Annotated in this window: 55 protein-coding genes (2 of these 55 only partly in view); 32 read left to right on the top strand and 23 right to left on the bottom strand. The window is 32.3% G+C overall.

What is annotated here, in order from left to right; translation table 11 throughout:
* The 9 genes from ftsH to ACR9ES_RS13320 all read left to right on the top strand — a co-directional run.
* A protein-coding gene (gene ftsH, locus ACR9ES_RS13360; RefSeq protein ID WP_435254542.1) for an ATP-dependent zinc metalloprotease FtsH crosses the window boundary here: on the top strand, window positions 1-1,137 show its 3' portion. The gene continues 792 nt to the left of window position 1, outside the view; only the last 1,137 of its 1,929 coding nucleotides appear in the window; the start codon falls outside the window, past its left edge; it ends in the stop codon at window positions 1,135-1,137.
* 12 nt (window positions 1,138-1,149) lie between these two features.
* A complete protein-coding gene (locus ACR9ES_RS13355) occupies window positions 1,150-1,740 on the top strand; it encodes a hypothetical protein (RefSeq protein WP_435254541.1) in 591 nt (196 codons plus the stop codon).
* A 3-nt stretch (window positions 1,741-1,743) separates the two neighbouring features.
* Window positions 1,744-2,535 carry a phosphatidate cytidylyltransferase gene (locus ACR9ES_RS13350; RefSeq protein WP_435254540.1) on the top strand — a complete coding sequence of 264 codons (792 nt, stop codon included), beginning with the start codon at window positions 1,744-1,746 and terminating at the stop codon, window positions 2,533-2,535.
* A gap of 30 nt (window positions 2,536-2,565) precedes the next feature.
* The gene (locus ACR9ES_RS13345; protein WP_299002688.1) at window positions 2,566-2,823 is read left to right on the top strand and encodes an acyl-CoA-binding protein; all 258 of its coding nucleotides are present in this window, start codon (window positions 2,566-2,568) and stop codon (window positions 2,821-2,823) included.
* A gap of 5 nt (window positions 2,824-2,828) precedes the next feature.
* Entirely contained in the window at window positions 2,829-3,458 is a 630-nt protein-coding gene (locus tag ACR9ES_RS13340) for a YceI family protein (protein ID WP_299002686.1), read from the top strand.
* A gap of 242 nt (window positions 3,459-3,700) precedes the next feature.
* Complete coding sequence (locus ACR9ES_RS13335; RefSeq protein WP_435254539.1) at window positions 3,701-4,387, top strand: TetR/AcrR family transcriptional regulator; 687 nt, start codon at window positions 3,701-3,703, stop codon at window positions 4,385-4,387.
* Complete coding sequence (locus ACR9ES_RS13330; RefSeq protein ID WP_435254538.1) at window positions 4,371-6,041, top strand: peptidase domain-containing ABC transporter; 1,671 nt, start codon at window positions 4,371-4,373, stop codon at window positions 6,039-6,041. The genes ACR9ES_RS13335 and ACR9ES_RS13330 overlap by 17 nt, the downstream gene beginning before the upstream one ends.
* 6 nt (window positions 6,042-6,047) lie before the next feature.
* Window positions 6,048-7,409, top strand: coding sequence for an HlyD family secretion protein (locus ACR9ES_RS13325; RefSeq protein ID WP_435254537.1), 1,362 nt, complete (start codon window positions 6,048-6,050; stop codon window positions 7,407-7,409).
* 31 nt (window positions 7,410-7,440) lie between these two features.
* Window positions 7,441-8,838 (top strand): TolC family protein, encoded by a 1,398-nt coding sequence (locus ACR9ES_RS13320; RefSeq protein ID WP_435254536.1) that lies wholly within the window; start codon window positions 7,441-7,443, stop codon window positions 8,836-8,838.
* Window positions 8,839-8,890: 52 nt separating this feature from the next.
* On the opposite strand, the gene ACR9ES_RS13315 is transcribed toward ACR9ES_RS13320, so the two are convergent.
* The 9 genes from ACR9ES_RS13315 to kynU all read right to left on the bottom strand — a co-directional run bounded on the left by ACR9ES_RS13315 (window position 8,891) and on the right by kynU (window position 17,031).
* A complete protein-coding gene (locus ACR9ES_RS13315; protein ID WP_435254535.1) occupies window positions 8,891-9,976 on the bottom strand; it encodes an amidohydrolase family protein in 1,086 nt (361 codons plus the stop codon).
* Between the two features lie 94 nt (window positions 9,977-10,070).
* Window positions 10,071-10,595: a 3-hydroxyanthranilate 3,4-dioxygenase gene (locus tag ACR9ES_RS13310; RefSeq protein ID WP_274634712.1), complete on the bottom strand. Its 525-nt coding sequence runs from the start codon at window positions 10,593-10,595 to the stop codon at window positions 10,071-10,073.
* A 94-nt stretch (window positions 10,596-10,689) separates the two neighbouring features.
* The gene (locus ACR9ES_RS13305) at window positions 10,690-11,466 is read right to left on the bottom strand and encodes an SDR family oxidoreductase (RefSeq protein WP_435254534.1); all 777 of its coding nucleotides are present in this window, start codon (window positions 11,464-11,466) and stop codon (window positions 10,690-10,692) included.
* A 1-nt stretch (window position 11,467) separates the two neighbouring features.
* On the bottom strand, window positions 11,468-11,686 hold the full coding sequence (locus ACR9ES_RS13300) for a DUF6500 family protein (protein ID WP_435254533.1): 219 nt from the start codon (window positions 11,684-11,686) through the stop codon (window positions 11,468-11,470).
* Window positions 11,679-13,124: an aldehyde dehydrogenase gene (locus tag ACR9ES_RS13295; protein ID WP_435254532.1), complete on the bottom strand. Its 1,446-nt coding sequence runs from the start codon at window positions 13,122-13,124 to the stop codon at window positions 11,679-11,681. Before ACR9ES_RS13295 ends, ACR9ES_RS13300 begins: the two co-directional genes overlap by 8 nt.
* Before the next feature lie 7 nt (window positions 13,125-13,131).
* Window positions 13,132-13,551 (bottom strand): RidA family protein, encoded by a 420-nt coding sequence (locus ACR9ES_RS13290; protein ID WP_435254531.1) that lies wholly within the window; start codon window positions 13,549-13,551, stop codon window positions 13,132-13,134.
* Between the two features lie 89 nt (window positions 13,552-13,640).
* Window positions 13,641-14,243 carry a DUF1697 domain-containing protein gene (locus tag ACR9ES_RS13285; protein WP_435254530.1) on the bottom strand — a complete coding sequence of 201 codons (603 nt, stop codon included), beginning with the start codon at window positions 14,241-14,243 and terminating at the stop codon, window positions 13,641-13,643.
* Window positions 14,244-14,283: 40 nt separating this feature from the next.
* Entirely contained in the window at window positions 14,284-15,675 is a 1,392-nt protein-coding gene (locus ACR9ES_RS13280; protein ID WP_435255654.1) for an FAD-dependent monooxygenase, read from the bottom strand.
* Between the two features lie 78 nt (window positions 15,676-15,753).
* Window positions 15,754-17,031 (bottom strand): kynureninase, encoded by a 1,278-nt coding sequence (kynU, locus tag ACR9ES_RS13275; protein ID WP_435254529.1) that lies wholly within the window; start codon window positions 17,029-17,031, stop codon window positions 15,754-15,756.
* A gap of 149 nt (window positions 17,032-17,180) precedes the next feature.
* On the opposite strand from kynU, the gene ACR9ES_RS13270 reads away from it, so the two are divergent.
* Window positions 17,181-17,957: an IclR family transcriptional regulator gene (locus tag ACR9ES_RS13270; RefSeq protein WP_435254528.1), complete on the top strand. Its 777-nt coding sequence runs from the start codon at window positions 17,181-17,183 to the stop codon at window positions 17,955-17,957.
* A gap of 35 nt (window positions 17,958-17,992) precedes the next feature.
* On the opposite strand, the gene serA is transcribed toward ACR9ES_RS13270, so the two are convergent.
* Together serA and ACR9ES_RS13260 are read right to left on the bottom strand one after the other, a co-directional pair.
* Window positions 17,993-19,885: a phosphoglycerate dehydrogenase gene (serA, locus tag ACR9ES_RS13265; protein ID WP_435255653.1), complete on the bottom strand. Its 1,893-nt coding sequence runs from the start codon at window positions 19,883-19,885 to the stop codon at window positions 17,993-17,995.
* 167 nt (window positions 19,886-20,052) lie between these two features.
* Complete coding sequence (locus tag ACR9ES_RS13260; RefSeq protein WP_435254527.1) at window positions 20,053-20,865, bottom strand: hypothetical protein; 813 nt, start codon at window positions 20,863-20,865, stop codon at window positions 20,053-20,055.
* Between the two features lie 132 nt (window positions 20,866-20,997).
* On the opposite strand from ACR9ES_RS13260, the gene gcvP reads away from it, so the two are divergent.
* Window positions 20,998-23,853, top strand: a complete 2,856-nt coding sequence (gene gcvP / locus ACR9ES_RS13255) for an aminomethyl-transferring glycine dehydrogenase (protein WP_435254526.1) — start codon at window positions 20,998-21,000, stop codon at window positions 23,851-23,853.
* A 50-nt stretch (window positions 23,854-23,903) separates the two neighbouring features.
* On the opposite strand, the gene ACR9ES_RS13250 is transcribed toward gcvP, so the two are convergent.
* Window positions 23,904-24,191: a hypothetical protein gene (locus tag ACR9ES_RS13250; protein WP_435254525.1), complete on the bottom strand. Its 288-nt coding sequence runs from the start codon at window positions 24,189-24,191 to the stop codon at window positions 23,904-23,906.
* Between the two features lie 879 nt (window positions 24,192-25,070).
* Between ACR9ES_RS13250 and ACR9ES_RS13245 the strand changes: the two genes are divergently transcribed.
* Window positions 25,071-25,940 carry a zinc-dependent peptidase gene (locus ACR9ES_RS13245; protein ID WP_435254524.1) on the top strand — a complete coding sequence of 290 codons (870 nt, stop codon included), beginning with the start codon at window positions 25,071-25,073 and terminating at the stop codon, window positions 25,938-25,940.
* Between the two features lie 314 nt (window positions 25,941-26,254).
* Here ACR9ES_RS13245 and ACR9ES_RS13240 read toward each other — a convergent pair whose 3' ends face one another.
* Complete coding sequence (locus ACR9ES_RS13240; protein WP_435254523.1) at window positions 26,255-27,886, bottom strand: ABC-F family ATP-binding cassette domain-containing protein; 1,632 nt, start codon at window positions 27,884-27,886, stop codon at window positions 26,255-26,257.
* Window positions 27,887-28,079: 193 nt separating this feature from the next.
* Between ACR9ES_RS13240 and ACR9ES_RS13235 the strand changes: the two genes are divergently transcribed.
* A complete protein-coding gene (locus tag ACR9ES_RS13235; protein ID WP_435254522.1) occupies window positions 28,080-28,856 on the top strand; it encodes a hypothetical protein in 777 nt (258 codons plus the stop codon).
* Between the two features lie 129 nt (window positions 28,857-28,985).
* Here ACR9ES_RS13235 and holA read toward each other — a convergent pair whose 3' ends face one another.
* Together holA and ACR9ES_RS13225 are read right to left on the bottom strand one after the other, a co-directional pair.
* Entirely contained in the window at window positions 28,986-29,987 is a 1,002-nt protein-coding gene (gene holA, locus ACR9ES_RS13230) for a DNA polymerase III subunit delta (protein ID WP_274634632.1), read from the bottom strand.
* Between the two features lie 53 nt (window positions 29,988-30,040).
* Window positions 30,041-30,499: a DUF5763 domain-containing protein gene (locus ACR9ES_RS13225; RefSeq protein ID WP_435254521.1), complete on the bottom strand. Its 459-nt coding sequence runs from the start codon at window positions 30,497-30,499 to the stop codon at window positions 30,041-30,043.
* Window positions 30,500-30,530: 31 nt separating this feature from the next.
* On the opposite strand from ACR9ES_RS13225, the gene ACR9ES_RS13220 reads away from it, so the two are divergent.
* Window positions 30,531-30,974, top strand: a complete 444-nt coding sequence (locus tag ACR9ES_RS13220; protein WP_435255652.1) for a type I restriction enzyme HsdR N-terminal domain-containing protein — start codon at window positions 30,531-30,533, stop codon at window positions 30,972-30,974.
* A gap of 176 nt (window positions 30,975-31,150) precedes the next feature.
* A complete protein-coding gene (locus ACR9ES_RS13215; RefSeq protein ID WP_435254520.1) occupies window positions 31,151-32,149 on the top strand; it encodes a glycosyltransferase family 2 protein in 999 nt (332 codons plus the stop codon).
* On the opposite strand, the gene ACR9ES_RS13210 is transcribed toward ACR9ES_RS13215, so the two are convergent.
* From ACR9ES_RS13210 to ACR9ES_RS13195, 4 genes are all read right to left on the bottom strand, one after another.
* The gene (locus tag ACR9ES_RS13210) at window positions 32,141-32,755 is read right to left on the bottom strand and encodes a ceramidase domain-containing protein (RefSeq protein ID WP_435255651.1); all 615 of its coding nucleotides are present in this window, start codon (window positions 32,753-32,755) and stop codon (window positions 32,141-32,143) included. The genes ACR9ES_RS13215 and ACR9ES_RS13210 overlap by 9 nt on opposite strands.
* Before the next feature lie 336 nt (window positions 32,756-33,091).
* The gene (locus tag ACR9ES_RS13205) at window positions 33,092-33,343 is read right to left on the bottom strand and encodes an SRPBCC family protein (RefSeq protein WP_435254519.1); all 252 of its coding nucleotides are present in this window, start codon (window positions 33,341-33,343) and stop codon (window positions 33,092-33,094) included.
* A complete protein-coding gene (locus tag ACR9ES_RS13200; protein ID WP_435254518.1) occupies window positions 33,343-33,963 on the bottom strand; it encodes an L-threonylcarbamoyladenylate synthase in 621 nt (206 codons plus the stop codon). The genes ACR9ES_RS13205 and ACR9ES_RS13200 overlap by 1 nt, the downstream gene beginning before the upstream one ends.
* 3 nt (window positions 33,964-33,966) lie before the next feature.
* Window positions 33,967-34,479: an IS1096 element passenger TnpR family protein gene (locus ACR9ES_RS13195; RefSeq protein WP_435254517.1), complete on the bottom strand. Its 513-nt coding sequence runs from the start codon at window positions 34,477-34,479 to the stop codon at window positions 33,967-33,969.
* Between the two features lie 57 nt (window positions 34,480-34,536).
* Here ACR9ES_RS13195 and ACR9ES_RS13190 point away from each other — a divergent pair, with 57 nt between their 5' ends.
* From ACR9ES_RS13190 to ACR9ES_RS13180, 3 genes are all read left to right on the top strand, one after another.
* A complete protein-coding gene (locus ACR9ES_RS13190) occupies window positions 34,537-34,953 on the top strand; it encodes a PaaI family thioesterase (protein ID WP_435254516.1) in 417 nt (138 codons plus the stop codon).
* A 181-nt stretch (window positions 34,954-35,134) separates the two neighbouring features.
* Window positions 35,135-35,965, top strand: a complete 831-nt coding sequence (locus ACR9ES_RS13185) for an alpha/beta fold hydrolase (RefSeq protein ID WP_435254515.1) — start codon at window positions 35,135-35,137, stop codon at window positions 35,963-35,965.
* Complete coding sequence (locus tag ACR9ES_RS13180) at window positions 35,962-37,002, top strand: chorismate-binding protein (protein ID WP_435254514.1); 1,041 nt, start codon at window positions 35,962-35,964, stop codon at window positions 37,000-37,002. The genes ACR9ES_RS13185 and ACR9ES_RS13180 overlap by 4 nt, the downstream gene beginning before the upstream one ends.
* A gap of 380 nt (window positions 37,003-37,382) precedes the next feature.
* Here the strand turns inward: ACR9ES_RS13180 and ACR9ES_RS13175 are convergent, their stop codons facing one another.
* Together ACR9ES_RS13175 and ACR9ES_RS13170 are read right to left on the bottom strand one after the other, a co-directional pair.
* Window positions 37,383-37,745: a PUR family DNA/RNA-binding protein gene (locus ACR9ES_RS13175; protein ID WP_435254513.1), complete on the bottom strand. Its 363-nt coding sequence runs from the start codon at window positions 37,743-37,745 to the stop codon at window positions 37,383-37,385.
* A gap of 79 nt (window positions 37,746-37,824) precedes the next feature.
* Window positions 37,825-39,579, bottom strand: coding sequence for an ABC transporter ATP-binding protein (locus tag ACR9ES_RS13170; RefSeq protein ID WP_435254512.1), 1,755 nt, complete (start codon window positions 39,577-39,579; stop codon window positions 37,825-37,827).
* Window positions 39,580-39,736: 157 nt separating this feature from the next.
* Between ACR9ES_RS13170 and ACR9ES_RS13165 the strand changes: the two genes are divergently transcribed.
* The 8 genes from ACR9ES_RS13165 (at window position 39,737) to ACR9ES_RS13130 (ending at window position 46,666) form a co-directional block, all read left to right on the top strand.
* Window positions 39,737-40,837, top strand: a complete 1,101-nt coding sequence (locus ACR9ES_RS13165; RefSeq protein ID WP_274634644.1) for a Glu/Leu/Phe/Val family dehydrogenase — start codon at window positions 39,737-39,739, stop codon at window positions 40,835-40,837.
* A 77-nt stretch (window positions 40,838-40,914) separates the two neighbouring features.
* Complete coding sequence (nusB, locus tag ACR9ES_RS13160) at window positions 40,915-41,853, top strand: transcription antitermination factor NusB (protein WP_435254511.1); 939 nt, start codon at window positions 40,915-40,917, stop codon at window positions 41,851-41,853.
* Window positions 41,854-41,890: 37 nt separating this feature from the next.
* Window positions 41,891-42,358, top strand: a complete 468-nt coding sequence (locus ACR9ES_RS13155) for a DUF1573 domain-containing protein (protein WP_435254510.1) — start codon at window positions 41,891-41,893, stop codon at window positions 42,356-42,358.
* Window positions 42,358-42,678 carry a preprotein translocase subunit YajC gene (gene yajC / locus ACR9ES_RS13150; RefSeq protein ID WP_435254509.1) on the top strand — a complete coding sequence of 107 codons (321 nt, stop codon included), beginning with the start codon at window positions 42,358-42,360 and terminating at the stop codon, window positions 42,676-42,678. The genes ACR9ES_RS13155 and yajC overlap by 1 nt, the downstream gene beginning before the upstream one ends.
* A gap of 81 nt (window positions 42,679-42,759) precedes the next feature.
* Window positions 42,760-43,689, top strand: a complete 930-nt coding sequence (locus ACR9ES_RS13145) for a hypothetical protein (protein ID WP_435254508.1) — start codon at window positions 42,760-42,762, stop codon at window positions 43,687-43,689.
* A gap of 1 nt (window position 43,690) precedes the next feature.
* Complete coding sequence (gene coaE, locus ACR9ES_RS13140) at window positions 43,691-44,281, top strand: dephospho-CoA kinase (protein WP_435254507.1); 591 nt, start codon at window positions 43,691-43,693, stop codon at window positions 44,279-44,281.
* Between the two features lie 109 nt (window positions 44,282-44,390).
* The gene (locus ACR9ES_RS13135) at window positions 44,391-45,956 is read left to right on the top strand and encodes a sensor histidine kinase (protein WP_435254506.1); all 1,566 of its coding nucleotides are present in this window, start codon (window positions 44,391-44,393) and stop codon (window positions 45,954-45,956) included.
* Window positions 45,957-45,967: 11 nt separating this feature from the next.
* Entirely contained in the window at window positions 45,968-46,666 is a 699-nt protein-coding gene (locus tag ACR9ES_RS13130; protein WP_274634651.1) for a response regulator transcription factor, read from the top strand.
* A 51-nt stretch (window positions 46,667-46,717) separates the two neighbouring features.
* Here the strand turns inward: ACR9ES_RS13130 and ACR9ES_RS13125 are convergent.
* Window positions 46,718-47,943 (bottom strand): IS3 family transposase gene (locus ACR9ES_RS13125; RefSeq protein ID WP_435254505.1). Its coding sequence is split into 2 segments (ribosomal slippage): window positions 46,718-47,589 and window positions 47,589-47,943, totalling 1,227 coding nucleotides; the frame shifts between segments, so codons are not numbered across the junction.
* 103 nt (window positions 47,944-48,046) lie between these two features.
* A complete protein-coding gene (locus ACR9ES_RS13120) occupies window positions 48,047-48,580 on the bottom strand; it encodes a hypothetical protein (protein ID WP_435254504.1) in 534 nt (177 codons plus the stop codon).
* A gap of 191 nt (window positions 48,581-48,771) precedes the next feature.
* Between ACR9ES_RS13120 and ACR9ES_RS13115 the strand changes: the two genes are divergently transcribed.
* The 6 genes from ACR9ES_RS13115 to ACR9ES_RS13090 all read left to right on the top strand — a co-directional run.
* Window positions 48,772-49,668 (top strand): ABC transporter ATP-binding protein, encoded by an 897-nt coding sequence (locus ACR9ES_RS13115; protein WP_408035139.1) that lies wholly within the window; start codon window positions 48,772-48,774, stop codon window positions 49,666-49,668.
* A gap of 9 nt (window positions 49,669-49,677) precedes the next feature.
* On the top strand, window positions 49,678-50,526 hold the full coding sequence (locus ACR9ES_RS13110) for an ABC transporter permease (protein ID WP_435254503.1): 849 nt from the start codon (window positions 49,678-49,680) through the stop codon (window positions 50,524-50,526).
* Window positions 50,527-50,574: 48 nt separating this feature from the next.
* A complete protein-coding gene (locus ACR9ES_RS13105; protein ID WP_435254502.1) occupies window positions 50,575-53,430 on the top strand; it encodes a T9SS type B sorting domain-containing protein in 2,856 nt (951 codons plus the stop codon).
* A 66-nt stretch (window positions 53,431-53,496) separates the two neighbouring features.
* Window positions 53,497-55,485 (top strand): excinuclease ABC subunit UvrB, encoded by a 1,989-nt coding sequence (uvrB, locus tag ACR9ES_RS13100; protein ID WP_435254501.1) that lies wholly within the window; start codon window positions 53,497-53,499, stop codon window positions 55,483-55,485.
* Window positions 55,486-55,766: 281 nt separating this feature from the next.
* Window positions 55,767-57,167 carry a hypothetical protein gene (locus tag ACR9ES_RS13095; protein ID WP_435254500.1) on the top strand — a complete coding sequence of 467 codons (1,401 nt, stop codon included), beginning with the start codon at window positions 55,767-55,769 and terminating at the stop codon, window positions 57,165-57,167.
* A gap of 52 nt (window positions 57,168-57,219) precedes the next feature.
* A protein-coding gene (locus ACR9ES_RS13090) for a hypothetical protein (RefSeq protein ID WP_435254499.1) crosses the window boundary here: on the top strand, window positions 57,220-57,671 show its 5' portion. 97 nt of this gene lie beyond the right edge of the window; 452 of the gene's 549 nt are visible here — the first part of the coding sequence; the start codon lies at window positions 57,220-57,222; its stop codon lies off the right edge, out of view.

The following is a 57,671-nucleotide window of genomic DNA, read 5'->3' as shown; positions in this document are numbered from 1 at the left end:
GTAGGAGTTGGTGCATCTCGTGTACGTGACTTATTTAAACAGGCGCAACAAAAATCGCCTTCAATCATTTTTATTGATGAAATTGATGCTATTGGACGTGCTAGAGGTAAAAACAATATGACAGGTGGTAATGACGAACGTGAAAACACTTTAAACCAATTATTAACAGAAATGGATGGTTTTGGTACCGATACTAATGTAATTGTATTAGCTGCTACTAACCGTGCTGATGTATTAGATAAAGCTTTAATGCGTGCTGGTCGTTTTGATCGTCAAATTTATGTTGACTTACCAGACTTACACGAACGTAGAGAAATTTTTAACGTACATATCAAATCATTAAAGTTAGCTGAAAACGTAAACTTAGAGTTCTTAGCACAACAAACGCCTGGTTTCTCTGGAGCTGATATTGCTAACCTTTGTAATGAAGCTGCTTTAATTGCTGCTAGAAAAGGTAAAAATGCAATAGAGCATCAAGATTTCTTAGATGCTGTTGATCGAATTGTAGGTGGTTTAGAAAAGAAAAACAAAGTAATCACTCCGAAAGAAAAGAAAGTTATTGCTTTCCACGAAGCAGGTCATGCAACAGTAAGTTGGATGTTAGAGCATGCTGCTCCTTTAGTAAAAGTTACTATCGTTCCTCGTGGTCAATCATTAGGAGCTGCTTGGTATCTTCCAGAAGAAAGAAAAATTGTTCAAACAGAGCAAATGCTTGATGAGATGTGTGCTACAATGGGTGGTAGAGCTGCTGAAAAGTTAATGTTTAACAAGATATCCACAGGAGCATTAAGCGACTTAGAAAAAGTTACAAAACAAGCTCGTGCTATGGTTACTGTTTACGGTTTAAATGATAAGGTAGGTAATATTACCTATTACGATTCATCTGGAAACGATGCTTTTGTTAAGCCGTATAGTGATGCTACTGCTCAAAAAATTGATGAAGAAATTTCAGAAATTATCGAAAATCAATACAAAAGAGCTATTCATATACTAGATGAAAACAGAGATAAACTAACTGAGTTAGCTGAATTATTACTTGAAAAAGAGGTAATTTTCAAAGACGATTTAGTAAAAATCTTTGGAGATAGACCGTTTGGAAAGGAAGAAGAAAAAACTGAAACAACAACTGAAGAATAGTTTTTTATTTGAATGAATTTTTTCAATAAATTATTTAAAACCTTTAAAGAATCATCTAAAGAGAAGATTATAAATGAGCAAGTAGTTCATTTATCTTTAGATGATTCTTTTGTTCATCATTTTATCAATAAAGGAGGTAAATTTTTATACTGTACATCTATAAACGAAGTAACTAATAATTTAAAAAGTATCTTACAAGAAAATAATTGGCGAAAAGTTACTTGTACAGATTATGATTTATTAAAAATTACTGAAAAAATTGAGGTAAACGTTCAACAACATTCATCTGAATCAGTTCCTTTTTTCACCTCTTGTGAACACTTAATTGCAGACAAAGGAGAAATATTATTCTCTTCTAATCAATTAGGTAGTCATAAATTAGCTGCACACTCTAAGCATTTTATTGTGTATGCCACAACTAGCCAATTAGTAAAAAACACAGGAGAAGGTTTAATGGGAATTAAAACACATTTTAGTGGTAATATTCCTACCAACATCAGTTCTATAAGAAATTATAAATTTGAAGTGGAAGATGATAATTTCTTAAATTATGGCAACAATAACACAAAAGATTTATATTTGCTGCTCTTTGAAGACCTTTAACCTATGTCTAATCTTTTAACAAGATCTCTTTCTGCACTTGTTTACGCTATCCTATTCATTTCTGCTATTTTATTTTCTGCAGAAACATATATAGGTTTATTAGCAGTGTTTGCTACTTTTTGCATTTGGGAATTTTCTAAAATTTTAAAATCAAAAAGTTTTATTCCCTATTTACTTTTAGCTTACGTGGTTTTCTCTTCAGTAAAGGCAACTATTAATTTTACTGATTTTTTACTAGCTGCCACCCTATTCGGTTTATCTGTCTTATTATATTTATTGATAAGTACAAAACCAATAAAAACAGAAGCTTTTAGTGGAAAAATATTTTTACAAGCTATCTATTTAATTTTCCCTTTTTACTTTTTAATGAACCTTCCATTCATTAACAATGTGTATCATCCTTACATCATAATTTATATTATGCTTCTTATTTGGACGAATGATAGCTTTGCTTTCTTAGTAGGTAAAAACTTCGGAAAACATAAACTGTTTGAAAAAGTATCTCCTAAAAAAACAATTGAAGGTTTTATAGGAGGTGTCGTTTTTTCTATAATTGCAGGTATTATCATTGGGCAATATTCAGGTGTATTTTCTACCTTAAACTGGATAATCATTGCGGTTATCGTTGCCTTTTTTGGATCTTTAGGTGATTTAGTAGAATCTAAATTTAAAAGACAAGCCAATGTAAAAGATAGTGGTACAATTATGCCTGGTCATGGTGGATTATTAGATAGACTTGATAGTTTGTTTTTCCTTGCACCCTTCGTATATTTGTATATTCATTACATAATGTAAACTGTCTGTACATTTTAATTATCCAACCCCATGGAAAGTGATTTAGATTTAAAGTTTAAAGAAGCTTATAAAATAGCATCTAAGCTAGAGGAAAAACTTCCTCCAGATGTTATGCTACGCCTATATGCTTACTATAAACAAGCCGTAAAAGGTGACAGATTTACATTTAACGACAATAGCGACTTACGAAATGCTTTTAAGTTTAATGCGTGGATGCAGCTTAGAGGTATGGACGAAAATGAAGCTAAAAAAGAATATATTAAATTAGTAAATTCAATCATAAAATAAACCTCATGAAAAAAATCGTTTATACACTAGTTGTCTGTTTTACAATTGCTCAAATGGTTTCTTGTAAATCTGAAGCTAAAAAAGAAACTGAAACAACAAAAGAAGAAGTAACAGCAGCTAAAAAAGCATTTGTTTTACAAGATGCAACCAATACTGTAAACTGGGTAGCTTATAAAACTACCGACAAAGTACCTGTAAAAGGTCAATTTCAAAAAGTAAATATTACTGCTGGTGGTGAAGCAGATACTGCAAAAGAAGCAATTAATAACGCAGAGTTTTCTATTCCTGTAAGTAGTATTTTTACACAAGATACTAGTAGAGATTTTAAAATTAAGAAGTTTTTCTTCGGAGTTATGGATAAAACTGAATTACTTTCTGGTAAATTAGTTTTAGAAAATGACTCTATTGGTTATGCTGATTTAACAATGAACAGTGTTACTAAAAAACTTCCTTTTAAATACACTTTAAACGGAAAAGAGTTTAGTTTAAATGCTACAATGAACATTTCTGATTGGCAAGCTCAAAATGCTTTAGATTCTTTAAACACTGCTTGTAAAGATTTACACAAAGGTGCAGACGGAGTTTCTAAAACTTGGGATGATGTAGCTTTAAACATCACTTCTGTGTTTAAATAAAAAACAAATTAAAATATATTTTAAAGCCTCAGAAATTACTCTGAGGCTTTTTTATTTTTAATGTACTTCAAACATTCATTTTTACCCCAAATAAATCTTAATTTAACACTATTCTATAAAGTTAGTCATATTCTAAAAAGTCTTCATAAGTATTTTATGCAATTAAAATTAACACCTTATTAATACTTTTATTTTCATAATTAATAGTTTTACTATTATATTTGCACAGTTAATTTTTAATTATGAAAAATTTACTATCAAATTTAAAAATAGAGATTCCTTCTGGTATTTATATTAAAGATCCTGAAACATCTGATTTAGGTAAAAGAATAATAGAAAACAGTATTATACTAATTGAAGAAATTGGTTTTGAAAACTTTAATTTCAAGAGATTAGGCAAAGTAATAGGCTCGAACGAAAGTTCTATTTATCGTTATTTTGAAAGTAAGCATAGACTTTTAATCTACTTAACTTCTTGGTATTGGGGATGGATTCAGTATTCTTTAGTAATAGAAACTTATAGTATTAACAACCCAAAAGAAAAATTGATTAAAGCTATTGAAGTTTTAACTAGAAAAGCCAAACAAGACAATAACTTTTCTCATATAAATGAAGCCTTACTTAATTTAATCATAATCAATGAAAATTCAAAATCATACTCTACAAAAGAGGTAGATACTGAAAATAAAGACGGGTTTTTTAAACTGTATAAAGAAGTAATAAAACGTTTTGCAGAAATTATTAGTAATTATGACAATTCGTACAAACACCCTTTAACATTAGCAAGTACTATAATTGAAGGAATATTACATCAGCAATTTGTCAAAGCTCATTTTAAATCACTTACTAACTGTAATGAAAACACTACTATCACATCCTTTTTTACAGAATTAACTTTAAACGTACTTTCAAATGAAGGAAAAAAATAAACTAACTCCGTGGCAACGATTTTTAGGGCTTATTAAACTAGAAAAAAAAGACACAACCCAAATCGCTTATTACGCTATTTTTGAAGGTATTGTAGCCCTCTCACTTCCTCTAGGAGTACAAGCTATTATTAACTTATTACAAGCAGCTCAAATTTCTGCTTCTTGGATTGTATTAGTCATATTAGTAACTGCTGGTGTTGCTTTTAGTGGAGTTTTAAAACTAATGCAGTTTAGAATTATTGAAACTATTCAACAAAGAATATTTACCAGAGCATCTATAGAACTTAGTTATCGATTTCCTAAGATTAAAATGAATGAACTAAGAAACTATTACCCCCCTGAACTTGCCAATCGCTTTTTTGATACGTTAACCATTCAAAAAGGTATTTCAAAAATTTTAATTGATGCTCCTTCTGCTCTGTTACAAATCATTTTTGCCTTACTTCTACTTTCCTTTTATCATCCGTTTTTTATTATTTTCGGATTGTTAGTTTTACTATTAATCTATGTTGTTTTTAAGTACACCGCAGAAAAAGGATTGGAAACGAGTTTAAAAGAATCAAAAAACAAATATAAAGTGGCTCACTGGCTTCAAGAGATTGCAAGAACTATTATAAGTTTTAAATTATCAGGAAAAACAAAACTAGCACTTGAAAAAAGTGATATTCTAGTAGATGATTATTTAAAATCTAGAGAAAGTCACTTTAAAGTACTTGTTATGCAATATATTCAAATGATTAGTTTTAAAGTAATTATTACTGCTGGTTTATTACTTATAGGTGGTTTTTTAGTACTGACACAACAAATGAATATTGGTCAATTTGTTGCTGCTGAAATTATTATCATACTAATTATGAATTCTGTAGAAAAATTAATACTTGGACTTGAATCTTTTTACGATGTACTTACATCTTTAGAAAAACTCGGAGAAGTTATAGATAAACCCATAGAGCCACAAAAAGGTAGTAATATTAATAGAGATAAACCTTTTAAAATTGAATTTCAAGATGTATCCTATGTTGTTAACAACAGACCAAAACCAGTAATTAATAATGTTTCTTTTGAAATAAACTCTAACGATAGAGTTTTACTTCAAGGAAGTAGTAACTCTGGAAAATCTAGTTTAATTCAACTCATTTCTGGTTTAATTGAACCAACATATGGAAGTATTTTTGTGAATGACTTATCACTAAAAGGTATATTAACTAACAACTACAGAGCTAACCTAGGCTTATCTCTTTCAGAAGAAACTCCTTTCAAAGGAACTATTAGAGAAAACATAACTTTTGGAGATTCTTCTATAACAGATGACGAGATATATAATACTTTTAAAATCACAGGATTAACAGAGTTTCTAAAGCAGCAACCTAAAGGTTTAGACACTTATTTAAAACCTGAAGGGAAACTTATTGCTTATACAGTCGCTAAGAAAATTATTCTATCTAGAGCAATCATTAAAAAACCAAAACTTCTCATTTTGGAGGATCCCCTTGATTTATTTGAAAAAAATGAAGCTGAAAAAATAATTGATTTCATTACTGATGTTTCTCAACCATGGAGTTTAATTATTGTAAGCCGTAATGAATATTGGAAAGAGAAGTGCAACAAACAAATTACCCTTGAAAAAGGTAGTATAACTAACTTTAAATCCTAGGTAATCATGTTAAATATATCAAAAAACACCGTTTCAGATCAAATAGATATCACAAAATTCAAATCTGGAAAAGACATTTTTACAAAAGAGTACCACAAATTATTTAAAAGATTTTTACTAGTCTTTTCTGTTATCTTGGTTATTATCTTGTTTTTACCTTGGACTCAAAATGTATCTAGCGAAGGACATGTTACTACGTTAAAACCTAATCAACGTCCACAAACACTACAATCTCAAATACCTGGACGTATAGAAGAATGGTTTGTACAAGAAGGTGATTTGGTAAAAAAAGGAGACACCATTTTAAGAATTTCTGAAATAAAAAGCGACTATTTTGATCCGAAATTAGCAGAAAGAACAGATAAACAATTAAACTCTAAAACACTATCTGCTAAAGCATATAACAATAAAATTAGTACTCTACAAAATCAGATTATTGCTATTAAAAAAGAGCGTAAACTAAAACTAGAACAAGCTAAAAATAAATTAAAACAAGCTTATTTAAAGACCAAAAGTGATAGTATTGATCTTGAAGCTATTAAAATAAAACAAAAAATAGCTCAAACTCAGTTTGACAGAACTGTCACTTTAGAAAAAGAAGGCTTAAAAGCTGTAAAAGATGTCGAAGAAAAAAGAGCAAAACTTCAAGAGTTATCTGCTAAATTGATTTCTCAAGAAAATAAATTCTTTACTTCTAAAAATAATATCATCAATGCTCAATTAGCTATTAGTAGTACACAAGCTTCTTATGCTGATAAACTTTCTAAAACAGAAAGTAGCTTATATAGTGCTCAATCTGGTGCTTATGATGCAGAAGTTCAAGTTTCAAAACTAGAAACTAGCTTAGCTAATTATAGCAAACGAAACTCTTTATTATTTATTACAGCTCCACAAGATGGATATATTAATAAAGCTATAAAGTCTGGTATTGGTGAAACTTTTAAAGAAGGTGAACAATTAGTAAATATTATGCCTGCCGACTATGATTTAGCTGTTGAAATGTATATACAACCTATAGATTTACCATTGATACACATTGGTGAAGAAGTTCGTGTTCAGTTTGATGGTTGGCCTGCTATGGTATTTAGTGGTTGGCCTAATGTATCATACGGAACTTACGGTGCCAAAATTGTAGCTATCGAAAATTTTATTAGTAGCAATGGGAAGTATCGTGTTTTAATTGTTCCAAATAACGAGCAAGAGCCTTGGCCAAAAGCTATTAGAGTAGGTTCTGGAGCAAAAACTATTGCCTTATTGGAAAATGTACCTATATGGTTTGAGTTATGGAGACAGATTAACAGCTTCCCTCCTAACTTCTACCAACCAAAAAATAAAGAGAGTGGTAAAGGCTCAAAAAAAGAAGACTAAAACACTTTGTAGAACAATAAAAAACAAATAGATGAAAAGGTTAAGTATCCTTTTTTTGTTACTAAGCTTTATCGCTACAGCACAAGATAATTTAAGTACTCAACTTAGTTTAGAAGAGTATTTAGGGTATGTAAAAAAATATCATCCAGTTATAAAACAAGCTGAGCTTATTACGAGTACCAATGAGGCTAAATTATTAAAAGCTAGAGGTACTTTTGATCCTAAAATAGAAGTAGACTACGACAGAAAAGAGTTTAAAGGCAAAGATTATTACAAAAAGTTAAACTCAACCTTTAAAATTCCAACTTGGTATGGAATAGAGTTAAAAGGTAGTTATGAAAATAATTCTGGCCAGTATTTAAACCCAGAACATAACACTCCTGAAAATGGTTTGTATAACGTTGGAATATCTGTTTCTTTAGCTAAAAACTTATTTATTAACAAAAGGATGGCTACTTTAAAACAAGCTAAACTCTATAATCAACAAGGTGAATTAGAACAACAGCTATTGATTAATGATATTTTATTTGAAGCCATAAACACATACTTAAACTGGTTGCAGTATTATCAGAGTTATAATGTTTATAAAGATTATTACACTAATGCAAATATCAGGTTAAAAAACGTAAAGAAAAGCTTCAAAGCTGGTGATAAACCAGCTATAGATACTTTAGAGGCTAATATCAATTTAAAAAACAGAAAGTTAGACCTAGAAAAAGCGAATATTAAATACATTAAATCTAAGTTAGAACTTTCTAATTATTTATGGATTGGTAACAATATTCCTATGGAAATAAAGGAAGAAATAGTTCCTGACGTTACTACTTTTTCTAATATTGATACTATTCTAAATACTTCAGCAACCACCTTTTTTAATAATAAGTTTGAAAACCACCCTAAGTTAAAGTTGCTAGAATTAAAGAAAAGAAACCTAGAAATAAATAAGCTACTAAAAGTAAACAATCTATTACCTAAAGTAGATTTTCAGTATAACTTCCTTGCTTCAAAAGTGGATAATTTTGATGCTTTTAGCACCGTTAATTATAAAAATTCTCTTCAAGTTAGCATTCCTCTATTCTTACGTAAATCTAGAGGAGATTTAAAACTTGCTAAGCTAAAACTACAAGATATCGATTTTGAAATTGCGTCAACTAGAGTCTCATTACAAAACAAAATAACGGCTACCGAGCAAGAAATTACATCATATAAAAAACAAAATGATATTTTAAAAAATCTTGTAAACGATTATAATACACTTGTAAAAAGTGAAGAACGTAAGTTTACTTTGGGTGAGAGCTCTATTTTTCTAATTAATTATAGAGAAGTAAAACTAATTGAGAGTAAATTGAAAGAAATTAAAAATGAGTATGAATACGCTAAGACAAAAGGAAAACTTATAAAGCTATTAGGTAAATTAAATAGTTTATAAAACAAAAACCGAAGTATTAACTTCGATTTTTGTTTATTTATATCTACTTCTTCTATTTAAGAATTTTAGATACTAAATCTTTCTTCGCTTTTTCATCATCTCCGAATAACCACTGTAATACATTATCCTCCCACATCTCATCACGCTCTGTTTCTGTGATAATATTTCTATCAATTGCTAAATCTAAAATTTTCCCTGGATATGACGATTGAATTTCACTCTCCATCTCTCCTAATGGATATGGATCATCTAATCCTATTAACACTTGCTTAGAACCTTGATTTTTAATCAGTAAATCTAACGAACCGGTATCATGGACTAATGTATCAAAGAAAATGTTTTTGTGCCCCACCGCTTTTCTAGGGTGAGTTTTACCTTCAAACAAATCTGGTCTTCCATCAAAACCTTGTATACGACGTCCTAGGTTCATTTGTGCTAACTGACCTCCATGAGCAAAACACACTCGCATATTAGGATATTTTTCATAATATCCATTTAAGGTTAAAAAATGATATGCATCTGCACACTGCGCCAACATCCAAATTAGGTGGAAACGCCAACTTGTATTTTGTAGTTTGATGAATTTCTCTCCGTCATACGGATGAATTTCAACCGCTAAGTTATACTTATCTGCTAGCTCGAAAATAGGTTCGTTTTCTTCATCAAAAATACATCGCCAAGTACCGATGGTATCCATATAATGTGTTGGCAAACACAACAAACGCATTCCTAACACCTCAACACATCGCTCTATCTCCCATAAAGCACCACGAACAAACCCTGGGTGTACTACAAAACCTGTTGTGAATTTCGACGGATTTTCATGTTGTACACGCGCATTAAAATCATTTTGAAAACGTAACGCTTGCTTCATCTCTTCTAAACGAAGTCCATTACCATATAATTGAGACAAATTTAATACAACTGCATGGTCTATTTTAAAATGCTCCATCCATGCTAATTTTTCGTCTAAAAAAAAACTAGAATCGGTTACTGGTCGACTCCAATCTTTTTGTAGCATGAATTTACGATCCTTATCTACCCAAAAAATTCCTTTGTCTTTCATAAACTGCGGAATTTGTTCTGGATAAGGCAATAAATGTGAATGTCCGTTTATTCTAAGTTTGCGTTTTTCCATTTTTTTTGTCATTCCCGTGCAAACAGGAATCTTTTATTTTTTTATTCTTGATTGTTATGAGATTCCTGCCTTCGCAGGAATGACAACCTGTTTTTTAAATTTTATTAGGAGCCTCCATTACGGTACCACATTTATCACAAGTACACTTCTCTTTATCAGAATAATAGGTATCAAAAATTATTGGCATATCTGTTTCAATATTGTCTAAAGCAAATTCTTCTCGGTATAATTGATGTCCGCAATTTTCACAGTACCACTCTAAAGCATCCATCATTCCTTCATCACGTGGATATTCAATAACCAAACCTACCGTATTTGCTTTACGTTGTGGTGAGTGTGGCACCTTTCCTGGTAACAAATAAATATCTCCTTCATTAATTTCAACATCTATCATTTCCCCTTTGTCGTCAATGATTTTCAACACCATATCTCCTTCTAATTGATAGAAAAACTCTGGTGTTTCGTTATAATGATAATCCTTACGATTGTTAGGGCCTCCAACAACCATTACGATATACTCACCATTATCCCAAACTTGTTTGTTTCCTACTGGCGGTTTTAATAAATGACGGTTTTCATCAATCCACTTTTTGAAATTCAAAGGTTGTACTAGATTCATTTTTTAGACTTTTAGATTATTAGATTCAAGAACCAAGACTTTAAAGGTAACCAAAAAATTGTCTTGATTCTTAAAATCTTGGTTCTTGATTCTTTTATAAGGATTTTGTTCTTCCTCCATCAACAGGAACATTAATTCCGTTGATAAAACTTGCTCTTTCACTTGCTAAAAACACAATAGCATTGGCTACCTCCTCTGGTTTTGCAAAACGCTTTGCTGGTGATGCGTTTTTCATCATTTCAGCAACTTCTTCAACAGTTTTCCCTGTTTTAGCAGCTTTATTATTGATAATTTCTGTCAAACGTTCCGTCGCTGTAGCTCCTGGTAATACATTATTCACTGTAATTCCGAATTGACCTAATTCATTCGCTAAGGTTTTACTCCAATTAGCAACCGCACCACGAATAGTATTCGAAACTCCTAAACCATCTAGAGGTTGTTTTACTGAAGTAGAAATTACATTTATAATTCTACCATAGCCTTCCTCTTTCATAAACGGTACTACTGCTTGCACCAAGACATGGTTACATTTTAAATGCATGGTAAAAGCTCTTTCGAACTCTTCTAACTTGGCATTGAATACTGGACCTCCTGCTGGTCCTCCTGTATTATTCACCAAAATATGAAACTGTAAATTAGTCCCTTCTAACTTCTCTTTTAAATCTGCTGGATTGGTAAAATCTACTACCAAATACCCATGATTTTGGTTATTATTTGGTAATTCAGCTAACACAGCTTTAAGCTTTTCTTCGCTACGAGCTACCAACGTTACATTTACTCCTTCTTGGGCTAATTGTATTGCTGCTGCTTTTCCTATTCCTTGTGTACTACCACATACCAAGGCGTTTTTATGTTGTATATCTAAATTCATTTTATTCGTTATTCTGAATCATTTGTTTAATCTTAACCGCTTTCTCAAAATGATCTAATTGATGTGTTTGAATCCACCAAGTAGCCACTTCCATCAATACTTTCGGATTATCATTTTTATTTTTGAAAAATGCATAAAACGAAAGCCCTACATTTTCTCCTTTTTTAGCAATTTTCTCTTCGCAAACAGTTATTATTTTTTCTTTTATTTCCTTATTCATATTTTATACATACATTTTTGGGTTCTGTAAAAAAGCGTAAAGCTTCAAAACCACCTTCACGTCCTACTCCACTTGCTTTTTGACCTCCAAATGGCGTTCTTAAATCACGCAATAACCATGTATTTACCCAAACAATTCCTGTGTGTAATTCTTTAGACAATCGCATGGTTCTCGTCAAATTATTTGTCCATATTGTTGATGACAATCCATACACCACATCATTCGCTAATTGTAAAGCTTCTTCTTCTGTTTTAAAAGACATTAAGGTAACTACTGGTCCAAAAATCTCTTCTTGATTTAATCTACACTGATTGCTTGAAACTTCTATAATCGTCGGTTGTAAATAGTAACCGTTTTCACAATTCTTGACAGTGACTCTGTCACCTCCATATAGAATCTTACCTCCTTCTTGTTCTGCAATATCTATATATGATTTTACCTTTTCTAAATGTGGTTTCGATACCAAGGCTCCTATATTTGTGTCTTCATCAAAAGGATTTCCTATTTTTAATTCTGATACTTTCTGAACAAAATCTTTTTTGAACTGTTCATAGATACTTTCTTCAACAAAAATTCTACTTCCACATAAACAAATCTGACCTTGATTTGCAAATGAAGAACGAACTGTAGTCGCCAACATATTTTCATAATCACAATCCGCAAAAATGATATTTGGATTTTTACCTCCTAGCTCTAACGACAATTTCTTAAACATAGGTCCTGCTGTACGAGCTATATGTGCTCCTGTAGCAGTACCACCCGTAAATGAAATTGCTTTGATATCTGGATGCTCTATAATGGCTTGTCCTGTGGTAGTTCCTAATCCGTGAACTATGTTTAACACCCCTTTAGGTAAACCTGCTTCATTACAAATTTCTCCTAATAAATAAGCCGTCATTGGCGTTACTTCACTTGGTTTTGCTACGACACAGTTTCCTGCGGCTATTGCCGGAGCAATCTTCCACGTGAATAAATAAAGTGGTAAATTCCACGGAGAAATACATGCCACTACACCAATTGGTTGACGTAACGTAAAATTCATAGCTCCTAAGCCAACACTTTCATGAGCTTCGGATGAAAATTGCGTAATCGCATCAGCAAAATATTGAAAATTTGATGAGGCTCTCGGAATATCAATCGCTGTAGCTAAACTTAATGGCTTTCCATTATCCTTAGCTTCAGCTTTTGCTAACTCAGGTAATCTTTGCTGAATTAACTGTGCTATTTTAGAAAGAATATGGCTACGCTCATTCAAAGTAGTATTTGACCAAGACGGAAAAGCTTCCTTGGCTGCTTTATATGCTAACGCTACATCTTCCTTAGTTGAATTAGGAATTTGTCCATACACTTCTCCAATAGATGGATTATAATTATCAATGTAATTACCTGCTACTGGTGCTACCAGTTCTCCGTTTATGTAGTTTTTAATGTTCTGCATAAGGCTTTTAGCTTTTAGCTTTTGGCTTATAGGCTACCACTTTAATTTCAATCAATAAATGCGGGTGTGGTAATTGATGTACAGCTACGGTAGTTCTCGTTGGTCCGTTATAGTCAAAGTACTCAGCATATACTTCATTATAGCCTCCAAAATCATTCATATTCACCAAGAATGAAGTTACATCTACAATATCAGATAAAGCAGCACCAACTTCTTGTAAGATATCTCGAATATTTTCTATTACCGCTCGTGTTTGCTTTTTAATATCTAAGTTGGTCGTTCCAAATTCATCTACCTCAACTCCTTCAAAAGAATTATCAGGTCTACGAGAACTTGTTCCAGATACATAAATGAAGTCTCCTACTTGTTTTACATGCGGAAATTTCCCTCTTGGTATCGCTTTTCCTTTGATTACTTTACTGTCCATAATATTAAGCCCCTCTTTATCTCCCCTGAGGGGAGAAACTCTAAAAATAGGGTTCTTGAGTTTTATTGTTTTATTTTTATCTTCACATCTTACTCCTTCCCTTTGGGAAGGTTAGGATGGGCCAATTCTAATAGTTTTATCGTTGTTTTTAAATTGCGGGTGGTTGCTGTTACTTTCAACTTCTTTTCGATTACATTGTTTGTTAATTTAGTACTCCCAAAACTAGATGGACAATACAAATACACCACATCATCAACTATTTCATATTTGTCTTCGTTAATTCCATTAACTTCAATAACTGATTCTTTAGTTACTCTATCTAAAAAAGTAAAAGCTACTATTTTTTCATTCTCTTGTGAAAACGGATAGCTTTCTAGTGTACTTTTCCATTCCTCTGGTGTTCTAGCCAGTACAGGCACATCATACCCAAATTTAGCAGCAATCGCTTCTTTAATTTTCTGACAAACGATCTCTTTTGTTTCTCCTGAATCTAAAATAATATTACCACTTTGAATATAGGTTTGTACATTTTGAAACCCTAATTCATTCAAAATTTCTCGTAATTCAGCCATCGGAAGCTTGTTTTTTCCCGAAACATTGATTCCTCTTAGTAATACTATATAAGTACAAGCCCCTCCTAACCTCCCCTGAGGGGAGGAATTATCAACTTTATGTATATCAGTTTCTTTCATTACCTATCTTTTCCCTCCCTTTGAGAGGGTCGGAGCGGTCTTACAGTCCCGCTATTTTATCTTCTTCTAAAATCTCATTAGTTTCTTCTTGCACCTTTTTTAATACCTCATTCAAATCAGTGATGGTATCTAAATCATGATGAGCAACCATATTTAATAACGCTTTATCTTGCGCACGTCCTTTTTTCATTGCTTCTGCATACGGAATCTCTTCATTAAAAGTTACCATTGAGTATTTCGAGAAATATTCTGTTGGGAACGTCTTTTCTAAATCCATTTCTAACTTTCTTTTTTGTTTAAATAATGGATTTGCTACATGATCTCGCATTTCATAAAAATTATCGATAGCTAAATCAGCAATCGCATCGGTATCTTCTTTACGTGCTTTTTCATAAGCCTTAAAAGTAGCTTGCCAATCTCCTTCGTGTGTATCTAAAATCGTATCAAATACAGTTACATCTTCAAACGACGCATTCATTCCTTGTCCATAAAACGGAACAATCGCATGTGCTGCATCTCCCATTAACAAAGTTTTGTTTTGATAATGCCAAGGTGAACACTTTACCGTTCCTAAAGCCCCTGTTGGATTGTTTAAGAATTCGTCTTTTATACTTGGTATCAAAGCTAAGGCATCTGAAAATTCTTTTTCAAAAAACTCGGTTATCTTTTCTTCGGAAGTTAAGTTGTTGAAGTTGTATTCTCCTTCATCGTAACTCAAAAACAAGGTTACTGTAAAACTTCCATCTAAATTCGGCAACGCAATTAACATATACTCTCCACGAGGCCAAATATGTAAATGGTCTTTACTAATTTGATGGTTTCCTAACTTGTCTGCAGGAATTTCCAATTCTTTATATCCATGCGTTAAGAAATTCTGTGAATAACTAAACAAGAATTTTCTTTCTAAATAGTAACTCTTTCTCAATGCAGATCCAGCACCATCGGTTCCAAAAATCACATCTCCATCTACTGAAAACTCTTGATTGTTCTCATGATTCTTAAAATAAGCTACCGTATTTTCTATATCTACCGAAGTGCATTCGGTATTAAAATAGATGGTTACATTTTCGTGTGCTTCCGCTTCGTTTAATAAAATTCCGTTTAAATCTCCTCTTGAAATAGAATTGATATACTCTCCTTCTCTACCCGAATAGTTCGATGCAAACGTATTCCCTTCCCTATCATGCATTAAACGTCCGTACATCGGAATACAAATTTCACGCGCTTTTTCTTCCACACCACATAAACGTAACGCTTTAAAACCGCGATCTGATAATGCTAAATTGATAGAACGTCCTGCTGAAATATCGGTAACTCGTAAATCTGGACGACTTTCATACATTGCTACCTTATAGCCTCTTTGTGCTAAACGAAGTGCTAATAAACTTCCGCATAAACCAGCACCTATAATTACTACAGAAGCCCCTCCTATATCCTCCCCAGAGGGAAGGACTTTCTTTACTTTTAATTCTTTGTTATTATCTGTATTCAAAATTTTTCTTTTTTAAAGTTAAACTTCCTTTCCTTCGGAAAGGATTGAGGATAGGCATTCAACCATCCTGTATACATCTTCAAAACTGTTATACATTGGCACTGGTGCGCAACGAATTACATCAGGTTCTCTCCAATCGGTTATAATATTATTTTCGGTTAGTTTTTTGTGTAAACTTTTATCTGCATTCTTTACTTGAATAGATAATTGACACCCTCTTTCTTTTGGATTCGATGGTGTAATTATTTTAATGCTGGCCGTATCAATCTGATTGATTAAATATTCAAAATAGCCCGTTAATTTTTCCGATTTGGCTCTTAACGCTTCCATTCCTACTTCTTCAAACATATCTAACGAAGCTCTAATTGCTGCCATTGATAAAATCGGTGGATTTGATAACTGCCACCCTTCTGCTCCTGGCATTACATCAAATGGTTGACGCATGTTAAAACGAGTTTCTTTGTTATGGTTCCACCAACCTGCAAAACGAGGTAACTCTTTATTATGCGCATGCTTTTCATGCACAAACAATCCTCCTAAACTTCCTGGACCCGAATTCAAATACTTATAAGTACACCAAGCTGCAAAATCTACTCCGCTATCATGTAATTCTGGAGAAATATTTCCTGCACCGTGCGCTAAATCTATACCTACGATACAGTTTTTAGCATGACCAATTTCTGCAATACGTTTGATATCTAAATACTGTCCTGTATAATAATTCACACCACCAATCAACAACAAGGCTATTTCATCACCTTGTTCATCTACTATTTTCTCTAAATCTTCAATACGCAATAACTCTTCTCCTTCACGAGGTTTCCATTCTATCAATCCTTCTTCCGTATCAAAACCATGGAATTTTAATTGCGATTGTACCGCGTATCTATCCGAAGGAAAAGCGTCACTTTCTATAACAATTTTATACTTTGTTTTAGTTGGTTGGTAAAACGACACCATTAACAAGTGTAAATTGGTCGTCAGCGTGTTCATCACTACCACTTCTAATGGTTTAGCTCCCACTATTTTTGCCATCGAATTCGTTAAAAATTCGTGATATGGCATCCATGGGTTTCGAGCTTCAAAATGCCCTTCTACTCCATATTTTGCCCAATCGTCTAATTCTTGTTGAATGTATTGTTGCGTTTGTTTAGGTTGTAATCCAAGAGAATTTCCTGTAAAATACAACCAGTCATTCCCTTCTGCATCTTTTGGAATATGAAACTGCGCTCTTAAATGCGCTAAATTATCTTCTTTATCTAGTTGTTGTGCGTAATCGAGTGTTGGTTTATACATAGGTATTTATATTTCTAAAAACCATTTCTAAAACACTAAAGATACTTCATTTTTACCTCAAAATAAAACCAAAAGTGTTTCACATAATAAAACGGTGTTTTATAAACTTACTTATTTTTATTATATTAGTCAATAATTTTTTGAGAAAAATGAATACAGATTCTAAAAACTTAAACCAATCTATCATCAAAGCGTTTGCTGTTTTAGATGCTTTTACCAATGATAAAAAAGAATGGGGAGTTAGAGAATTAGCCACTAAAACTGGCTACAACAAAAGTACCGTATACCGATTACTAAGCACTTTAGTTTCGCTGAATGCTGTGCAACAAAACGACAACGATAAATACCAATTAGGAAGTAAGCTGTTTGAATTAGGCAATCGTGTTTCAATCTATAAATCACTCAGAAATTTAACTAATGAACCTATACAGAAAGTAGCTTTAGAAATTCAAGAAACTGTTTTACTAGGTATTTTAAAGGAACAACAAGTATTTCATATTAATAAAGCTGATAGTTTACAAGGACTTAAAATAAGCACCTCTATTGGTTCTTACGCTCCTATTAACGGAAGCGCGATTGGAAAATTACTCTTAGCTTTTTCTTCGTTAGAAAATCAAGAAGTTTTTCTAAACTCAAACACTTTACAGACGTTTACCAAAAACACCATCACCTCAGTTTCAAAATTCAAAAAGGAATTAGTACAAATTCAACAGCAACAATTTGCATTAGATATTGAAGAATCAGAATTGGGCTTAGTTTGTATTGCTATTCCTATCTATAATAAAAAAGGAAAAGTGATTGCAGGAATCAGTGCTTCTGGACCTTCTAGTAGATTTAAAATGGAGAATGTATCTAGCTATACTCAAATTTTACAAAAAGGTGCCAATACTATAGAGCAAAATTTAAGTGACTTTGATAGTTTATAAAAGAAAAATCCCGCTTAAGCGGGATTTTATATTTCTTAATACAGTACTCTAAATTTAATAGTACCATCTACTTTTTTCAGTTTTGCAATTACTTCTTGGTTATACTCTTTATCCACATCGGTAATTACATATCCTACTCTTTCATCGGTAGAAAGGTATTGACCTGTAATATTCAATTCATATTTCGCTAATACTTTATTGATTTTTGCCATTACACCAGGCACATTTTCATGAATATGTAAAAAGCGGTGTGCATTTTTATGTTTAGGTAAACGAATATTTGGGAAATTAACCGCATCTACCGTGTTTCCAGAGTTGATATATGCCATGATTTTATTTGGAACAAAATCAGCAATATCTCTTTGAGCTTCTTCTGTACTACCTCCCACATGTGGAGTTAAAATCACATTATCTAATCCTTTTAACTCAGTATAAAACTCACCATTTTTTCTTGGCTCTTCAGGATACACATCTACAGCAGCACCTGCAAGTTTACCTGATTTCAACGCATCCACCAATGCTTCAATATCTACTACAAATCCGCGAGAAAGGTTTACCAAATGCGCTCCATCTTTCATTTCAGCTAACTCTTCCTTTCCTATATAGTTTTTGTTTGCTGAATTATCATCTACATGCAAGGTTACCACATCAGAAATATTCAACAACTCTTTTAATGTATCTAATCTTGTTGCGTTCCCTAAAGCTAATTTATCTTCAACATCATAATAGTACACGTCCATTCCTAAAGCTTCTGCCAATACAGATAATTGTTTTCCTATGTTTCCGTATCCAACAATTCCTAACTTTTTACCACGCACCTCCCTTGAACCTTGTGCTGTTTTATTCCATTGACCGTTGTGAATTTCAGTACTTCTTTGGAAAACACTACGCATTAGCATAATAATTTCTCCAATCGCTAATTCAACTACTGAACGCGTATTGCTATAAGGTGCATTAAAAACTACTACTCCATTTTCTTTACATGCTTCTAAATCGATTTGCTTCGTTCCAATACAAAAAGCAGAAACCACCATTAACTTTTCAGCAGCTTCAATTACTTTACGAGTTACTTGTGTTTTAGAACGGATTCCTAACACATGAACATCTTTTAATTTTTCAATCAATTCATCTTCCGATAAACTTCTTGAAATAGTTTCTACAGAAAATCCATCACCTGTCAACTTTGTAAAAGCATCAGGGTGCACGTTTTCTAATAATAATATTTTAATTCTGTTCTTTGGGTATGATAGGTTTCTAGGCAATTTGTTAACGTATAAAAATTCATCTAAATTTGGGGTAATATGGTCGGCATTTGCGATTGTCTTATCTCTCGACACATTTTCTGTATAAGCAAAAAAAGTATCAGCAACACCAGCTTCTTTAGTTACAGCATCACTATAGCCATCTCCAATTACTTGTACTTCACCTTCTAAATTTAAGGATTTTAAACAATCTATCTTTCCGTTGTGCTTAGATAATGGATTTTGGGTATCAAATCCTACAATAACTCCTGCTTTATCAAACTCAAATGTGTTTGCAAATACTCTTTCAGAAGGAATATTGTATGCCGCTACAATAGGATCGATAAACTCTTTAAATCCTGCGGAAATCACATAAATAGCATCCGAAAAATTTTCAAAAAAATCTTTATTTCTTTCAATAGAAGGAGACACTTTTTGCTTTAACTCCTCAATTAACAAAGGTAAGTCTGTCTTTGTTGCTTTTAATAATTGAATCCGCTTTTCTAAGGACTCAGTAAAAGAAATATCACCATCAATTCCTTGATTGGTTATGTGGATTATCTCTTGAACAATCTCCTCTTTTTTCGGATTTCCAGCCAGCGTGATTTCTGCCAAAACATCTAATGCTTCTACACGTGTTAACGTGCTATCGAAATCGAAAACGAAATTTCGTTTTGCTAAATTCATGTTACTTTGTTGTGTTTTTGTTGTTGTGTTGTTAGCCAACGAATGTACAAAGCTTTTCGTAAAAACTTCCATAACAAGCTAGTTAAGTTTCAAATTTTAAACCGATATTGTTTTTAACGTTTCTTCAATTACATTTTAACAATATTAAACACTAAAAAACTTCACTTTTAAAGTAAAAACAGCAAGAATAACCATAAAACAGGAACTGCTTCTACCCAAAATGAGCTATAATATTTAGATTGGTTTACTTGTGCTCTCATCAATAGAAAAAGAAGTAAAAAAAACATTCCTAAAAAAGCCATTCTAAAATATGAATTTGGACTTATCATAAATTCCAAGACCAAACATAAAAGCAACAAAACATACCCAAATTTTTTAGTGTTTTCTACCCCTATTTTTTTGGGTATAGTTTGTAAAGAAATAGCATCATATTGCACATCACGAATATCAAAAGGAAGGATTAGTATCATCACCAATAAAAAACGCTGAATTAGCATTAAATACATTTCTGATGTAAAAAAAGACTCATTGGCATAAATTGGTAGTAAAACTGTGGTTCCTGCCCAAACTATGGCTACTACTATAATTTTTAAATATCCAATACTTCGTAAATTTTTCTGAAATCCGCTTAAAAAAGGAACCGCATATAAAAAAGTCAACAGTCCGAAAGGTGTAAAAAACAGTAAGATTCTTAAAGGAAGTAACCATGCGAAATAACACATCAACAAGAAGCAAATCAATGAAAATACTTGAGTAACTTGTAAGTTTTTTGTTAAACTTCTGTGATGCAGCTTTGCTATTCCTGCATATTTCACAAAATTATATCCTGTAATCGTAGCAAAAAACACAAACCAGTCTAACAATTCATTATGCGGAATTTCAAAATAAATCTCCGTTATGCGAAGTAACGCATAAACTGCCAGTGCTACATGAATACTAGCATTGATATAAAAATCGATTACTGTTTTAAAAAACTTCACCTAACAAAAATAGCTTTTATGTTTATAACCCTAAGTGTTGGTTAATAAAATATCATTTTTTAACAAAAAAATATGTACGCACAAGTCAACCAATTTCACTATTTTTGAGCCACTTAAAACAACAACACAATAATGAACACAAATTCATTTCAATTAAGACATATTGGTCCTCGTGTTAAAGACCAAGACCAGATGCTTAAAACGATTGGCGTAGAGAGTTTAGACCAATTGATTTACGAGACTATTCCTGACGATATTCGTTTACAAAAAGAGTTAGATTTAGCTCCTGCAATGAGTGAATATGAATACTTAACTCACATTAACGAGTTGGGTGCAAAAAACAAAGTTTTTAAGAGTTATATCGGTTTAGGATATCACGAAGCAATTATACCAAGTGTAATTCAACGTAATATTTTAGAAAACCCAGGATGGTATACTGCCTACACGCCTTATCAAGCAGAAATTGCACAAGGACGTTTAGAGGCCTTGTTAAATTACCAAACAATGATTTGTGATTTAACAGGAATGGAGTTAGCCAACGCTTCATTATTAGATGAAGGAACAGCTGCTGCAGAAGCTATGGCTTTATTATTTGATGTTCGTGATAGAGCACAAAAGAAAGCTGATGTAAATAAGTTCTTCGTTTCTGAAGAAATTTTACCACAAACTTTATCAGTATTACAAACACGCGCAATTCCTATCGGAATTGAATTAGTGGTTGGTAATCACCAAAAATTTGATTTCTCTGAAGAATTCTTCGGTGCAATTGTACAATATCCAGGAAAACACGGTCAGGTTTATGACTATACTGATTTTGTTGCAAACTGTAATGCTAAAAACATTAAAGTAGCAGTTGCTGCTGATATTTTATCATTAGTAAAATTAAAAGCGCCTGCACAATTTGGTGCTGATGTAGTAGTAGGTACTACGCAACGTTTTGGTATTCCTTTAGGATATGGAGGTCCTCACGCAGGATTCTTTGCTACTAAAGAAGAATACAAACGTAGTATGCCTGGTCGTATTATTGGTGTTACCAAAGATGTTGACGGTGGTCGTGCTTTACGTATGGCTTTACAAACACGTGAGCAACATATTAAACGTGAAAAAGCAACTTCTAACATTTGTACTGCACAAGTATTGTTAGCTGTTATGGCGGGTATGTATGCAGTTTTCCACGGAAAAGAGGGATTACAATACATCGCTGATCGTGTACATACAAGTACTACAACGTTAGCAAAAGCTTTAACCGATTTAGGTTTCAAACAACAAAACACTTCGTATTTCGATACTATTTTAGTAGAAGTTGAAACAGATAAATTACGTCCTGTAGCTGAAGCAAACGGAATCAACTTTAACTACATTGACGAAAACCATATTTCAATTTCTGTAAATGAAACAGTTGGTTTAAAAGAAATCAATGCTATTGTTGATTGTTTCGAGCAAGCGTTCAATATCAAAGATATTTTAGTTACTGAATTTACTACAGCAGATGTTATTCCTGCGGATGTAAAAAGAGCAACTTCTTTCTTAGATAATGAAGTATTCAACACGTATCAATCAGAAACTGAAATGATGCGTTATATTAAAAAATTAGAGCGTAAAGATTTAGCGTTAAATCACTCAATGATTTCTTTAGGGTCATGTACTATGAAACTAAACGCTGCTTCTGAAATGTTACCGTTAAGCAATCCACAATGGGGAAATATTCACCCATTCGTACCTTTAAATCAAGCTGAAGGATACCAAGTTATGCTAAATAATCTTGAAAACCAATTAAACGTGGTTACTGGATTTGCAGGTACTTCTTTACAACCTAACTCAGGTGCACAAGGAGAATTTGCTGGTTTAATGGTTATTAGAGCTTATCATGAAGCTAATGGAGATACTCACAGAAACATCTGTTTAATTCCTGCATCTGCTCACGGAACTAACCCTGCATCTGCTGTAATGGCAGGTATGAAGGTAGTAGTTACCAAAACGGATGAAAAAGGAAACATCGACGTAGAAGATTTACGTGCGAAAGCTGAAAAACACGCAGCTAATTTAGCGGCTTTAATGGTAACGTATCCATCTACTCACGGAGTTTACGAAAAAGCGATTAAAGAAATTACGCAAATTATCCACGATAACGGCGGACAAGTATATATGGATGGTGCCAACATGAACGCACAGGTAGGATTAACGAATCCTGCAACTATTGGTGCTGATGTTTGTCACTTAAACTTACACAAAACATTTGCGATTCCTCACGGTGGTGGTGGACCAGGTGTTGGGCCAATTTGTGTGGCGCCACAATTAGTTCCGTTTTTACCTACTAACCCTGTAGTTACTACTGGTGGTGATAACGCTATTACTGCTATTTCAGCTGCTCCTTGGGGTTCTGCTTTAGTATGTTTAATTTCTTACGGATACATCACGATGTTAGGTGCTGATGGATTGACTAATTCTACCAAGAACGCTATTTTAAACGCAAACTATATTAAAGAGCGTTTAAGCGGACATTATAGCACTTTATATACTGGTGAAATGAACCGTGCTGCTCACGAAATGATTTTAGACTGTCGTGAGTTTAAACAAAACGGAATTGAAGTTACTGACATTGCGAAACGTTTAATGGACTACGGATTCCACGCGCCTACGGTATCTTTCCCTGTAGCGGGTACAATTATGGTAGAGCCAACCGAATCGGAAGGTGTCGCTGAATTAGACCGTTTTTGTGATGCTTTAATCTCTATTAGAAAAGAGATTGCCGAAGCGAGTAAAGAAAATCCTAACAACCCGCTTAAAAATGCACCACATACGCAAGAAATGTTAACTGCTGATGAGTGGGATTTACCATACTCTCGTAAACAAGCAGCATTTCCTTTAGAGTATATTGCAGACAATAAGTTTTGGCCTTCAGTACGCCGTGTAGACGATGCTTTTGGTGACCGTAATTTAATTTGTTCTTGTAATCCTATTGAAGATTATATGGAAGCAGAAGCTTAATAAATATAACACCTATAAAAAAGACCTCGAAATTTCGAGGTCTTTTTTATTTATGCAACTCTTACAATTCTTTCTAATGGAATAATAGTAGATTCTTTTAAAATTACCGAGGCATCAGTAATACCCCAAACGGTTGTTTCTACTCTCTTTAAACCATCCACATCCATAAAAAATATTTTTACCTTTTCTCTTTCTAAATTTCCTAAAGACAAAGCCCACTGTAAATCTAAAATACGATTTACTATTGCTTTCTTTTTGTTTAACACCTCTTCTTTTGGAAATTTCAAGAACTTGATCTGTTCTTTTGCTACAGTTATAAAACCTGTTTTTGTAGTCATATTATTGGGGAATTTAAGGTTACTACTTTATAAAATTAAGATTTAAGTTATAGAACTAAAATCTCATTGCCAATGTATACATTTCGAACTTCACTTACAAACAATACAACAAAACAATATAAAATTTAACATTTACACAAAATAAGGAGTTGATTTTTAACAAACACTCAATAAAACCAATATCAAACTACAAAACACTCAAAAACAGAAACTTAAATATTATTACTAAAGAAGATTGTTTCGTTTCCCTCACAATAACTATAAATAAAACGTCATTACGAAGGAGGTTACGACTGAAGTAATCTCTCCATCAACTAGCAGATTGCTTCGTTCTACTCGCAATGACGAAACATACCGTCATCTCGAACTGAAGCAACGCGGAATGTGAGAGATCTTAAGAATAGAAGTTACTCTCTTCATGAGATTCCTCACATCCGTTCGGAATGACGTTAAGTTAATTGGAATGACCATACCTAAACGTCATAGCGAGGAGGCTCATTGAGCGAAGTCGAAATGAACGACGTGGCTATCTTTTACTCGGTACACGATATACAGATTGCTTCATTCTACTCGCAATGACGAAACATACCGTCATCTCGAACTGAAGCAGCGCGGAATGTGAGAGATCTTAAGAATAGAAGTTACTCTCTTCATGAGATTCCTCACATCCGTTTGGAATGACGTTAAGTTAATTGGAATGACCATACCTAAACGTCATAGCGAGGAGGCTCATTGAGCGAAGTCGAAATGAACAACGTGGCTATCTTTTACTCGGTACACCATATACAGATTGCTTCATTCCATTCGCAATGACGCTTGTACTCTACCCTATTTTTATATATTTGAAAAAAATTACTAGTAGTCTCAATGCTATTTTAAATGACTTATTTATCTATAATTATACTCGTAGGTATTTTTCTTGTATTCAAAAAAAGCACCTCAACACCAAAGCGGAAACAACCTACAACTCCTTTTCCAAACAAATGGAAAGTTATTTTAACTAAAAAAGTCGCTTTTTACAACGCACTCACTCCTGATGAAAAAGAATTGTTTGAATTCAAAGTTTTTGAATTCATGTTAAATCATGAAGTTATTGGTGTTGATGTTACAGTTACGATTACGGACAAACTTCTGATAGCTTCTAGTGCTGTAATTCCTATTTTTAATTTTCCTGAATGGCGTTATCCTAATATCAAAGAAATTATTTTATACCCTGCTATGTTCAACGAGCATTTTGAAACCGAAGGAGACAACCGAAGAATTTTAGGAATGGTAGGTAACGGGTATTTAGAAGGAAAAATGGTTTTATCGAAACCTGCTTTACGTCTAGGTTTTGAGAATGAAACCGATAAAAAGAATACCGCTATCCATGAGTTTGTGCATTTAATTGACAAACTAGATGGAAATATTGACGGAGTTCCGCATGTATTATTAGAAAAACAATACAGCATTCCGTGGGTAGATTTAATCAACAAAAAGATTGAAGAAATATATAACGACGCTTCCGATATCAATCCGTATGGCGGAACTAACAAAGCGGAATTTTTCTCGGTAGCTAGTGAATACTTTTTTGAGCGTCCGAAGTTATTAGCTAGAAAACATCCTGAGCTTTATGCGTTGCTAGAGCAAATCTTTAAACAAGATATGGACGACATGAACCTGCATTTAAAACGCCTTGATATTTCCAGAAACGATCCTTGTCCTTGTGATAGTGGAGTGAAGTATAAAAAGTGTTGTGGAGTGAACTAGACCGTCTTCTCTACTCGTCATTACGAAGGAGGTACGACTGAAGTAATCCCTCCATCGACTAACAGATTGCTTCGTTACACTCGCAATGACGATAACTTAGACGTCATTTCGACAGAGCGATTTTATGAGCGACGAGAAATCTCAACAATGGGAGTTACTCACATGAATAAGATTTCTCGTTATCACTCGAAATGACAGTAATCGAGACGTCATAGTAAGGAGGCTCATTGAGCGAAGTCAAAATGAACGACTTGGCTATCTTTTACTCGGTACACGATATACAGATTGCTTCGTTCCACTCGCAATGACGTTTTTTACAGGTCAATCTCCTTTAATGCTTTGATGTTGTTACGTTCTAAGAAAGCATCAATCGTTTCAAAGTGTTCGATAACGCGTTGGTCTTTAAATTCAAATACTTTTTGAGACAATCCTTGTAAGAAATCACGGTCGTGCGATACTAAAATCAACGTTCCGTCGAAGTGTAATAAAGCTTCTTTGATTACTTCTTTTGATTTTAAATCTAAGTGATTTGTAGGCTCATCTAAAATCAACACGTTTACAGGTTCTAACAATAGCTTTACCATTGCTAAACGGGTTTTCTCTCCTCCAGAAAGTACTTTTACTTTCTTTTCTAAATCATCTCCCGAGAACATAAAACGTCCTAATATATTTTTGATTTGCGTTCGGATGTCTCCTTCGGCAACCTCATCTACAGTTTGGAAAATTGTTAATTCAGGATCTAACAACGACGCTTGATTTTGTGCAAAGTATCCCACTTTAGCGTTGTGTCCTAAACCACATTCACCTTCAAAATCAATTTCTCCCATAATGGCTTTAATCATGGTCGATTTTCCTTCTCCGTTTCTTCCTACAAACGATACTTTTTCTCCACGAGCTATAGAGAAACTTGCGTCTTTAAATACTGTTAAGTCTCCGTATTGTTTTGTCAATCCTTCCACTTTCACAGGATAATCTCCTGAACGTGGTGATGGTGGAAAACGCAGTTTTAATGCTGAAGTATCTACCTCATCTATTTCTACAGGAACTAATTTTTCTAACATTCGTTCACGTGAAGCTACTTGATTCGTTTTTGAATAGGTTCCTTTAAAGCGCTCGATAAACGCTTTGGTATCGGCAATAAACTTTTGTTGTTCTTGATAAGCTTTTAACTGATGTGCACGACGCTCTTTACGTAACTCTAAATAATGTGAATAGTTGGCTTTGTAATCGTGAATAGTTCCCATCGTAACCTCAATAGTTCTGTTGGTAATATTATCGATAAACGCTTTATCGTGCGATATTACTACTACTGCCTTGGCTTTGTTTAATAAGAAGTTTTCTAACCAAATTACCGATTCGATATCTACGTGGTTGGTAGGCTCATCTAACAAAATTAAGTCGGGTTTTTGCAGTAAGATTTTCGCCAGCTCTATACGCATACGCCAACCTCCACTAAACTCTGAAGTTCCTCTTTCAAAATCTTCTTGTTTAAATCCTAGCCCTTTTAAAGCTTTCTCTACTTCTGCTTCGTAGTTTATTTCTTCTAACGCGTAGTACTTCTCCCCTAAATCTGATACGCGCTCGATGATTTTCATATAATCATCCGATTCGTAATCGGTACGGGTTTCTAATTGTTTGTTGAGGTCGTCCATTTCGGCTTTCATAGCAAAAATAGATGCAAATGCTTTGGACGCTTCTTCTTTTACCGTGCAATTGTCTTCCATTAACAAATGCTGAGGTAAGTAAGCGATTACGGTATCTTTCGGACTGCGAACGCCTCCTTTAGTTGGTTTAGAAACTCCTGCTATAATTTTCATCATGGTGGATTTTCCTGCCCCATTTTTACCCATTAAGGCAATTTTATCGTTCTCGTTTATTACAAACGAAACGTCACTAAACAGGGTGTTACCACTAAACTCAACCGTTAATTGATCTACCGTAATCATACAAAATATTTTAAGCGGCGAAATTAGCAAAAACTGTGAATAAGTTTGTAAAAACTTTCACTTAGATAGCTTATTGATTTTGTTATATTTGAGAGAATAAAAAAATTGCTCAAACTTCACTATATCCGATGTTATTCTCCGGATAAAAGAACTAAAGTTTGACATATAACAAGTTAGCTGTAATTTTAACCGAATGCCAAACTGTAAACTTTGTTTGAACAGAGAAGCGGATAAACCGAACTCTCACATTATACCAAAATTTTTGGCTAAACGATTATTTGAATCATCTAAACCAAGACATTCTGTAGAAATTAATCGAAAAGGGAAAATTAGAAAAATTCAAGATACACCAAAGGAAAATTTTATATTATGTAAAAATTGTGAAAAACGTTTAGAGTATTTAGAAACGTTAATTTCAAGAAAGATAACTTCTATAAATAATTACAATAATTTAAATGACAAGTTTAAAATTAAGGAATATGGGAAGAATAAAATTTTAGAATGTTTAAACATTAATCCGATTGGATTTAAACTTTTTATTTTTTCTATAGTTTGGAGAACTTCTGTATCAAGTCTTCCCGAATTTGAGACTTTTAAATTAGATGATAAAACAGAAAACGAATTAAGATTATTATTAGATAAAACTCTCAAAAACAGTCATTCAGAATTAGTTAATTCTATTTCAAAAACAAATGATTTTACTAACTTTCATTACTGCGTTTTTAAACCATTAATGAGAAATGAATTTTCAAGAGGAATTTTTACAGCATACAAAATGGCTGAATTTCAATTTGGAATTTTCACAGTAGATTATATAATATTCTTTTATTCAAATAAAAAAGATATGAATCCAGCTTTTGAGTTTGTTTCTAATTTTCAAAACGAGAAGTTATTAATTACTTTAACAGGAACAGATGATTGGAAAATGCTGAATGAATTGGTAGTTAGGAAAATGCTAAAAAAACAGTAGCTAACTTAAGTCGTGTATAAAAAATTGCTCCATTAGTACTTAAATAATGGTCGTTACCCTTTTGTTATGTCTGATTTTCCTTCGGAAAATCCTCGCTCACAAAAACACAACTTTTCATACACAAACACGTTAATGCAAAATCTTAAACAACAATTCTTTTAAAATATCAGCATGGGTTTGGTTAGCACCAACCCCTTTGCTTTTTACATCGGCATCACGCAATAAGGCTATAATTTGTGATACTTTTCTCATTGGGTAGTTACGTGCTGCGTTTACATAATCATCCACAAAATATGGATTCACCCCTAAGTTTTTAGCTACCGAAGCTTTTGATTTGTCTTTTAATCCGTGGTACATTAATAACTGTGTAAAAAAACTATTTAGCAAGGAAATTGTCATTACTAACGGATTATTCTTAGGGTTTTGTGCAAAATAATTGATAATCCTGTTCGCTTTTACCACATCACGCTGCCCTACTGCTTTACGCAACTCAAAATTGTTAAAATCTTTAGAAATACCTATATTTTCTTCAATGTGCTTATCGCTAATAATAGTTTCTGCAGGTAATACTGAAGTCAATTTATCAAGTTCGTTACTAATCTTACTAAGATCAGTTCCTAAAAACTCTACCAACATTTGAGCAGCTTTTGGCTCGATATTAAACTTCTTTCCTCCCAAAACCTGACGAATCCAATCGGCTACTTGATTATCGTATAGTTTTTTACTCTCGTAAATAAGTCCACTTTTCGCTATTGCTTTATACGCTTTTTTACGTTTATCGAGCTTTTTATATTTGTAATTAAACACCAACACCGTACTCGGTTGAGGGTTCTCTGCATAGCTTTCAATCTTTTCAATTGAACGACTTAAATCTTGTGCTTCTTTTACAATAATCACCTGTTTTTCTGCCATCATTGGAAAACGTTTAGCCGAAGACACAATTTCCTCTATCGATACATCACGACCGTACATTACCACTTGGTTGAATCCTTTTTCAGACTCATCAAGCACGTTGTCTTCAATATAATCTGAAATTTTATCAATGTAATATGGTTCTTCTCCCATTAAAAAATAAATGGGTTTGATGTTACCTCCTTTTATATCGGATATGATAGATTTAATTTCGTTCATAAAGCCTCTCCTCAGTCCTCTCCGAAGGAGAGGAAGTGTTATTTATTCTATTTTTAACGATGTTGATAACATCGTACTCCTCCTTTTACTTTTCTTTTACAAGCACCACCAGATTTTGTTCTTGCTCCACAAGTTGAACTATACGATTTTGTACTTTTTGTACTTGTAGTATTTGATTGTTTGGTATGTTGATAACAAAATCCGTTTGCTAGCTTTGTTTGATGTTTACACCGTGTTCCCTTTTTCGTAACCCCTTTACATCTTACCGTATAAGACTTTCCTACAGATTTATTCGTAAAACCAGCTGTTCTTCCCACATAAGAAGGTTTACAAATTTTACAAGCAGTTAAGCCATAAGCGTTAATTTCATCTTCATTAACCTTTTTCGACACATTCTCTACCATTCTACAAGTAGCTGTATGAAACTTTTTACCTGATGGGGTCTTATAAAAGTCTTGAGCTTGTAGTTGAATTACTACTAAAAATAATAAAATGAAAAAGTTAAATCGCACTTTAATAAACTTAAATAATTACTTTTGGTTTATGCAAAAGCTCAACCTTCCTAGCTATACATTCAAGCTCAAAAGTAACGAAAATAAGACGCTTATTTTTGATAATTTGAGAAAAAAATATGTGGTTTTAACTCCTGAAGAATGGGTACGCCAACATTTTGTTCAATTACTAATTCAAGAAAAAAGCTATCCTGTTTCTTTAATTGCTATTGAAAAACAACTGATTATCAACAACCTAAAAAAGCGTACTGATATTGTGGTTTTTGCTTCGAACGGACATCCGAATATTATTGTAGAATGTAAAGCCCCACACATACCAATTACCCAAGATACTTTTGATCAGATTGCACGTTATAACTTAAAACTCGATGCAAATTACCTCATTGTAACCAACGGACTGCAACACTTTTTTTGTATGCTCGATAAAGAGAACGAAACCTATGTGTTTTTAAGAGATATTCCTGAGTACAAGTAAATACCTTTATTTCAAACCGAAAAATTGCTTCACTATCAAAATGGAAGACGAAGTCTTAAACATGAGAATTACTTAACTTATGAGATTCCTCCTCATACCTCGTTCGGAATGACGAAACACAGAATGACTCATGCTTTTTAACAAGAATTTCATTTATAAACTGTAAATTTGCCTTCTTGAAAACAGCTATTGTCATATTAAACTGGAATGGGAAAAAATTGCTTGAGCAGTTTTTACCTTCTGTCGTGAATTTTAGTTGTGAAGATGCTCAAGTATATGTTGCTGACAATGCTTCTACAGACGGTTCTATTGCATTTATCAAACAATATTTTCCTACAGTAAAAATTGTTACAAACACCGAAAATGGCGGGTATGCAAAAGGTTACAATGATGCCTTACAACATATTGATGCCGACATTTATTGTTTAGTAAATTCTGATATTGAAGTTACCGAAAACTGGTTAACTCCCGTTATTGATACTTTTGAAAAAGAACCGGATACAGCAATTATTCAACCGAAAATTTTAGACTTTAAAGACAAAACAAAGTTTGAATATGCTGGTGCTGCTGGTGGTTTTATTGATGCTTTTGGGTATCCTTATTGTCGCGGTCGTTTGTTTAACGACTTGGAAACAGATAACGGACAATTCAACGATACTACAGAAATATTTTGGGCTTCAGGAGCTTGTTTTTTTATCCGTTCCAAAGTGTTTCATCAACTCAACGGTTTTGACGAAGACTTTTTTGCGCATCAAGAAGAAATTGATTTATGCTGGCGTGCTAAAAATAGTGGGCATACTATAAAATATGTGGGAACATCAACCGTATACCATGTAGGTGGAGCAACATTAGATACTTTAAACCCTAAAAAAACGTTTTTAAATTTCAGGAATAGTTTACTTAACCTAGTTAAAAACTTACCACTATTTAAATTACTTCCGATTATTTTCTTTCGTTTAGTATTAGATGGCTTAGCTGGAGTTAAATTTTTATTAGAAGGAAAACCAAAACATCTTTTTGCCATTTTAAAAGCTCATTTTAGTTTTTACGCACACCTTCCAATATTTTTAAAAAAGAGGAAAAAACTTCCGAAGGAATCAAACTACGCATTATATACTTCTATTGTTTGGCAATATTATGCTAGAAGGAGAAAAAAGTTTGAAGATTTACGTTAATTCTTTTTCATCTTTATAAATGTAGTAAAGCAGAAAAAAAACTGCTACACCACCAAAGGTATGCCATAACCAATGTGTTCCCATGGGTAATAATTCAATTTTATTATCCAACGTTCTAAACAAAAGCGCCATTCCGAATATTAACACTCCGTAAGCTATATATTTTACATTTTTCCAATGTGTTTTATAAGCGTACCACACTAAAGGAGTTGACACCGCTAAGGCTGTTACTGCATACCCAAACGATGTTCTGTACCCTACTGGTATTGGTAAAAAACGAGGTAAAATAGACACTAAAAGTATTGCAAGTAAAATGCCTATTCGTTGCCACCAATTTCTTTTTATTTTTCCGATGAAATAAACAATTGCGCCTAAACATACAAGCATGATAGGTACCCAATCTAACAACAGCCAAAATTCATGACTTCGGGTTCCGTGAAACATGGTACCTCCTACCCAACTGATGAATATTACAGGAATGGCAAACAGAAAAAACGGATACTGCTTAGGGTTTTGATACACTTTTCTTCCGAAGTAAATCAATAACACTATAAAAATAAGATTGCTAAATGTATTGAAAGGTTCAACAGGTAACCTACCTGCGATGGTTTCTTAATATATTGGTCCGCTGTCGTTAGGGAATCTTTCCAGTAAAAACATATATCCTTTTCTATTATGTAACAAGATAAGGATTAATGTTTTAATTAAAAATTAAAGTTTTTATAAAATAACACGCCATGCATCTGTTTCTGCAAAATCTTTGATAACCTTATTTCTCTCTAGTAATAAGTTTATCATATATTTTTTCAAGAATATTTTATCTATTAATCTTCCTAGAAAACCAAAAGGAGAAACATATTCAAACACATCGATCATCTTTACTTTATTCTCAAATTCTTCAATAAAATAATGTTCGTGTCGAAAACTTTTAAAAGCTCCTTTTTACATTTCATCTACAAAATATTCTGGATACTTATATTCTGTAATTTTTGAAGTCAGTTCTTGATAAAACCCCAAATGTTTGGCCCTCCAAGTAACACTTTCATCCAACCCTATTAAGCCCGTCATTTTACCAGCAACGACTTCTTCTTTTGTCTTTTGAGTTGATATTTTGTGTAATTCTACACTACGAGATAAGTCAAAAACGATTTTTTTAGATGAATTTATATAAGTGATTAACTCAATTCTAGGCATTACAAAATATCTAAACTTCCTTTTCCTTCACGAATCACTTCTGGCTCATCGGTTGTTAAATCGATTACGGTAGATGCATGGTTATCTCCATAGCCTCCATCAACAACAACATCTACAATATTTTGCCACTTTTCGAAGATTAATTCAGGATCTGTAGTATACTCTAATACTTCGTCTTCGTCATGAATAGAAGTTGATACAATTGGGTTTCCTAAAGCTGTTACAATTGCCCTAGCAATATTATTATCAGGCACACGTATACCTACCGTTTTACGCTTTTTATACGCTTTTGGTAACGTATTGCTACCAGGTAATACAAAAGTATACGGCCCAGGTAAAGCTCTCTTTAAAATTTTATACGTAGCTGTGTCTATTTGCTTTACATAATCTGACAAATGGCTTAAGTCATTACACACAAAGGAGAAATCTGCCTTTTCTGGCTTTATTCCTTTAATTTTCGCAACTCTAGCTAAAGCTTTGGTATTTGTAATATCGCAACCCAACCCGTAAACTGTATCGGTTGGATAAATTATTACCCCTCCGTTTTGTAAAACTTTTACAATTTTCTCTATCTCTTTTGGGTTCGGGTTGTCGTTATACAACTTTATAAATTGTGCCATGGCTTAGTAATTGTCAAAATCAAAATCGTCTAAACTTTCAAAATCATTAAACTCATCGTCAAATTCATCACCAAACTCATCATCTAAATCTGTAGATAAATCATCTGCCTTAAACTCCTTTTCTGGAGCTTCTTCTGGAATTTGTCCGATTGATAATATCATTTTTGTTTCGGTAACAGCTTCGTCAGACTGCTCTATTACCTCTACATAAAAAGTCCACATTTGTAAGAAATCATACACGTAAATTAACTTATCGTGCATATTCGGCAAAGTTTCATTCAATATACAAGTTGCCATTGACACCCCTTCACCTGCTTCTGCCATATTAAATAACGGAATTTCTTCTCCTTGATTCCAATCTTCGTCGGTACGGTAAAAAGAAGCCATTTCTTGTCCGTTAAAACCAAACGATTTTGCTATGTCAAAATGCAAATTTTCTAACGAATTATTATCACTTACCATTAGGGTTCTAATTACATCTTCTTTTGTATCTAAAATTACGCGTACTTTATACATTCTATCATTTTTTGTCAGTACAAAAATACGTATTTTTGAATGATAATTTTTAGTAAAATGAACAAGCAAGAATCTCTTACAATCTTAAACAATTACAATAAAAACACCCTAATGGAAACTTTAGAAATTGAGTTTATTGATTTAGGGGATGATTTTATTACTGCCAAAATGCCTGTAACTTCAAAAGTGCATCAACCCTACGGAATATTACACGGTGGAGCCACAGCTGCCTTAGCAGAATCGGTTGGAAGTTGTGCTTCGGCTTTTTTTTTAAGAGATTCTAATAAAATTATAAAAGGAATTGATCTAAGCATTAACCATATAAAAAGTAAAAAGGAAGGACATGTTTTTGCTACTGCTAAAGCGATTCATAAAGGTAGAACTACACATTTATGGGAAGTAAAGATTGTAGATGAAGATAACAACTTAATTTCGCTTTGTAAGATAACCAATATTGTTTTAGACAAACAGTAGTATGAACCCTCATAGAGGGATTAAGCATACCTAGATATCACTTAAACAATAAGAATATGAATAAAAAAGAGTTCAAAAGCTTTATGATTCGACTACGCTTAGCAAGGAACAAATAGAGCTAAAACTTAAAAATCAATATTTTAACTCAAAATTTATTCATGTGAAATTGTTGAAAAAAATCTTGAAATTTACAGGAATTAGTCTTTTTGTAATTCTACTTGTTTTATACTTCTTATTCTGGAAATTTTCTGCTCCAAAATCTGATCAACAAGTGATTGAAAAGTTTAATCAAAGTTCTGTTATACCTACACTTTCTCACGAAAATTTTAAAGGATTTGAATACAGAAAACTTTCTATTGTAAAAGACACCACCTTACCTACGCTAGTTTTTGTTCATGGAACCATAGGTTCTTCCACCGATTTTATTAAGTATATGAAAGATAGTTTACTACTTAGTAAAGCTAATGTGATTTCGTACGATAGGATTGGTTACAATTATCAAGACAAGAATTCGGTTCAAGAAAGCATTGCTTTTGAGCGTGATATGCTTCAAGACATTTTGCAAGACATAAATCCTAAAAAAACAATTGTTGTTGGATATTCTTATGGAGGTCCCATTGCTTTAGCTCTTCAAAAAAAAGTTCATAAAGTACTATTATTGGCTCCTGCTATATACAGCAAAGTAGAACCGATGCCTTGGACCTTGAATTTTTATAAATGGAAATTTACTAGATGGCTTGTTCCACCCGTATGGCAAGAAGCCAGCAGAGAAAAATTATCGCACAAACAAGATTTACAAAAGTTTGAAAACAATTGGAAATCAACCCCAAACCAAATAGTAAGTATTCACGGTACAAATGATTGGATTGTTCCTTATGAAAACTCAATATTTTTAGAACAACACTTTCCTAAAAATCAGTTTAAGTTAATTAACATTTCTAATGCAGGTCATGGGTTTATTTGGAGTAAATTTGACACGATTAAACAACTTTTAATACAAGAACTAGATTGAGTATTTTTTCAAATATAAAAGAAGCTTTAAAACAACAATTACCTTTTGTTGCTTACAGAAAACCAAATACATCTTTACTTAAAGGTTGGTTTCAGCAAAATGCTACGTTAATTACTTCTGAAAACTATAGTGAAAGCGGATTTATTTTTGCTCCGTTTGATAGTAGAGAAAAAGCTATTCTAATTCCTGAAAATCAATCTACTTATTTTGAAGAAGAAGTAAGTATTGATTCTATTTCTTCTAACAACAATATTAATCACACGCCTGATACTTCTTCCGAAGAAAACCATATTCAACTTGTTGAAAAAGGAATACAAGCCATTGAGAATAATCAATTTAAAAAAGTAGTTCTTTCCAGAAAAGAAAAAGTTAAATTACCAGAATTCAACCTTATTGAGACTTTTCAAAAACTATTGAATAGTTACCCTACAGCTTTTGTATATGTCTGGTATCACCCAAAAGTTGGTTTGTGGTTAGGCGCTACTCCTGAAACATTAGTGAGTATTCAAGGCACCAACTTTACCACTATGTCTTTGGCTGGAACTCAAGTTTATATTGACACTACCAATGTTTCTTGGCAACCTAAAGAAATAGAAGAACAGCAGTTTGTTACTGTTTATATTACAGACAAACTTTCAAATTACTGTTCAGAAATAACCACTTCTGACACCGAAACTATTAAAGCTGGTAATTTACTTCATTTAAAAACTATTATTAATGGGACGCTAAAAACGGATAATGCTACTTTAATAAACACCTTACACCCTACTCCTGCTGTTTGTGGATTGCCTTTGGAAGCATCAAGAGAATTTATTTTAAATACTGAAAACTATCACAGAAGTTTTTATACTGGTTTTTTAGGAGAATTAAACATCAACTTTAAAGAAAGTAATTTGTTTGTGAATTTACGTTGCATGGAAGTTGAAAATAACACGGTAAATATATATGTAGGCGGCGGAATTACACGAGATAGCAACCCTATAAAAGAGTGGCAAGAAACCGTAGCTAAGACCACTACAATGAAAAAAGTTTTATAGGAAAATCCCCTATTTTATAAAACTTTTCACCTAACAGAAATATTAACCCTCTGAAATACAGCTTTTTTTACTATATTTAGGTAAACTTAAAACTCGCTTTCCTATGAAACAAAAATTACTTAGGATTAACCAGCGTGAAGATAAACTTAATAGTAGAGTAGGTAGAACTTTAACGTATAAGCAGCTGGTTGAATTCGCATCAAAACTACCAAACAAAATAAAATCGCTTGTTTAAAAGCAAAAACCACCAATTGCTTGTGCACAACTGGCGGTTTTTAAGTGTAAATTGAATTTGAATTGATTTTTTTATGCACAAACCAAGCTCTAAACACAAATTGTAATTTGTGTTTAGGGTTTATACGAACAGTTATCTTCTGTTTTTAAATATCGTCAAAAGAAACATCAGTAAAACTTTCTGTAGAAGAGGCTTCTGTAGCCATTCCCTCTTCTCTCTTATAGTCTTTTTGGTGACGCTCACTAATTACTTCAGAGCCTTTTTCGTTTACAATAAAGTCTGTTGCTTTATTCAACATTTCTGCAAAATCAGTAAAGTCTTCTTTGTATAAGTAAATTTTATGTTTCTGATAATGGAAAGACCCATCATCGTGAGTGAATTTTTTACTTTCTGTTACTGTTAAATAATAATCATCTGCCTTTGTAGATCTAACGTCAAAAAAATACGTTCTTCTTCCTGCTCTTAAAACCTGTGAAAAGATTTCTTCTTGTTCTACTCTCTCGCTCATAATTCGCTTTAAATAATAGTTGTTTACTTAAAATTTCTCAACAAATCTAACAAAATATTTGACTTGGCAATACGAATTGCTATATTTCTTTTTCTAAAAGTTGTTGTTCATACAGGTCTTTATAGTATCCTTTTTCCTTTATTAATTGATTATGAACACCTTGTTGAATTATCTTTCCGTTATCTAAAACGATAATTTTATCGGCATTTTTTGCTGAAGACACCCTGTGACTAATAATTATTGTGGTTTTATCGCTAGAAACTCGCTCTAAATTAGATAAAATTTGCTCTTCTGTCTCGGTATCTACTGCTGATAAACAATCATCAAAGATTAAAATTTGCGGATCTTTAATAATTGCTCTCGCAATAGAGGTTCGTTGCTTTTGACCACCTGAAAGTGTAACACCTCTTTCTCCTAAAATGGTTTTATATCCTTCTTTAAAATCGATGATATTCTCATTAATTACAGCGTTTTTAGCAGCTTCAATAATTTCTTCTTCCGTAGCATCTTCTTTACCAAACTTGATGTTATTTTCAATTGTATCAGAAAATAAGAAAGGTTCTTGCGGCACAAATCCAATTTGATTTCTTACATCATATAAATTACACGTTGTAATATCTTGTCCATCTATAAACACTGTTCCTTCAGTAGTATCATACAATCGTGATATAAGGTTGATAATGGTCGATTTTCCACTTCCTGTTTTACCCAAAATTGCTAAAGTTTCTCCTTTATCAACTTTAAAACTCACATCTTTTAATGCGGTTATATCAGTATCTTCATACGTAAGGGAAACATGTTTAAATTCAATCTCTCCTTCTACATCCGTCGTACCTTCATTGTTATTTTGGATTTCAGGAACATGCTGTAAGAACTCATTAATTCTTTCTTGAGAAGCTTCTGCTTGCTGAATCATAGAAGTAACCCAACCTACAACAGCAACCGGCCATGTTAAAATATTTACATACATAACAAAAGCTCCAATAGCTCCTACTTGAATCTCTCCATTTATATATAATGTTCCTCCTACATACAATACAATAATATTACTGATTCCGATTAATAGTATCATTAGAGGAAAAAACAGTGCTTGTACTTTATATAAGTCAATATTCTTTTCTTTATTAGCATCCGCTAAATCATCAAAATTTTTGATTACTGCATCTTCAATAGCATACGATTTCACCACATTAATACCCGAGAAAAACTCTTGATTAAAGGTTGTTAACTTCGATAAATATTGCTGAACAACAGTACTTCTCTTATTTATCTGCTTACTCAACACAAAAATCGACACCGATAAAACTGGAAATGGTATCATGGTGTATAGAGTTAATTTTGGAGAAATTGCATACATCTGAGTAAAACCTATTACAAAAGATACTAGCATGTTTAAAGAATACATGATAGACGGACCAACATACATACGCACCTTAGACACATCTTCGCTAATACGATTCATTAAATCACCCGTTCTATTTTGCTTGTAAAAGTTAAGTGATAACCGCTGATATTGCTGATAGATTTCGTTTTTCAGGTCAAATTCTATCTTTCGAGACATCACTATAATGGTTTGACGCATTAAAAAAGTAAAAAAACCACCTAATAAAGTTACTCCGATAATAAGTAAAATATTGTTTAGCAAAATGCTTTTTACTTCTGATATCTCCGTTATTTTTCCTAACTGATAATCTTCTACCACATTTAGTGAATCACCTACAAAATCAGGGATTCTTAGTGTAAATATTTTTGCTAGAACAGTAATAAAAACCCCTAACAATAACCTCCATTTATACTTTATAAAATACTTATTTAAATGCTGTAATGCTTTCAACCTTACTTTTTTATAAAAATTCAACTTAAAAAGAAGCTTCTTGTTAAAGATACCATAATTGAGCTCTCTTTTTTTGCTTTTGTTTTAACGATTTCTTACTTTTGTGCTCGAATTTTTGAGATTGCTTAAATTATCTCAAATTAAAAAACTAAAACAAATGACATCAGAAATCATTGATACTAAAGATCTTAAGAACGACCCTGTGTTTGGTCAATTATCTTTTGACAATCACGAGCAGATCGTTTTTTGCAACGACGAAGATACAGGTTTAAAAGCAATTATTGGTATTCACAACACAACTTTAGGACCTGCTTTAGGAGGTACTAGAATGTGGCAATATAAAAGTGAGTGGGAAGCTTTAAACGATGTGTTACGTTTGTCTCGTGGTATGACTTATAAGTCTGCTGTTACTGGTTTAAACCTTGGTGGTGGTAAAGCAGTTATTATTGGTGATGCAAAAACTCAAAAAAATGACGCGTTAATGCGTAAGTTTGGTGAGTTTGTAAACTCTTTAAGCGGAAAGTATATTACTGCGGAAGATGTTGGGATGGAAACTCGTGATATGGATGTTATTCGTGAAGTAACTCCACACGTAACAGGTGTTTCTGAAGCAATTGGTGGATCTGGAAACCCTTCTCCTGTAACTGCTTACGGAGTATATATGGGTATGAAAGCTGCTGCTAAATATAAATTCGGAACTGATAACTTGGAGGGTAAAAAAGTATTAGTTCAAGGTGTTGGTCACGTAGGTGAAACTTTAGTAAAGCACATTACTGACGAAGGCGCTCAAGTTATCTTAAACGATATTAACGAAGCTCGTTTAGAAGAATTAAGCAAAAAATACGGTGCTAAAGTTGTATTAGGAAACGATATTTTTGGTTTAGACCTTGATATCTATGCTCCTTGTGCTTTAGGTGCTACTCTTAACGATGAAAGCATTGCTCAATTAAAAGCTCAAGTAGTTGCTGGTGCTGCTAACAACCAATTAGCAAACGAATTAAAACACGGTACGATGTTAAAAGAAAGAGGTATTGCGTATGCTCCTGATTTCTTAATCAACGCTGGTGGTATTATTAATGTATATGCAGAAGTTGAAGGTTACGACAAAGCAGAAAGCTTAAAGAGAACTGAAAACATCTACAACACTACATTAGAAATTTTCAATTTATCAGAAAAAGAAAACATCACTACACATCAAGCTGCTTTCAATATTGCACAAGCAAGAATTGATGCTCGCAAAAAAGAGCAAAATAGCTAGATAAAAAATAAAAAAGTTTTACTTTTGCAGAGCGTTAGAAATAGTTTCTATCGCTCTTTTTTTTAAAGTTCTTTAGAATGATTAACAGAAGACATATTCGTGTTAAAGTAATGCAGTCGGTATATGCGATGCAACAATCGCACAGCGATGATTTAGTTAAGGAAGAAAAATTCTTAAAACACAGCATTCAAAAAATGTACGACTTGTACGTTTTAAATCTTCAATTATTAGTTGAAGTTCAAAAATTAGCTCGAAAGAGAATAGAGCTTTCAAAAAAGAAAATTCTTGCTACTAAAGAAGAACTTAATCCAAATACAAAGTTTATTGACAACAAGGTTTTAAACCAACTTAACGAAAGCGTAAGCTTAGAAGGGTATGTTGAGCTTAATAAATTAAATTATTGGGATCTTGACGATGAGTATGTAAAAATTTTGTTAGATGAATTACAGAAAAGTGACATCTACAAAAAATACATGGACACCGTTGAAGATTCTTTTAATGTAGACCGTGCTTTTGTTATTGACTTTTTTAGAGAAATTGTAGCTCCTAACGAAAAAATAGCGGATTATTTTGAGGATAAAATGATTTCTTGGGTTGACGATATTCCTTTTGTAAACACTTGGGTTTTAAAAACTATTAACAAGCAAAAAGCCAACAAACCTTTTATTTTAGGTAGTTTATATAAAGATAGTGAAGACCAAGCTTTTGTATCCAACTTATTTAACAAAACCATGTTAAATCAGCATAAATACGAAGAAGATATCAAAGAAAAAACACCTAACTGGGAAGCCGATAGAATTGCCGATATTGATATGATTATTATTAAAATGGCTATTACAGAATTTTTACACTTCCCTTCTATTCCAAGTAGAGTTTCTATCAACGAATATATTGAGTTAGCTAAAGACTATTCTACCAATAAAAGTGGTTACTTTATCAATGGTGTTTTAGATAAATTAGCTAAAGACTATCTTAGCTCTAACAAGATGGTAAAAATAGGTAGAGGATTATTATAAAAATTAGTATTTTTACAACAAACAAAAATATTTTACAATGAAGAAAATAGCAGTAGCATTAGCATTTGTTGTTTCAGCAGGAATGTTAGTTTCTTGTGGACAAGGTAATGCTTCATCAAAAGTAAAAAAAGAAAACGTTGAGAACGCAGAAAAAAGAGACAACACTATTAGCCAAGGTGCTCCTGAAATCTCTTTTGACAAAGAAGAATTTGATTTCGGTACAGTTAAAGAAGGTGAAGTTGTTGAAACTACTTTCGTTGTAACCAATACAGGTAAAAGTGATTTAGTAATAACACACGCCCAAGCATCTTGTGGTTGTACGGTTCCTGAATGGACAAAAGACCCAATTGCACCAGGTGAAACAGGTAATATTAAAGTTAGCTTTAACACAAGCGGAAGAACTAACAAACAATCAAAATCTGTTACATTAACTACCAATACTGAGAAAGGTAGAGAAATTATCAAAATTTCTGGTATGGTAACCCCTAAAAATAAAGACGCATAATGTTTACAACCATTTTTTTACAAGCTAGTTCTCAAGAAAGTTTAATGAACATGCTTCCTTTTGTAGCAATGATTGCTGTTTTTTACTTTTTAATTATTCGCCCTCAAATGCGTCGTCAAAAAAAAGAAAAACAGTTTCAAACAGAAATTAAAAAAGGAGCTAAAATTATTACCACAAGTGGTATTCACGGAAAAATAGTTGAAATTAATGATACTGACAATACGGTTTCTATCGAAACTGGTGCTGGTAAAATTAAATTTGAACGTTCTGCAATTTCAATGGAGTTAAGCAAAAAATACAGTGCTGAAAGTAAAAACTAACAGTAATATACTGATATAAAAAAGTGAGCTAATTAGCTCACTTTTTTGTTTTTTATGTAGATTGCATCAATATTTATTTTCTTGAAAAAAAACGTTAACATACCTAAAACCTTTTTTGGTTTTTTAATCGCCTCCATATTTTTCTGGTTACTCATAAACCTTTCAAAAGAATACAATGCAGAGGTAGAGTATGACATTGAATACACTCAATTACCTCAACAAAAAACATTGATTGACGCTCCTTTTAACAAACTAACCTTAAATGTAAAAAGTAGTGGTTATAATTTATTAATGTCTAGCATTAACCACAAACCAATCACGCTACAATTAGACAAAGCGGTTAAAAAAAAGGGAAGCAACTATTATTTTTTATCAAAAAACTTGCATTCTGAAATACAACATCAATTAAAACATAATATTGAGTTAAACAGCATCACGCAAGATACTATTCCAGTAAAAATAGGATTATTGAGTTCTAAAAAAGTTCCGTTAAAACCTAATGTAAACATCTCTTTTCAGTTAGGATACGGTCTTTCAAAACCTTTAAACCTCACACCTGATAGCATTTTAATTTCTGGTGATGAAACTGATGTTAACAAAATAGAGTTTCTAAATCTTGATAGCGCTACTTTAGAGAACATCTCTAAAAACACAAATATCACCTCTTCTATTCTATTTCCTGAAAATATTCAGCTCAAAGCGAGTCATAAATCAGTAGATATTGAATTGTTGGTAGATAAATTTACAGAAGGGGAAATTGAAGTACCTGTATTAGTTAAAAATGCTCCAAAAGGAATTAATATTTTCCCTAAAAAAGTAAAAGTTATTTACAAAGTAGGCTTGAAAAATTTTAATGAAATCACGCCCGATTTATTTAAAATAGAATGTGATTATTTAGACGCTGAAAATAACGAGTTAAACTACCTTACCCCTGAACTTAAGGATACTCCTAATTTAGCTACGGTACTAAGAATAGTGCCCGATAAAATTGACTTTTTAATTTACGAATAATATGGTAGTAGGTTTAACAGGCGGAATTGGTAGTGGAAAATCGACCATTTTAAAAATGTTTTCTGAGTTTAAAAACATTGCTGTTTACATGGCAGATGATGAAGCCAAAAAGCTCATGCATACTTCACCAGTAATTAAATCTCGTTTAATTACTGAATTTGGCAAAGAAACCTACATTAATAACGAATTAAACAGACCATATTTAGCTTCTATCGTTTTTAAAAACAAAGAGAAATTAGCTTTGTTAAACTCTATTGTTCACCCTGTTGTTAATGAACATTTGCAAGCTTTTATCAAACAAAATTCTGACAAAGCTTACGTTTTATATGAAAATGCCATACTTTTTGAAAACGGTAGCGATGCTTTTTGCGATAAAATTATTACTGTTACTGCTCCAGAAGAAGTCAGGATTAACCGAGTTGTAAAAAGAGACAACACTACGATTGAAGAAGTAAAAAACAGGATAAAAAACCAATGGAGCGACACAAAAAAAACACTTCAATCCAATTACATTATTGATAATAAAACACTTAACTACTCCAAAGAACAAGTGTTAAGAATCCATAATTCTTTAACAAAAAGGACTGTATAATTTACGCTTTACTAACCCTAACTGTTAAAACTTTCTTAATTTTACAATAACTTTGTTAATCTAAGTTAAAACATTATATCTCTAACTTATATTAATTTATTTTTGAATAATGGGTAAGAAAATCTTTATTCTCATTGTTGTTTTAATGAGTATTTCTTTAATAGGAATTATCTCTATTCAAGTATATTGGATAAAAGATGCTATAAAAAACAAACAACAACAATTTAAAAATAATGTAACCATTGCTTTAGCTCGTACCTCTGAAAACATAAAAGAGAGAGAGTACTTAGAGTTTCAGCAAAACTATAAAGATTACTTTGAAAGTAACAAACTAAGAACAGAAGCAGAAATAACAACGTTTCTTTTTCAGCAAGTTGATACTGTTAGCAAAACTAAGTTTTCTTTTGGTAGTTCTATTTTAGAAGAAAGTTTTAAAATGCCTGGTGAGTTTGTTGATAATGATTCTATCATTATTAAACGATATTCAGGAAAAGAAGATATTTTCTTTTCTCAGGTTATAAAATCAGAAAACAAAGATTTTAAACCCTTTTTAAGCGAAAACCGTTATTCTGTTTACAAAACTTATCCAAGTTGGAATGATGATGTAATGGAACATGCTTTTCGTAGAAGTAAAAGTATTTACGCAATACATCAAAGAATAAGTAACAAAGAATTAAAATTTATTCTGAAAGATGAATTCGCTAAAATGAACATTACTCAAGATTTTAAGTATGTTGTTTATGAAGACGGATTAGCAACACAACTAAAATCGGGGTATTTTAATATACAGCCAGAAGATATTAACTATCCTCTACTTGAAGATGAAGAAGGAAATAGTAAATATAAATTATATGTAAAATTTCCTGACAAGCGAAAGAACTTGTTATCAGGAATGATGGAAATATTAATACTTTCCTTATTCTTTATAGGAATTATTATTGCTGCTTTTTCAATATCATTATACCAAGTAATACGTCAAAAGAAGATTTCTGAAATAAAAACAGATTTCATCAACAATATGACACACGAGTTTAAAACACCTATTGCAACTATTAATCTTGCTTTAGATGCGATTAAAAACCCAAAGATCATATCTGACAAAGAAAAAATTAAGCGCTATGTGCAAATGATTCGCGATGAAAACAAGCGTATGCACGGGCAGGTAGAAAATGTATTACGAATTTCAAGACTAGAAAAAAATCAACTTGAAATTAGTAAAGATGCAGTTGATATGCATGATATTATTGAAGAAGCTATAGAGCATATTCAATTATTGACTGATGACAAAAAAGGAAGTGTTACAACGCACTTCGAAGCTATTTCAACAGAAGTTTTAGGAAACCAGTTTCACTTAACCAATGTTGTTGTTAACATGTTAGAAAACGCATTAAAATATTCAGAAAACGCACCAAAAATTGATGTATTTACTGAAAGCACAAATAAATACTTTATCTTTAAAATAAAAGACGAAGGGATAGGAATGAGCAGAAATGCTCAAAAATATGTGTTCGATAAATTTTACAGAGAACACAAGGGGAACATTCACAACGTAAAAGGTCATGGTTTAGGATTATCCTATGTTAAAGAAATTATAGACAACCACCAAGGTACCGTTTATGTTGAGAGTGAAAAAGGCAAAGGAAGCACGTTTACAGTTAAATTACCATTAATATAAAAGATTAAGGAATGGGGAGTAAAAAAATATTATTAGTAGAAGACGATCCTAATTTTGGAACAGTTCTTAAAGATTATTTAGCACTTAACGATTACAATGTTACACATGCTAAAGATGGAATCGATGGTTTAATCATGTTTAAAAATGCTGAGTACGACTTATGTATTTTAGATGTTATGATGCCTCGTAAAGATGGTTTTTCTTTAGCTGAAGACATTCGTGCTACAAACAAAGAAATTCCAATTATATTTTTAACTGCAAAAACATTAAAAGAAGATGTTTTAAAAGGTTACCAAGTTGGAGCTGATGATTATTTAAATAAGCCTTTCGATTCTGAAGTTTTATTACACAAAATCAAAGCTATTTTACAACGTAAGGAAACTGAAAAAACAAACGACAGTGACGAGTTCGAATTCAAAATTGGAGGGTTTGACTTTAACTCTAAGTTACGTCACTTAACTTACAAAGGTGGTGAACCTCAAAAATTATCACCAAAAGAAAGTAAGTTATTACGTATGTTAGCTATCCATAAAAATGATTTAATGCCACGTGAATTAGCATTGACAAAAATTTGGAGAGATGACAACTATTTTACTTCTCGTAGTATGGATGTATACATTGCTAAACTTCGTAAATATTTGAAGAATGATGAAAATGTAGAAATCTTAAACATTCATGGTGAAGGTTTTAGATTAATTGACAACAAATAATATCATTTTGAGTCGTCCTAAAATAGGTTGACAGTTTTTATAAAATATTAATTAAACCTTTGAAGCTAGCTTCAAAGGTTTTTTGTTGTGTATAAAGTTAGGTGTTTTCATATTCAAACTCAAGTGTGGTCTTAGATTATTATAAATATTTATTGATTGTTTAATGAGTTTTTCTAATTCCTTACCTGTATTACATTTATAAATTAAAAATTCATGTTTCAAAATTCCATTAATTCTTTCTGCTAGAGCATTTTGATAACAGTCATATCCATCGGTCATTGATGATTTTATTCCTTTTTCGGCTAACTTGTTTTGATATATTGCAGAACAATATTGTAATCCTCTATCAGAATGATGAATCATTGGTTCAGATGTAACTCTATTTTTAATTGCCATAGTTAAGGCTTTAACTACATTTTCTGCACTCATATCATTACTTAAATGGTATCCCATAATTTTTCTACTAAAAGCATCGGTCACCAAAGATAAATAATGGGTTCGTTCTCTACTTTTTACATAGGTAATATCACTAACAAAGTATTGTTCTGGACGCACTATCTTTGTTTCTTTGATTAGATTGGGGTATTTGCGTAACCAATGTTTAGAGTTAGTGGTTTTAGTGTAATTCTTTTTAGGTTTGATTAACATGGATTCTGAGCGTAAATAATCAAATAGGGCATCTCTACCTATTTTTATTTCTTGATTATTAAACTCATCCTTTAGTAAATAATACAACTTTCGAGTACCTATTCTAGGCATTTGCATGCGTATTTTTAGGACTAAAGGTTTAATTTTAGAACGTTTTGCTCTTCGAGTGTTCTCTCGCATAATGCTTTGATAGAATCCTTGTCTTGATATCTCAAACAATCGACAACAACGAGATAAACTTATCCTTTGTTCTTGTCTGATGCCTTGGATTGTTGAGATAAATACTTTTTTCTAATAGAAGTCCCATATTGACTATCAGAAATATCAATCATTTTATTGAGGATCAGGTTCTTTAACTTCTGATCTTCTAATTCTCGTTCTAATCGCTTTATTTTTTGGGCAGGTGTTTCTTTGGATTTTGATTTCATTAGTAAGGCAGGTTTGCTCCAGTCTAAGGTACCATGTTTTCTTAACCAAACCAAAACAGTACTCTTTCCTTGAATACCATACTTCTTTTGAGCTTGTTTATAGGTTAACTCGCCCTTTTCTACTTGAGAAACTACAGCTAATTTAAAGCCTAAATTGTAATCACACTGTGTGCGTTTCTTCTTGGATACATTGCTTTTCATAAAATAAGTCTAAATTGTGTAAACTTATTTCAGGACGAGACATTTTAAATAAAAAAAGCTTAGGTAAACCCTAAGCTTTTTATTATCTAATCTATTTATTTTTCTATCTTGGTCCTGATAATTCTTCAATAGTACTGTACTTTCCTTTATAACTTCCTGTTGCTACACTTCCGTTAACTCTTTTCACTTTAAAACCTAATGAAATATTAGTTTCATTAATTGAATTTATAGTTAAAGTAACTTCATCTCCATTTTCATACTCCATTAGTAATTGTTCATTATCGTATTCTCCTAAAAATTCTCCATCAGTCATAAACTCATACCATAAACTATTTGTTGTATAAGTTTTTGAGGTTAAATTTTCATCACGAACAGCAATTGAAAAGAAATCTACCTCAGTTAAAACTACACCTGAGTTTCGGGCAGCTTCTATATCTTGTTCAGTAATATTTAATAAATGTAACAATATAGTAGTTCTACTATGTTTAGTGAATTTTTCTACGAAAATTGATTCCATCGGATAATTTTTTCCTTCAATTATAAATTGATTTGGTGTTTCTTGAACATCATCAGATGAACAGCTTACATAAAAAACAGTTGCTAAAATAATTGCTAATAAGTAGTTTATTTTTTTCATAATAATATAATTTGACATGCAAAACTACCTTGGTTTTAAAGCATCTAGTTAAATTTACTTCTGAATAGGTTTTATTTCTTTCTAAAAAGTCGTGTTTTCCTTTTAAACTATTTTCTGTTACTTTTTTTATACATTGTAACAATAATTTGAATGAGTCGTCAAATACATATAATCAACAAAATCAAAAAAGCTTGGAAACAATTTTATCTATACAAAACCTCGATAAAAAATACGGAAAAGTTCATGCGGTAAACAACCTCTCTTTTGACATTCAAAAAGGAAATGTTTACGGAATATTAGGTCCTAATGGAAGTGGAAAATCAACCACTTTAGGTATTATTTTAAATGTAGTTAACAAAACCTCAGGAAGTTTTAGTTGGTTTGATGGTAAACTATCTACTCATGAGGCTTTAAAAAAAGTAGGCGCTATTATTGAGCGTCCTAATTTTTATCCTTACATGTCGGCAGTTCAAAACTTACAGCTTATCTGTAAAATAAAGGGTGTTTCGTATGATAAAATAGAAGAAAAATTAAAAATTGTAAACCTTTACGAGCGTAGAAACAGCAAGTTCAGAACTTACTCTCTAGGAATGAAACAACGTTTAGCAATTGCTTCTGCCTTATTAAACGATCCTGAAATATTAATCTTAGACGAACCTACTAACGGACTAGATCCACAGGGGATACATGAGATTCGTCAAATTATAAAAGAAATTGCTCAAAACGGCACGACTATTTTACTTGCCTCACACTTACTTGATGAAGTAGAAAAAGTATGTTCTCATGTGGTAGTAATAAGAAACGGTGTAAAATTATACAGTGGTAGGGTTGATGAAATGACAGCTTCAAATGGATTTTTCGAGCTACAAGCCGAAGATCAAAACAAGCTTAAACAACTTTTAGAAAATCACTCTTCAATAGGAACTATTAACAGTGAAAATGGAGTTTTAATTGCGAATTTATCTTCTGAATTGTCTGCCTCAGAAATTAATAAATTTCTATTTGACAACGGAATTTCTCTTTCGCATTTAGTAAAACGTAAACCTAGTTTAGAGCAACAATTCTTAGACCTTACCAACAACCAATAAACTTACATCATGCTACGACTTTTAAATATAGAATTACATAAATTAAAATATAACAGAGCTAGTAAAGTTCTTTCAATTATTTATTTCGCCCTATTAACATCTATTGCCTTAATTGCTGCAATAAAATTTGATATAGGTCCGATTAAGTTTCATTTAGCAGAACAAGGTATTTTCAATTTTCCTTACATCTGGCACTTTAATACCTATATAGCTGCAACTTTTAAATTTTTCTTACTATTAGTTATTGTTTCTATGATGGCTAATGAGTATAGCTATAAAACGTTAAAACAAAATTTAATTGATGGTTTAAGTAAAAAAGAGTTTATTCTTTCTAAATTCTACACTGTTATTGCTTTTGCTTTTATTTCTACTCTATTTGTATTTATTGTTTCATTGATTCTTGGGGCTATTTATTCAGATTTTAATGAAATGTCTATTATTTTTTCAGATTTAGGTTACTTAGTTGCTTTTTTCATAAAACTATTAGGCTTTTTCTCTTTTGGTTTATTTTTAGGAATTTTAATTAAGCGATCAGCATTTGCAGTAGCAGCTATGATTGTTTGGTTAATTGTTGAAAGTTTAATTAAAGGCTACTTGTATTGGACTTTTAGAGATGTAAAAACAGGAACTGATGAAGCAGTAAACAGTGTCATGCAATTTTTTCCTTTAGAATCAATGGCTAACTTAATTAAAGAACCTTTTACTAGATTAGGAGCTGTAAAATCGGTAGCAAGTCAAATAGGAGAAAACTTTACTAAAGACTATTCTGTTAGCTTATTCAACATAACAATTGTGTTAATTTGGACAGCTATTTTTATTTATTCATCATACGCTTTGTTAAAAAAAAGAGATTTATAGAGGGTTTTATGTAATTTAGCTGTTTTATCTGTATAAAAATTTATTTAAATGGTAAAACAACTACTTTTTGTATTTCTGTGTATAAGCTCACTTTCTATTTATAGTCAAAAAGAAGCCAATGTTTGGTATTTTGGAAACAACGCTGGAATTGATTTTAATGGAACTCCAATCGCTTTAACAAATGGCGCATTAAATACCGAAGAAGGTTGTTCTACTATTTCAGATGAAGACGGAAATCTTTTATTTTATTCTGATGGAATTAAAGTATGGACAAAAAACCACGAATTAATGAGATATTATAATGGGCAACTTGCTAATAATTTACAAGGAAATCCATCAAGTTCTCAATCTGGTTTAATTGTACCTGCTCCAGAAAATAAAAACATATACTATATTTTCACTGTAGGAACCGATTATATCCCTAATAATTCTGGATACCCAAGAAATCCTGGTTTTAACTTTTATACTATTGATGTTTCTCAAGGAAATGGAGGTGAAATTATAGCGGGACCTATGAGCCTTTCTGACAACAGAAATTGGGAATGGTCTGAAAAAGTTACAGCTGTACAAGGAAAAGACTGTACAGAAATTTGGGTTCTATCTATTGTAGAAGACACTTTTTATGCTTATAAAATTGATCAAAACGGTGTAGACCATTTGAATCCTGTTATTTCTAAATCTTCTTATATTTTACAAGATAAAAGAGGATATTTAAAAGTATCGCCTGATGGAACAAAAGTAGCTTTGGCCGACTTTACAGCTAGTCAAAATACAGGAAACGGTCGTTTGGTATTGTATGATTTTGATAACGTCACTGGAAAAATTACTTCATCAGGAGAAACATTAACTACTCCTTCTGTTGATGGAGTACCTTATGGTGTTGAATTTTCCCCACAATCATCCAAACTTTATGCTTCATTATTTGTTCCTCCATTTACCTTTAGTATTCTCCAATTCGACTTACTTGATAAAGATGTAGCGCAAACAAAAGCTCAAATATGGAGAGGATCTGGGTATAGAGGCGCTTTACAACTAGCTTCAGATGGAAAAATATACAGTTCTATTCCTGATAAGTCATATTTAGGCGCCATTGAAAACCCTGATGAAAGCGCAAAAAACGTTACATACAAACCAGTAGCTATTGATTTAGGAAGAGGAAGAACCTCTCAGGGCTTACCTCCTTTTATCCAATCATTTTTTGCTCCTGTTAAGTTATTGAATGCTGACTCTAATGCTGTATTAAGTAACACAAATCAAGTATTTTGTATAGGAGATAGCTATGAGATAATTCCTGAAATTAATAACCCAAACGATAGTTATACATGGTCAAAAGACGGAACAGTAATAGCTAACACAAGAACACTAACTGTAGATAACGCAAATTTTGGAAGCGGTTTATACGAAGTTAAAATAGAGTCTAATTCATATTGTAAAAAAACATATACAGGTAAAGTTCAAGTTACTTTCGAACCTAAACCTACTATTAATACAATTCAACCTTATATACAATGTGACTTCGATGATAATCCTTATGACGGATTTGCCACCTTTAACCTTGAGCTTTTAGAAGCTTCTTTAGTTGATGATTCTTCTAATATTTCAATAGACTTTTTTGAAGCCTCTGACAATAACTTTTCAAGACCTCTTAACAAAAACAACTATATTAATTCAGTAGCTATAAATCACTCAATAGTAGTAAAAGTAACAAACAATACTACAAACTGTTATCAAACTCAGGTTATCGATTTACAGGTAAATCCTACAGGATTAAATTTTTACTCTGATGAACATGTTAGTGAGTTAGATCAAAATGCTTCAAATTCAGATGCTAAATTTAGTATTGGTACAGATAATGGCTTTTTTGATTTCTCTGTTAAAACTCAACAAATAATCAATAGTTCTGGAGGAGCCTTATCGCAAACTACTCACGATTTTCAATATTACAGAACTGTAGAAGACGCCTCTTTACAAACAAATCAAATTCTCCCTCCTTATGAAGATCATTTATTTACTAATAATTCTGATGTCTATGTAAGGATTTCTAACAAAGGAACAACATCTTGTGAAACTGTTGGGAATTTTAAAATACTTGTAGAAAAAATCCCTATTCCACAAGGAAATCTAAACGAAGAAATTTTATGCGTAGACAACCCCAGATTGACCCCTCAACCTCATACTATAGCTTTAAATGCTGATACTGGAAACACCACAGACACTTATAAATGGTACTTAAATGGTAATTTAATTCCAAACGAAACCTCAGCCATTTATAATGCTAATTCAGCAGGTGAATACAAAGTTGAAGCATACAGAAAGTATCCTAACATAAATACCCCATCCATGGGATATAACACTTTTTTTGTCAAAGAATCCAATCAAGCATTAATTGTTAATATCAAATCTGTGGACGACCAAGACAATCCAGATAGTAATAAAATAGAAATTACTGTAGATGGAATTGGAGATTATGAATATGCTCTGAACAGCACTAATTTTGGTGATTTTGTCAAAGGAGACGAAAACCTAACATATACCTTTACCAATATTCCTCCTGGATTGAATTTTATTTCTGTTAGAGATCGAAATGGGTGTGGCGTTGTATCTTCTGATCAAATTTCAACCATATACTTTCAACGTCATTTTACTCCAAATGGAGATGGTCATTTTGACACATGGAAAGTATTAGGCGTTAATAACGATTACTACGATATTTTAAAAGTTCAAATTTTTAATCGTTTTGGGAAATTGATTAGTGAAATTACTGATAAAAATCACCCTGGTTGGGACGGAGTTTACAATGGCTCTACCCTACCTACAAATGATTATTGGTACAATGCAGAATTAATAGATAAAAACGGTAAGGTTAGAAAAAAGACAGGACATTTTTCTTTACTTAGAAAGTAAAAACTCCTAAATAAATTACAATTAATACGGATAGATTTTCAGTAAAACTATCCGTATTTTTGTTGAATGAACTTTGAATTAAACTCTGAATTTAAACCTACTGGTGATCAACCACAAGCAATCAAACAGTTGGCTAACGGAATTTTAGCCGATGAAAAGTACCAAACACTTTTAGGTGTTACAGGTTCTGGTAAAACGTTTTCAATAGCCAATGTTGTAGCCGAAGTAAATCGACCTACATTAGTATTGGCTCATAACAAAACCTTAGCTGCTCAGTTGTATTCAGAGTTCAAACAGTTCTTTCCAAACAATGCTGTGGAATATTTCGTTTCGTATTATGATTACTATCAACCTGAAGCCTATATTCCTGTTACTGGAACCTATATTGAGAAAGATTTATCCATCAACGATGAAATAGAGCGTTTGCGAATTAGCACCTCTTCCTCCCTACTTTCTGGGCGTCGAGATGTATTGGTGGTAGCCTCAGTGTCTTGTTTGTATGGTATTGGGAATCCTACGGAATTCAAAAAGAATGTGATTATTATTGAAGTTGACCAACAAATTTCACGTACTAAATTCTTACATCGTTTAGTAACAAGTTTGTATGCACGTACCGAAGTTGAAATAAAAAGTGGAACTTTCAAAGTAAAAGGTGATGTCGTTACCATTTATCCTTCTTATGGTGATAATGGATATAAAATTCACTTTTTTGGGGATGAAATTGAAGAAATTGAAACCTTCGATATTGAAACTAACGAAGTTATTACGCGGTTAGACAAACTGAATATTTATCCTGCTAACTTATTCGTAACCTCTCCTGATGTGCTTCAAAATGCCATTCATCAAATTCAAGATGATATGGTAAAACAGGTAGATTACTTCAAAGAAATTGGGAAACATTTAGAAGCGAAACGTTTGCAAGAACGTACCGAATTCGACTTAGAAATGATTCGCGAATTAGGCTATTGTTCAGGAATTGAGAACTATTCTCGTTATTTAGACGGACGAGAAGCGGGCACACGACCTTTCTGTTTGTTAGATTACTTTCCTGATGATTATTTAATGGTGATTGATGAAAGCCACGTAACTGTACCGCAAGTTCATGCGATGTACGGTGGAGATAGAAGCCGAAAAGAAAACTTAGTAGAATACGGATTCCGTCTTCCAGCCGCTATGGATAACCGTCCGTTAAAGTTTGAAGAATTTGAAGCGCTGCAAAATCAAGTGATTTATGTTTCGGCAACTCCAGCTGATTACGAATTACAAAAAACTGAAGGTTTATTTGTAGAGCAAGTGATTCGACCTACAGGATTGTTAGATCCAGAAATTGAAGTTCGACCAAGTTTGAATCAAATTGATGATTTAATTGAAGAAATTCAAATTCGTATCGAAAAAGACGAACGTACTTTGGTAACCACACTTACCAAACGTATGGCAGAAGAATTGGCAAAGTATTTAACCCGTATTCAAGTGCGTTGTCGTTATATTCATTCTGATGTTGACACCTTAGAACGTGTAGAAATTATGCAAGACTTACGTAAAGGCTTGTTTGATGTACTCATCGGAGTTAACCTTCTAAGAGAAGGATTAGATCTTCCTGAGGTTTCCTTAGTCGCTATTTTAGATGCCGATAAAGAAGGTTTTTTACGTTCGCACCGTTCGTTAACACAAACCGTTGGACGTGCTGCACGTAACGTAAATGGTAAAGCAATTATGTATGCTGATAAAATTACCAACAGTATGCAACTCACCATTGACGAAACCAACCGTAGACGCGAAAAACAAATCAACTATAATACTGCTCACGGAATTACTCCGAAACAAATCAATAAAAAGATAGACAACACTTTATCTAAAAATGCGATTACTTCGTATCATTACGACAATGCTACCCAAAAAGCTGCTGAGCAAGATTTAGAATATTTACCAAAACAAGAAATAGAAAAACGCATACGCAACAAACGTAAACAAATGGAAGAAGCCGCCAAAGCTTTAGACTTTTTAGTAGCTGCTCAGTTACGAGATGAAATTGAAGTTTTGAAAGAAAACTTATAATCCTCACACATAAACCACTGACAACCGTACAATTGACGTACTAAAAGTAAGTCAGTGACTTACTAAAAGTAGGTCACTGACTTACCTGTTTCTAATTTTTTATGCTTTACTTTGGAGTCAAGTAGCAGTATATTAAGTTTTTACGCTAAAAATGTTAAAGAAAACTCAGGGATACCCCTGAGAAGAACTTAAAACGACTAGGGAAAACCCTTATTGTGTAAAAAACCATGAACAACTACTTTTAAATAAAAATTATAACTAATTTTAAAACTATAAATAGTATGGAACAAGGAAAAAAACAAATTACAAACCTTTTAAAACTAGGTGTTTTCCTGTTTGGAATTTCGCTGTTGCTATGGAATTGTGAAAATGAAAATATGGATATTGATAATCAACAAAATGCTAAAATTCAAGAGCAATTCACGTTAGAGAACTTTGAGGATGAATTTGTAAAAAACAATTTAGTAGTTGATTGGGATAATTACATAAAGATTGATAATAAATTAAATAATGTAATTACATATGAATTTAACACTTTTCTTACAGGTAAAAGCACTCCTCCTAATAAAGGACAAAACCTATTTTATAGGTACAAGGTACTTGCTACAGAAAAATCTTTAAACGAATTTTCTTTTAACATTATAAAGTTTGTTGCTAACTCTAAAAAAGAAGTTGAAGAAGCTTCCTATATACAAACCAATACTTTTACTGGTACCATACAGGAGTATAATCTTTTAGGAGAAACAATTAAAATAGAAGCCTATAAAAAAGGAGAATTAGTTAGTGAAATAGATAACAAACTCAAAATACATAATAATTATGCTTCTAAAACCCCTTATATGGGTAGATATATACTTGTCGTTACCGATTATTATGTAGATTGGTATAAAGGAGGGGGCGATGGAAATTTTGTATATATGTTAAGTTCATATGAATCAACATCAGTAGAATACGTATATATAGAAGATGAGTATACTGGAGGTGATGGAGGCGATACACAAACATATCATTCCCATTATGATGCCCCTCATGGTCCTTCACTCGGGTTAAACAACCACTCTGTAGAAAAAATTTTAGATAATACTAGAAATCCTTGTGTAAGTACAATTATAAAAGAATTACAGAAAAAAGACATGAAGGGCGCTTTAGTACCCGATTTAGAAGGAAAAGGACATTTATCGCAAACGATTTTAGATTTGTTTGACCATTCTCAAACTTATAACTTAACTTTTAATGTAGGGCAATTAAATACATTAGGCTCTGGTGTAAGTGGCAACACCAAAGGTTTTGATATCACGTTAGATACCGACTTAGTAAAAGATGCCACAAAGTTATTTATAGCTAAAACTGTTATACACGAAAGTTTACATGCCTACATTCATTATATAATGAGAGAAAATCCAGGGTCTACGATGACAAGTACGTTAAAAAAGTATTTCAGTAAATATAACAGTTCTAATTTAACAGAACATGAGTTTATGGGACAGTATGTAGAAGCTTTAGCGTACTCTCTTTCTTCTTACGATAACCATCAACAACCTATGGACTATTATAAAGCCTTATCTTGGGCAGGCTTAGAAAGTTCAAGTGCTTATCAAGCACTATCAAATAAAACACAAATTGAAAAAATCATAAAAAATGAAAGACTTGCAAACAATAATGCGAAAAGTACTAAATGTTAATTTGTAATAATACTTTTAATTTAAGTTTTAAAAATATAAAAAAACAAAAGATATGTTAAAAATGAGATTAAGGTCGGTAGTACTAAAGACACTAAATATTTTTGTAATAATAGCTGTTTTAATTTTTATAACTAGTTGTTCTTCAAAAAAGAGCACAATCAATAAAGTAAGTAATGAGCATGAAGTTTTAAGTTATATTTTAAAAAAATCTAATGGGAATATTTATTATAAGACAATTATAGAAGAAGGAAATATACCTATAGAATCATATGTGAAAAATGAATATTTAGAGTTTTATTTATGTAGCAATGGTGTTGACTCTCCAGTTAAAATACCTAAAGAAGAAGTGACTTTTTTAAAACAAAAAGTCAAAAGTGTTTCTGTTCAGAGAATAGATAAATTATTTCCTAATCTTAAAGATAAAACCACTAAAAAAAAGACACGCTTTAAAACCTCATTTATTTCCATGCCTATTTTATTTAGAAATAATACTATGGCTATCTA

The organism is Tenacibaculum sp. A30, from assembly GCF_051200845.1.
Classification (GTDB): domain Bacteria; phylum Bacteroidota; class Bacteroidia; order Flavobacteriales; family Flavobacteriaceae; genus Polaribacter.
Note: the sequence above shows the minus strand (reverse complement) of the source record. Positions and strands in the feature narration are given on the sequence as shown.

What these genes read in the sequence shown, in the direction of transcription:
- ACR9ES_RS13295 (WP_435254532.1), bottom strand. Translation starts at nt 13,124, where the DNA reads ATGCAGAACATTAAAAACTACATAAACGGAGAACTGGTAGCACCAGTA.
- serA (WP_435255653.1), bottom strand. Translation starts at nt 19,885, where the DNA reads ATGAATTTAGCAAAACGAAATTTCGTTTTCGATTTCGATAGCACGTTA.
- ACR9ES_RS13130 (WP_274634651.1), top strand. Translation starts at nt 45,968, where the DNA reads ATGGGGAGTAAAAAAATATTATTAGTAGAAGACGATCCTAATTTTGGA.
- ACR9ES_RS13175 (WP_435254513.1), bottom strand. Translation starts at nt 37,745, where the DNA reads ATGAGCGAGAGAGTAGAACAAGAAGAAATCTTTTCACAGGTTTTAAGA.
- ACR9ES_RS13240 (WP_435254523.1), bottom strand. Translation starts at nt 27,886, where the DNA reads ATGATTACGGTAGATCAATTAACGGTTGAGTTTAGTGGTAACACCCTG.
- ACR9ES_RS13325 (WP_435254537.1), top strand. Translation starts at nt 6,048, where the DNA reads ATGTTAAATATATCAAAAAACACCGTTTCAGATCAAATAGATATCACA.
- ACR9ES_RS13310 (WP_274634712.1), bottom strand. Translation starts at nt 10,595, where the DNA reads ATGAATCTAGTACAACCTTTGAATTTCAAAAAGTGGATTGATGAAAAC.
- ACR9ES_RS13220 (WP_435255652.1), top strand. Translation starts at nt 30,531, where the DNA reads ATGCAAAAGCTCAACCTTCCTAGCTATACATTCAAGCTCAAAAGTAAC.
- ACR9ES_RS13195 (WP_435254517.1), bottom strand. Translation starts at nt 34,479, where the DNA reads ATGTATAAAGTACGCGTAATTTTAGATACAAAAGAAGATGTAATTAGA.
- ACR9ES_RS13315 (WP_435254535.1), bottom strand. Translation starts at nt 9,976, where the DNA reads ATGGAAAAACGCAAACTTAGAATAAACGGACATTCACATTTATTGCCT.
- uvrB (WP_435254501.1), top strand. Translation starts at nt 53,497, where the DNA reads ATGAACTTTGAATTAAACTCTGAATTTAAACCTACTGGTGATCAACCA.
- ACR9ES_RS13330 (WP_435254538.1), top strand. Translation starts at nt 4,371, where the DNA reads ATGAAGGAAAAAAATAAACTAACTCCGTGGCAACGATTTTTAGGGCTT.
- ACR9ES_RS13155 (WP_435254510.1), top strand. Translation starts at nt 41,891, where the DNA reads ATGAAGAAAATAGCAGTAGCATTAGCATTTGTTGTTTCAGCAGGAATG.
- ACR9ES_RS13285 (WP_435254530.1), bottom strand. Translation starts at nt 14,243, where the DNA reads ATGAAAGAAACTGATATACATAAAGTTGATAATTCCTCCCCTCAGGGG.
- ACR9ES_RS13350 (WP_435254540.1), top strand. Translation starts at nt 1,744, where the DNA reads ATGTCTAATCTTTTAACAAGATCTCTTTCTGCACTTGTTTACGCTATC.
- ACR9ES_RS13200 (WP_435254518.1), bottom strand. Translation starts at nt 33,963, where the DNA reads ATGGCACAATTTATAAAGTTGTATAACGACAACCCGAACCCAAAAGAG.
- ACR9ES_RS13245 (WP_435254524.1), top strand. Translation starts at nt 25,071, where the DNA reads ATGACTTATTTATCTATAATTATACTCGTAGGTATTTTTCTTGTATTC.
- yajC (WP_435254509.1), top strand. Translation starts at nt 42,358, where the DNA reads ATGTTTACAACCATTTTTTTACAAGCTAGTTCTCAAGAAAGTTTAATG.
- ACR9ES_RS13190 (WP_435254516.1), top strand. Translation starts at nt 34,537, where the DNA reads ATGAACAAGCAAGAATCTCTTACAATCTTAAACAATTACAATAAAAAC.
- ACR9ES_RS13110 (WP_435254503.1), top strand. Translation starts at nt 49,678, where the DNA reads ATGCTACGACTTTTAAATATAGAATTACATAAATTAAAATATAACAGA.
- ACR9ES_RS13165 (WP_274634644.1), top strand. Translation starts at nt 39,737, where the DNA reads ATGACATCAGAAATCATTGATACTAAAGATCTTAAGAACGACCCTGTG.
- kynU (WP_435254529.1), bottom strand. Translation starts at nt 17,031, where the DNA reads ATGTATAAACCAACACTCGATTACGCACAACAACTAGATAAAGAAGAT.
- ACR9ES_RS13135 (WP_435254506.1), top strand. Translation starts at nt 44,391, where the DNA reads ATGGGTAAGAAAATCTTTATTCTCATTGTTGTTTTAATGAGTATTTCT.
- holA (WP_274634632.1), bottom strand. Translation starts at nt 29,987, where the DNA reads ATGAACGAAATTAAATCTATCATATCCGATATAAAAGGAGGTAACATC.
- ACR9ES_RS13305 (WP_435254534.1), bottom strand. Translation starts at nt 11,466, where the DNA reads ATGAATTTAGATATACAACATAAAAACGCCTTGGTATGTGGTAGTACA.
- ACR9ES_RS13270 (WP_435254528.1), top strand. Translation starts at nt 17,181, where the DNA reads ATGAATACAGATTCTAAAAACTTAAACCAATCTATCATCAAAGCGTTT.
- ACR9ES_RS13095 (WP_435254500.1), top strand. Translation starts at nt 55,767, where the DNA reads ATGGAACAAGGAAAAAAACAAATTACAAACCTTTTAAAACTAGGTGTT.
- ACR9ES_RS13335 (WP_435254539.1), top strand. Translation starts at nt 3,701, where the DNA reads ATGAAAAATTTACTATCAAATTTAAAAATAGAGATTCCTTCTGGTATT.
- ACR9ES_RS13120 (WP_435254504.1), bottom strand. Translation starts at nt 48,580, where the DNA reads ATGAAAAAAATAAACTACTTATTAGCAATTATTTTAGCAACTGTTTTT.
- ACR9ES_RS13105 (WP_435254502.1), top strand. Translation starts at nt 50,575, where the DNA reads ATGGTAAAACAACTACTTTTTGTATTTCTGTGTATAAGCTCACTTTCT.
- ACR9ES_RS13290 (WP_435254531.1), bottom strand. Translation starts at nt 13,551, where the DNA reads ATGGACAGTAAAGTAATCAAAGGAAAAGCGATACCAAGAGGGAAATTT.
- ACR9ES_RS13300 (WP_435254533.1), bottom strand. Translation starts at nt 11,686, where the DNA reads ATGAATAAGGAAATAAAAGAAAAAATAATAACTGTTTGCGAAGAGAAA.
- ACR9ES_RS13320 (WP_435254536.1), top strand. Translation starts at nt 7,441, where the DNA reads ATGAAAAGGTTAAGTATCCTTTTTTTGTTACTAAGCTTTATCGCTACA.
- ACR9ES_RS13235 (WP_435254522.1), top strand. Translation starts at nt 28,080, where the DNA reads ATGCCAAACTGTAAACTTTGTTTGAACAGAGAAGCGGATAAACCGAAC.
- gcvP (WP_435254526.1), top strand. Translation starts at nt 20,998, where the DNA reads ATGAACACAAATTCATTTCAATTAAGACATATTGGTCCTCGTGTTAAA.
- nusB (WP_435254511.1), top strand. Translation starts at nt 40,915, where the DNA reads ATGATTAACAGAAGACATATTCGTGTTAAAGTAATGCAGTCGGTATAT.
- ACR9ES_RS13250 (WP_435254525.1), bottom strand. Translation starts at nt 24,191, where the DNA reads ATGACTACAAAAACAGGTTTTATAACTGTAGCAAAAGAACAGATCAAG.
- ACR9ES_RS13205 (WP_435254519.1), bottom strand. Translation starts at nt 33,343, where the DNA reads ATGCCTAGAATTGAGTTAATCACTTATATAAATTCATCTAAAAAAATC.
- coaE (WP_435254507.1), top strand. Translation starts at nt 43,691, where the DNA reads ATGGTAGTAGGTTTAACAGGCGGAATTGGTAGTGGAAAATCGACCATT.
- ACR9ES_RS13345 (WP_299002688.1), top strand. Translation starts at nt 2,566, where the DNA reads ATGGAAAGTGATTTAGATTTAAAGTTTAAAGAAGCTTATAAAATAGCA.
- ACR9ES_RS13355 (WP_435254541.1), top strand. Translation starts at nt 1,150, where the DNA reads ATGAATTTTTTCAATAAATTATTTAAAACCTTTAAAGAATCATCTAAA.
- ACR9ES_RS13340 (WP_299002686.1), top strand. Translation starts at nt 2,829, where the DNA reads ATGAAAAAAATCGTTTATACACTAGTTGTCTGTTTTACAATTGCTCAA.